We start from the raw sequence: 55,583 nt of genomic DNA, 5'->3' as shown, positions 1-55,583 counted from the left end.
GTTTTCCTCCTGTTGTCCGGATGACCGTCCCGGCCACTGATCCGGCGTCAAAAGGTCCGGAAATGCGGGCGCGGGCGGTCCGCAGGAGGAACTAGGGCACGTTCGCGCCTTGTCATGGGGACAGCTGCGTGAGCCTTGGAATGCCTGATCGCCGAAGAGCAAAACCCGCGCAGCGCGCGGGTTTTCCATGTCAGTGTCCGGGCTTGCCGGTCTTGCTCGAGCGCCGCGCCTTGGCGCGCTCGTCGGCCGGGTCCTCGTAGGAGCCGGCGCCGATCTTGGCCCGCTTGATCGGCTTGACGCTTTCGACCGGCTTTTCCGTGCGGCGCACGGTCATTTCGTCGAGGCTGTTCTTGCGGAACAGTGACTTCTGGTCAGCGCCGTGGTCGTCGGGCAGGCCGTAGTCGGCGCCGTGCGCCTCCTCGGCCGTCTGCTTTTTGAACAGCGAGCGCGAGACGGCGCCGGCGGGCTTTGCCATGTCGGTGCCGGGGCCCATGTCGTCGATATGCGGCTTCTGGAATAGCGACTTGCCAGCCGGCTTTGCGCCGTCGGCGCCCATTTCGTCCAGATGCGGCTTGCGGAACAGGGACGAGTCACCCTTGTCGTCGACGGTGCGGTGCTTGGCGATGCCCTTGTTGTGCTTGCCCTTCTCGCGACCGGAAGCCGGGCTTTCCATGTCGGCATATTTCGCCAGGGGGTCGTCGGAAATTGAGAGCTCCAGCTCGCGCAGGCGCTTGATCTCGTCGCGGATGCGGGCAGCCTTCTCGAAGTCGAGATCGGCGGCAGCGTCGCGCATCTGTTTGTCCAGTGCTTCCAGATGCGCCTTGAGATTGTTGCCGACCATGTTGCCGTCAGCGGCGAAGTCGGAAATGTCGGCGCGGACGTGGTCCTTCTCGTAGACGGACTCGAGGATGTCCGAGATGCGCGACTTGACGCTTTCGGGCGTGATGCCGTTGGCCTCGTTCCACGCCACCTGCTTCTCGCGACGGCGCGTCGTCTCGGCCATGGCGCGTTCCATCGAGCCAGTGATGTTGTCGGCGTAGAGGATGACCTTGCCGTCGACGTTTCGTGCAGCGCGGCCGATGGTCTGGATGAGCGACGTCTCGGAACGCAGGAACCCTTCCTTGTCGGCGTCGAGGATGGCAACGAAGCCGCATTCGGGAATGTCGAGGCCTTCGCGCAGCAGGTTGATGCCGACCAGCACGTCGAAGGCGCCGAGCCGAAGATCGCGCAGGATTTCGATGCGCTCCAGCGTGTCGATGTCCGAGTGCATGTAGCGCACCCGAATGCCGTTCTCGTGCAGATATTCGGTCAGGTCCTCGGCCATGCGCTTGGTGAGCACGGTGACCAGCGTGCGATAGCCGGCTCGCGTGGTTTCGCGGATTTCGCCCAAAACATCGTCGACCTGGCTCTTGGCCGGTCGCACTTCGACCGGCGGATCGATCAGGCCGGTGGGGCGGATGACCTGTTCGGCGAAGACGCCGCCGGCCTCTTCCATTTCCCAGCCGCCGGGCGTGGCCGACACGGCGACGGTGAGCGGGCGCATTGCGTCCCATTCCTCGAAGCGCAGCGGCCGGTTGTCCATGCAGGAGGGGAGACGAAAACCGTATTCAGCCAGCGTCGCCTTGCGGCGGAAGTCGCCGCGATACATGCCGCCGATCTGCGGCACGGTGACATGGCTTTCGTCGATGAAGACCAGTGCGTTGTCGGGAATATATTCGAACAGCGTCGGCGGCGGATCGCCGGGGCGGCGGCCGGTCAGGTAGCGCGAATAGTTCTCGATGCCCGAGCAGGAGCCGGTCGCTTCCAGCATTTCGAGGTCGAAGCGGGTGCGCTGTTCCAGTCGCTGCGCTTCCAGCAGGCGTCCGGCCTTTTCCAGTTCGACAAGGCGATGCTGCAGCTCCTCCTTGATCGACTTGATGGCCTGATTCAGCGTCGGGCGCGGCGTCACATAGTGCGAGTTCGCGTAGATCTTCACGCTTTTAAGGTCGCCGGTCTTCTGGCCGGTCAGCGGGTCGAATTCGGTGATGGTCTCGATCTCGTCGCCGAACATGGAAATGCGCCAGGCCGAATCCTCAAGGTGGGCCGGGAAGATCTCGATCGTGTCACCGCGCACACGGAACGAGCCGCGCACGAAGTTGATGTCCTGTCGCTTGTACTGCTGCGCGACGAGGTCGGCGAGCAGCTGGCGCTGGTCGAGCCGGTCGCCGACCTGCATCTGGAAGGTCATCGCCGTATAGGTCTCGACCGAGCCGATACCGTAGATGCAGGAAACCGAAGCTACGATGATGACGTCGTCGCGCTCCAGCAGCGAGCGCGTGGCCGAGTGGCGCATGCGGTCGATCTGCTCGTTGATCGTCGATTCCTTCTCGATGAAGGTATCGGTGCGCGGCACATAGGCTTCCGGCTGATAGTAGTCGTAGTAGGAGACGAAATATTCCACCGCGTTGTCGGGGAAGAATTTCTTGAACTCGGCATAGAGCTGGGCGGCCAGCGTCTTGTTGGGCGCCAGGATCAGGGCAGGGCGCTGCGTCTCCTCGATCACCTTGGCCATGGTGAAGGTCTTGCCCGAGCCGGTGACGCCGAGCAGCACTTGCGTGCGCTCATGTTCGGACACGCCTGACACGAGATCCTTGATGGCGGTCGGCTGGTCGCCTGCCGGCTCGAAATCCGAAACCATCTTGATGGTGACGCCGCCTTCGGATTTTTCCGGGCGCTCGGGACGGTGAGGAACCCACAACTCGCCGTTCTTGTGCAGCGGGTTGCCGCTTTCGATCAGCGCGGAAAGTGCCGCGACGGTTGCGGTGACTCCGGACGGCACGAGCGTCTCGGCCTCTTCGAGACTGATGTCCAGGCCCGCAACCGGATTGAGACCGGCCGCGGCGCGTTCCTTGGCCGTGGCTGCGCCGCCCATCGAGGTGCCGCGCGCGGTGCGGGTGGGCGCGGCAGAACGCTCGGCGATCTTCTTGGCTGGCTTGGGCTTTGCCTTCTCCGCCTCCCGCGTAATCTCTTCTGCCCAGTCCGAGATGGAGCCGCCAAGCGGCGTGCCCGACAATTCGGCCTGCGGAGCCTCGGAAAAACCTTTGCGCTCGAGCGGTTCGGCCGCGTCGAGGAAGTCGGTCAACGCGCTGCGCCGCACGCCCTTTGCCGGTCGTTCATCGCGAGCCGCGGTTTGGCGCGGCGTTTTCTTTTCGGGGGATTTGGCCATGCGCTGGAATATGGTAGGAGTCCGGAAAAATGAAAAGGGCAGGTTGGGCAAAAGACGTTCTGCCACCTCGGCTCCTGACATGGCGGTGTCAGTGGCGCCAGATGGCTTCGAAGCCGCATCTTGCGCTTGTCATCCGGTCTACCGAAAGAAGCTCGCCGTCTCCTTCCATGTAACGCCTGGCCGCTGGCCTTTTTGTATTGGTGCGCAAGCCGATGAAGATCGCTCATCTCATAAGCCATACCGGCCTGAACGGCGTGGCGACCAGCACCAAGACCCTGATCGACCAGCAGATCCTGGCCGGTCACGAAGTGATGCTGGTCTACCCGCGCAAGTCCTGGATCGGCAAGCAGAGCTTCGCCGGGCCGATCAAGATGCTGGAAAGCAGTTTCAAGACACTGCCTGCCGACTTGAAGGAAACCGGCTACCCGATCCTCCACTGGCGGCGCACGCTCGTGCACACGCATGGCAGCCGGGCCAACAAGTTCGGAATGATCTATGCCATCGTCGATGGCGTTCCGACCGTCATGACCGCGCATGCCCGCCAGTTCCAGATACCGTGGCGGTTCGCCCATGCCGTGGTCGGGCTTTCGCAGCAGACAGCCGATTACTACACGAGGCGGCTGCTGGTATCGCCCCGCCGCATGCATATCGTGCCGAACATGTTCGATGCCGGCGCCCTGTCGCCCGTGTCCGACCAGGCACGCGGCAATGCCCGCCGGGAGCTGGGCATACGCGACGAGGCATTCCTGCTCGGCAGCGTAGGCGTGATCGGCAAGCGCAAGCGCCAGATCGACATGGTCCGCATCCTCGCCAAGCTCGTCGCGGCGGGGATCGACGCGGAACTTCTCCTTATCGGCGGGCTGGAGGATGAGCAGATGCCGGGCTGGGAGGAGGCGATTGCAGATCCGGCCCTGCGCGGAAGAATACACCTGCCCGGGCAAAGATCGGACGCTGTCGCCCTGGTTCCGGCCATGGACGTGTTTCTATGCACCTCCGTGCGCGAGGAGGCGCCGATTGCGCCCCTGGAGGCGATGGCGCAGGCCATCCCAGTGATTTCGGTCGACGTCGGCAACATGGTCGATCTCCTGCCGAAGGACCGCGTCTTTGCGATCGGCGATGTCGATGGCATGGCCCGCGCGGCCGAGCTGCTGGCCCGAAATCCGGAATTGCGGGCACGTGACGGATCGATCGACCGTAGCACTGTGACCGACAAGCTGGCTCCCGGGGTCATCCTGCCGCAGATCGAGGACATTTATCGCGCCGCCATCGAGCGAGCCGGACCGCGCGGCCAGAAGAGCCTCAAGCAATTGGCCGCCAAGTCCTGACCCGGTGCCCGGCAAGGCTCCGAATGCCTCGGGTGTGACCGCTCAGCCGTAGCGCAGCTTCAGCCCGAGGATCGTCGCGATGAACAGGAAGGTCACCACATTGGCCATGATGATCGGCAAGGAGCCCAGGAACAGGCCGTAGATCGCCCACATCAGCACTCCGGCGGCCAGGGTGCCGGTCGTGCCCCATGAAATGTCGCTGGTCTGCTTGTCGCCCAGGATTTTCACGATCTGCGGTAGCCAGGCAAACGTGGTGATCACGGCCGCGATCGTGCCGATCAGTTCTATGAAGGGATGCACAAAAGCGACTTTCAACGCTGGTGGGGAGCTGGGCAATGGATGACAGAAAGCTCGATTCGTGTGAAGTCGTGATGTCGCGAGGGAAGCTTGCGGAGGTTTTCGTCCATGAGAGGCGAAAGCTGAATGGGGAAACGCATTTCGCGCTTTTCTGCGTGATCGGTGCTCGCGGAGATTGCGGCGCCTGGGTGGCTGTAACACGGCAGGGTGCCTTTCCGCCCAAACCGGTGGTTTTTCAGGAAAGCGCTTGAAACATTTCCGCGGTGGCTGTGGCGCGAAGCAGCTGCACGCGCTTGCAGGCTGCCAAATGTGGCGCAAATAAGCCTATGTTTTCGTTGAGAAAATTCATTCTTTGTGATTTGCCGGAGGCGACCTCCTGACCCTATCTCCAGGACGTCCGGCGGGCTTGTTGTCTTCCCCGCGGCGAGCAAATGCCGGGCGCTGAACATAACGGAGTACTTGTCATGAAGAAGATTCTCGTTGTCGCCGCTGCTTCGCTGGCTTTCATGGGCGCCGCCTATGCCGGAACCCTGGAAGGCGTGGTCAAGTCGGTAGACCCCGCGACGAAGACGATCACCCTCGAAGACGGTACCGCTGTTGTCGCAGATGATGCCGTGACGCCCGAGGCACTCGGCACGCTTACTGCGGGCGCCAAGGTGAAGGTGACCGTCGACGACAGCACCACCAAGGCCACTGCCGTGGAAGTTGCGAAGTAAGGGCAGCAATCTCCACTAGCGCCTCCAGTATCAGGCCGGCCCGCTCGCGGGTCGGCCTTTTCGTTTGCGAGCCTGAAGGCAGAACTTTGTGCTCGAATTTACCTCGATGACGGCAACTGTTTTGCGGGTCACGCGTTAGCCTGCCACTTGCTCAGCGCCTGCGCGCCGCCCAACGGCGCATCTTGCGGCGCATCAAGATCAGGAGAAGCATCATGAAAACCGTCCTTGGAACTGCTCTCATGTCGATGTTGCTCATTTCGCCGCTGATCGCAGGCGAAATGGAGGGCAAGATCAAGTCGATCGACATGAAGAAGCACATGATCATGATGGAAGACGGCATGTCCGTCATGACCCGGCCTGAAGTTAAGCTCGATCACTTCAAGCCCGGCGAGCACGTCAAGATGACGATCGACAAAGACAAGATGGCGACAGCGGTCGAAAGCATGAAGTAGCTTTTCGAGCCTGCTTTCCAAGGCCGGTCCGGCGTGGCCGGCCTTTCGCCTAAAGCGCCGGTTGCTTCGCGACCGGCAAGCGCGCGGCGGTCCCATGTTGTCGAGCAGGGTGTCAATTCACTTTTGCGGCCGCAAAGCTGGCGGCGCCATGGCTCGGATGGTAAAATACCCGTTGAGCTGAACCGACTTGCCTAGAAACGCCGACCATGGCGGTTCAATGCAGTCCATGAACGCCAAGGTCAGTCGCTCTCCTGCACGTGGAGGATGAATATGACCACGAATCTCATCTCGCATATTATGCAATCCCTGACGCCGGACATGATGAGCCGCATCGGGACACTTGTCGGCCTCGACCAGAACGTGACTGAGCAAGCCGCTTCGGCTATCGTTCCAGCGCTTCTTGGCGGCTTCGGCAAGATCGCCACGACGCCTGACGGCGCGCGCAAGCTCTACGATACGGTCGCAAGACAACCCACGGGAACGTTCGACAATCTGACCCAGATGCTTGCCGGCTCGGACCGCAAGTCGCTGGTGGAGAACGGGCTCAACACGGTTTCGTCGCTGCTTGGCGGCTCGGCTACGCAGACGCTGGCCGGCGCCGTCTCAAAATTTGCCGGCACGAACCAGGGCGCGGCATCGTCCTTGATGGGCGTTCTGGCGCCTGTTGTGACCGGCGCACTGGCAAAGGAAACGGTGGCACGGGGACTTGATGTTGCCGGGCTCGCGCAACTGCTCAAGTCGCAGTCGAGCCACATTCAGGCCGCGCTTCCTCCTGCCTTCTCCGACATCCTGAAAGGCGCGGGCCTGCTTGGCGACATAGCGACTCCGCCGCCACCGCGTGCTGCTGCAACAACGGCAGCAAGCCCGACGGTGGACATCCAGGCCCAGCGGGCGGCAGCACAACGAGCTTCCGCGACGCCGTCGACGGCCAACTGGCTCTATTGGGCCATCCCCGCAATCCTGATTGCGGGCGGCGCATGGTGGTGGCTGGGCGAGAGGACAAATCAGGCAGGACCCCAGGTCGCCCAGCAGCAGACAGGAACCGAGCCACAACAAGGCATTGACCCTGGAATGACCGCAGGGATTCCCGGAGGCGACCTGAAGACGCGCGCCACGCAAGCCCTGGCCGCTCTCAACGCCGTGCCCGGCGGCGCCGACGTCGCCAAACAGACGGCTTCGGCGCTCGACGAGGTGAAGACCTCGCTGAGTCAGGTGTCGGATGCGGCGACTGCCCAGACCGCGGTGCCCAAGCTGCAGGAGGCCGATGCCGAGCTTGGCAAGGTTAACGGTCTTGCCGCGCAGTTGCCCGCCACGGGCCGCACCGCTCTTGCCACGCTGATCTCGGCCAACATGCCGACGATCAATGCCCAGCTCGACAAGGTGCTGGCGCTCCCCGGCGTCGGGCCCATCCTCAAGCAGCCTGTCGACACGCTGCGGAGCAACCTGGATAGTCTATCCAAGGCTCCGGCCTGAGGTTCATATCGGTTTGCTCGGCATGGTTGCCGGGCAAACCGACGCCCATAGCTTCGCTGTCGCAAGGACCGTTGCGTAGCCGCATCACCCGAAGAATATGTACGGGCGGCCATGTCGTGGGACCGCACCGTTGGGTTGCATCTTTCTTTTCGCGTAGATACGAATTTGCCGATCAATTCGATCGAGAAAGGAGGGCTGCGCGTGAATATGTTTTTCCGGCACAATCGCCAGTGCGGCCCCGTTCATGCCCTGCGGATGCGTCTGCAGGGCTGATCAGAGACGGTCTTCTTAGACAAATCTTCCTGGTCTGCCCTGAGTGGTATTGCAGCGCCGAGCCTATCGGCTTGTGCGGTTGCAACTTATCAGAAAAATCACCGAGCCAAAACGGCCAGCATCGCCCTTGTAATGGCGTGGCCCACAAGCGGATTGACCGCTGGCGCTCGGCAAGACCAGAGAACGATTATGGCTTTGATCAATGCCCGCAATCTCGGCGTCACCCTCGGCACGCCGCTTTTTTCGAATTTGAGCTTTTCCCTTGAGGCGGGCGACCGCCTTGGCCTCATCGCGGCCAACGGACGCGGAAAATCCACGCTGCTGAAATGCATCGCCGGTGGCCTCGAGCCGACCGCCGGTGAAATTACCCGCTCGCGCGGCCTGCGTGTTGGCCACGTCGAGCAGGACGTCCCAACCGGTCTCTTGAACACGTCATTCTACGACGCGGTTCATCAAGCGCTCCCGGCCGAGCAGGCCGAAACGGAGTCCTGGCGTGTCGATGTCGTATTGGCCTCGCTCGACGTGCCGCAGGAGTTTTATCGGCGCCCGCTTGGTAAGCTGAGCGGCGGCTGGCAACGGCTGGCACTGCTCTCGCGCGTCTGGGTGACCGAGCCGGATGTGCTGCTGCTCGACGAGCCGACCAACCATCTCGACCTTGCCCGCATCGGTCAGCTGGAGGAATGGCTGAACGCGCTGCCGCGCGATGTGCCGGTGGTGATGTCCAGCCACGACCGCGCCTTCCTCGACGCCACAACCAACCGCACGCTGTTCCTGCGGCCGGAGCAGTCGCAGGCGTTTTCGCTGCCCTATAGCCGGGCGCGGGCGGCCTTGGACGAGGTGGATGCCTCGGAGGAGCGCAGGTTCCAGCGTGACATGAAGACCGCGCAGCAACTGCGCCGGCAGGCGGCGAAGCTCAACAACATCGGCATCAACTCCGGCAGCGACCTGCTCGTGGTGAAAACCAAGCAGTTGAAGGAACGGGCGGAGCGGCTGGAGGATGCTGCGCGGCCGGCGCATCAGGAGCGTTCGGCGGGTGCGATAAGACTCGCCAATCGCGGCACGCATGCCAAGGTGTTGATCACGCTGGAAGATGCACCGGTCGAAACGCCGGACGGGACGCTGCTGTTCAATACCGGCAAGCGTTGGATCTGCCAGGGTGATCGCATCGTCCTGCTGGGCCGCAACGGAGCGGGTAAGTCGCGCCTCGTTAAGCTGATCCGCAAGGCCATAGCGGAGGCCGCGACGGCTCAGGGCACTGTCAGGGCGACGCCTTCGGTGGTGCTGGGCTATGCGGACCAGGCGCTGGCTGATCTTCGCGACGACGACACGCCGCTGGCAATGGTCAACCGGCGCTTCGATGTCGGCGACCAGCGGGCACGTTCGTTGCTGGCCGGGGCAGGGGTGAGTATCGACATGCAGGACCGGCCGATCGGCAAGCTCTCGGGCGGACAGCGGGCACGGCTCGGCATGCTCGCGCTTCGGCTTGCCAACCCAAATTTCTATCTCCTCGACGAGCCCACGAACCATCTCGACATCGACGGCCAGGAGGCGTTGGAAGCGGAGCTTTTGGAACGCGAGGCGAGTTGCCTGCTCGTGTCGCACGACCGCAGTTTCGTCCGTGCGGTTGGCAATCGTTTCTGGCTGATCGACAAGCGACGGCTGGTCGAGGTGGACGGGCCGGAAGAGTTCTTCGCGTCGGTTGCGGGGCAGGGATAGGGACGCTCATATCTTGATTCAATCGCATGCCGGATCGATTCAATCCGGCATGCCAAGCTGCTGTTTCGAAAACGTTTTTTCAGGCAGTCAGCTTCGCCGGAAAGCCGGGAGCGCGCAGGTCGGCTCCAGTCGCGTCTTCCAGAAGCTTGACGATCATCGTCGACCAGGCCTCGCCGCCATAGGCTGTCTTGCCTTGTTCGAAGATGGCGCCGACGCGTGAGGCGAGATCGAGCGGCACGCCGAAATCACGGCCCATGCCGAGTGCAAAGCCAAGGTCTTTCAGTGCAAGATCCATGGTGAAGCCGATGTCATAAGAGCCGTTCAGCACCAGTTGGCTCTCGGTTTCGTGGACAAAACTGTTGCCCGACGAGGCGACGATGGCGTGGTATGACTGGGCGAGATCGAGCCCACCCTTCTTTGCCAGCATCAGCGCTTCGCCCGCAGCGACGAGATGAATGAAGGCCAGCATGTTGGTGATGACCTTGATCACCGCCGCCGAGCCGATCGGACCCATCAGGAAGGAGCGTGCGCACATGGCCTCGATGGCCGGGCGATGGCGCTCGTAGAGTTGTGCATCGCCGCCGACCAGCGCGGTTATGCCGCCGGTTGCCGCGAGATGCACGCCACCGGTGACCGGGCATTCAAGCGTCTCGATCCGGTTCGCTGCAGCCAGACCGGCAAGGCGAAGAATGTCTTCGCGGCCGTTGGTGGACATTTCGATCCAGGTCGCGCCTTCGCGAAGGCCGACAAGAAGGCCATCGGGACCGCAAAGCACGGCCTCGCTGACCTTCGGCGACGGCAGGCAGGTGATGGCGTTGCCGGCGCGGGAGGCGGCTTCGGCCGGGCTCGAAGCGGCCTGTGCGCCGAGGGCGACAAGCCGACTGACGGCGGCCGGGTCGCGGTCGAACACCGTCACCGCAGAGCCATGGCGCAGCAGGCTAGCGGCCAGATGGCCGCCAAGGTGGCCGAGACCGACGAATGCGTAGGTCTCGGTCATGGAAACAGCGGGTCCTGCGTCATCTGCAGGTGCAATTCCGTGCCCGTCCAGGGATGTGCCTCGCACACCGCCTCGTCCAGCTCGACGCCGAGGCCGGGTTCCTTCGAGGGGATGACGTTGCCGTCCTGCCACTCGATCTTCTTCTTGAGCAGCTTCTCGTGGAAGCCGTCCCACTGCTTCAAAGACTCGAGGATGAGGAAGTTGGGTAGCGTCGCTGCGAGCTGGATGTTGGCCGCGCCGACGATCGGGCCGCAATAGCAATGCGGCGCGATCTGGATGTGGTAGGCCTCGGCCATCGCCGCGATTTTCTTGGTTTCGAGAATGCCGCCGGAGCGGCCGAGATCCGGTTGCAGGATGGTGGCGGCGCGGTTTTCGATGACGCGGGCGAACTCGAATTTCGTCGTCAGGCGTTCGCCCGTGGCGATGGGAATGGAGGTGCCGCGTGCAACCTGCGCCATCACTTCCGGCATGTCCGGCGGCACCGGCTCCTCGAACCACAGCGGGTCGTAGGGCTCGATGGCCTTGGCCATGCGCAGCGCGCCGGAGGCGGTGAACTGGCCATGCGTGCCGAACAGGATGTCGGCGCGGTCGCCGACCGCCTCGCGGATTGCCTTCAGCATACGCGCCGACAGGTCGATGTCGTAAAGGCGCGGCTGATGGCCGTCGAAGGCAGTGTAGGGGCCTGCGGGGTCGAGCTTTACCGCATTGAAGCCCTGACTGACGTAGAGCGCCGCGCATTCGGCCGCCAGATCGGGGTCGTTGTAAACGTTCCTGCCGTGCGCGTCCTCGCTGTGGACGCTACCGGTGTGCGGATAGAGGTAGGTGTAGGAGCGCAGCTTCTCGTGAACCTGGCCACCGAGCAGCTTGTAGACCGGTTTGCCCGCCTCCTTGCCGATGATATCCCAGCAGGCGATTTCCAGCGCCGAGAAGCAACCCATGCCGGAGACGTCCGGCCTCTGAGTGAAGCCGGATGAATAGCAGCGGCGAAAGAAGCTCTCGATGTCGTGCGGGTCGCGGCCGATGAGATAGCGCTCGGCCATGTCCTCGATCATGCGGGCGGTGACGTGGGCGGAGAAGGTGGCGTTATAGGCCTCGCCATAGCCGACCACGCCGCCGTCGGTGGTGAGCTTGACGAAGATGAAGTACTTGCCGCCGATGCCCGGCGGCGGATTGCCGACGACGAAGGTTTTTACGTCGGTGATCTTCATGGGTGGTCCTCCAAAATCATCTCCGCGCCCTTCCAGCCGGTCATAATGGAAGCTGCATTGGTGTTGCCGGTGATGTTGTCAGGGAAGATCGAGGCGTCGACGATGCGCAGGCCCGCAAGGCCGTGCACACGCAGGCGCGGGTCGACCACGGACTGCGAGGCGTCCGGTCCCATCCGGCAGGTCGAGACGGGGTGATAGACCGTGCCGCTGCGCTTGCGGAAATCGGCGATCAACTCGTCGTCGCTGACGCATTTCGGACCGGGCAGCACCTCTTCGGTAATGACCTCGGTCATGGCCGGCATCGACGCGATCTTGCGCACGAACTTCACCGCAGCGAGCATCTCGGCGACGTCGGTCTCGGTCGAATAGGCGTTGGGCACGATCTTCGGATAGTCGAGCGGGTTTTTTGTGCGGATCATGATCGAGCCGCGGCTCGAGGGCCGGCAGTTCGACAGGCCGATGGAAAAGCCGGGCCACGGATCGGGTGTCAGGATGGGCCGCTCGCCGGGCTTGGGCAGCACGGTTGAAAAGGCCTGGAAATAGAGCTGCATGTTGGCGCGGCGCTGGCCGTCATCCGTGCGGAAGAAGGCACCGCCCTGGTTCATGCTCATCGACAGCGGGCCGGTGCGCATCAGGAGGTATTGCATGCCGACGAGCATCTTGCCCCACCAGGGGCGCAGCGTCTGGTTCAGCGTCGGCAGCCGGCCCTTATAGGTGTAGTTGATCCCGAGATGGTCCTGCAGATTGGCGCCGACATGGGCGTTGACGTGCACAACCGGGATGCCGAGGTTTTTCAAGAGATCGGCGGGGCCGACGCCGGAAAGTTGCAACAGTTGCGGCGTGTTGACCGAGCCGCCGCAAAGCACCACCTCGCGCCCAGCGCGCGCGGTAACCGTGCGACCGTTCTTCAGATATTCGATGCCGACGGCGCGGGTGCCCTCGAACAGGATCTTCGTCGCCAGCGCGTTGGTGACGACGCGGACGTTGGCGCGCTTCATCGCCGGGCGCAGGAAGGCGCGGGCGGACGACCAACGGCGGCCGCTCTTGGTATTGATCTGATAGACGCCGACGCCTTCCTGCGCCGCGCCGTTGAAATCCTGATTGAGGGCGAGCCCAGCCTGCTGGCCAGCCTTCAGGAAGCGGTGGGTGAGGGGATGCACGCGGCTGCGATTGTCGGTCACGTGGATCGGGCCGCCGCGCCCGCGCCATGCGTCGGCGCCGGCTTCGTTGTCCTCGATAGCCTTGAAGATCGGCAGGAGATCGTTGAAGCCCCAGCCGGAATTGCCGGCAGCTGCCCAGTCGTCGAAATCCTCGCGCTGGCCACGGATCCAGACCATGGCGTTGATGGAGCTGGAGCCGCCGAGCAATTTTCCGCGCGGCCAGTGGTCGGCATTGCCGGCAAGGCCCGGGTCGGGCTCGGTCTTGTAGTTCCAGTTCACCGCCGGGTCGAAGAAGGTCTTGCCATAGCCCAGCGGCATCTGCACGAAAAAGCGGCGGTCGGTGCCGCCGGCCTCCAGCACCAGCACTGAGAAGCGCCCGCTGGCCGACAGTTTTTCGGCCACTACGCTGCCCGCGGAGCCGGAGCCGACGACAATGAAATCATAGTCTTGCATGGGAAACGAAAGACCGTTTGCGAACTGGCTGAAGTATCGATTCAAGCCTAGACCCCGTTTCACTGCCTCGGCCTATGGGCGACCGGCATGGCCTGTGAAAAAAGCGACGGGAGGCCGAGACCGCAACAACTCAATCTTGTTCTATTTGCCGCGATATGCCCGGCTAGAGATGGAGATGGAGTTGCCGTTCGGGTCACGCGCGTTGGCGAAGACATAGCCGTCCGCCTGGTGGAGTGGCCCGAAGTTTAGCCCATTCTTTGCACATGCTTCGCGAAATGCCTCGACGTCTTCGACGTCGAGCACCAGCTTCACTGCAGATTGACCGACCTTTTGCGCTTTGCCGGCCTGATGGATCAGGAGGTTCGCGCCTCCGTTGGGGCAAATGAGCTCAACGATTCTGTCACCTTCCTGGCGGTGCGCTTCGAAACCAAAATGTCTTTCATAAAAATCGACAATGCCGGCTACATTTCGTGCGTAGAGCACAATCCGATTCAATCGCAGTGCCAATTGTTTGCTCCGCGGCCTTCGAGAAATGCGGCATAGGCTACGATCTAATGCCATGATTGTCAGTATCGTCAGCTCTGGAGTGGGAGGGGTGCTCCGGCCGGTGCGTTGACGCATTCTGGCCGGGACGATACTGGTGCGGCCCGCACTCAGTGGTGAGAGGGAACAGTATGCCCCATTTCGCAGACGGCAAGCCAACGGGCGAGCTTACCTTGCGCACGCTGGCGATGCCGGCTGACGCCAATGCCGCCGGCGACATCTTCGGCGGCTGGGTGATGGCGCAGATGGACCTTGCCTGCGGCATCCGCGCCGCCGAGCGCGCCAAGGGCCGCGTGGTGACGGCGGCGGTGAAGGAAATGTCATTCGCCAAGCCGATGAAGATCGGCGACACGCTGTGCATCTACACCCATGTCACGCGCGTTGGCCGCACCTCGATGACGCTGAAGGTCGAGGCCTGGGCGCAGCGCTATCTCACCGACCTGATGGAACGGGTGACCGACGCCGATTTCGTCATGGTGGCGCTGGACGGTGAGGGCAAGCCGAAGCCGGTGCCGGTGGAATAACTAGGACCGACTAAGCCTTCGAATTCGCCAGGTCGAATTTAATCCGCGCCTCGGTCACGCGTGCGGTGTTCACGCGCGCCCATTCACCCAGAGCGGTGACCGGTACCAGTAGCTCGTGACCAAGTTCGGTGAGTTCGTAATCCACGCGTGGCGGGATGGTGGGAAAGACGGTGCGCGTGACGAAGCCGTCGCGCTCCAGCCCGCGAAGAGTTGAGGTCAGCATCTTCTGCGAGATGCCGCCGATGATGTGGCGCAACTCGTTGAAGCGCATGGGACCGTCGCCCAGCCGACTGACGACAAGCACGGTCCATTTGTCGCCCACGCGCTGCAGGATATCGCTGACGGCCCGGCAGTCCTCGGTGCGGTGCAGGTGCCTCGGTTTCAAAAAAGTGCCTCCTTGTGCGCTGTTTTTCAGGTCACTTATATAGTCTCGGTATCTATCGGTTACCAGATTTCGAAAGGAGACAAACACAATGTCCAAGCCCAAGATCGGCGTAGTCGTCGGCTCCACGCGACCGACGCGTTTCGCCGACAAGCCCGTCGAATGGTTCGTCAGTCTGGCCAAGGCGCGCGGAGATGTCGAGGTCGAAGTTATCGACCTGCGCGACTATCCGCTGCCCTTCTTCGATGAGGCCGTCTCTCCGGCATGGGGCCCCTCGCAGAGCGAGGTCGCGCGCAAGTTCCAGGAGAAGGTCGCGTCGCTCGACGGCTTCGTCTTCACCGCCGCCGAATACAATCACGGCCCGACCGCCGTTCTGAAGAACGCGCTCGACTACGCCTACAATGAATGGAACAGGAAGCCGGCCGGCTTCATCGGCTATGGCGGTGTCGGCGGCGCGCGCGCCGTGGAGCAGCTGCGCATGCATGCTGTCGAGTTGCAGATGGCGCCGACCAAGACCGCGGTTCACATCGTGTGGGGCGATTTCCTTGCCATCAGGGAAGGCAAGAAGATCGAGGAATTCGAACATATCAACCAGGCCGGCAGGGCACTGCTGGACGAGACGGTCTGGTGGGCCAAGGCGCTCAAGGCCGCGCGCGATGCCGATGCCGCCGCAGCCGCCACCAAGGCCGCCTGAGCGGCAAGCACATTTCCTCCCAGGGACGGGCAGGGCGGCAGCGATGCCGCCCTTTGCTTTATCTACGGCAGATCAGATCTTGATTCATATCGTGGCGGCAAGCCTTTGAAGAGGCTTGCGTTACCGCGTCATGCGCCCGACAGCTTTGCGGTCAAAACCTTATCGATGCGGCGGCCGTCGAGATCGACCACTTCGAAGCGCCAGCCCTGCGCGTTGACGCTTTCGCCGGTCGCGGGCAGGTGGTGCATGTGCGCGAGTACATAGCCGGCGACGGTCTCGTAGTCGCGGTTTTCGGGCAGGTCGATGTCGAGCAGGTCGGCCATTTCGTCGGCCGGCATGTAGCCCGCCAAAAGCCACGACCCATCCTCGCGCTGCACGGGCGCAAAATCGCTCTCGTCGATGTCGGCGCGGAACACGCCGGTAATCGCTTCTAGGATGTCGGCCGGCGTGACGATGCCTTCGAAATGGCCGTATTCGTCATGCACCAGCGCCATCGGTACGTCGGATTCCTTCAGCGTCGCCAGCACGTCGAGCGCGTCGGCCTGGTCGTGAACGATCGGGGCGGGACGCACATGGTTGGCCGGATCGAAGCCACGCCCCGACAAAATGTTGGCGAGGATTTCGCGCGTCTGCACCACGCCCACCATCGCGTCGATGCTGCCTTCGCCGGCCGGCAGGCGGGAATGAAGCGTCTCGATCAGAAGCTTGCGGATCGACGCTTCGTCGGCGTGCAGGTTGAGCCAGTCCACTTCGGGACGCGGGGTCATCACCGCGCGCACGGCGCGGTCGCCCAGGCGCATGACGCCGGCGATCATGCGGCGCTCGTCGGATTCGATGGTGCCGTGATGCTCGGCCTCGGCGACCAGCATCTTGATCTCCTCGTCGGTGACCTTTTCCTCGCTCTCGCCACGTTGGCCGAGCAGCCACAACACGCTGCGGCCGGAGATGTCGAGCAGCCACACCAGCGGTGCGCCGGCCTTGGCGAGCACGTCCATCATCGGCGCCACGCGCGCCGCGATCTTCTCCGGGTTACGCAGGGCGAGCTGCTTGGGCACCAGCTCACCGACGATGAGTGAGGCATAGGTGATGACGGCCACGACCAGGCCCACGCCGAGCGCGTTGGCGGCACCGCTCGACATGCCATTGTCCATGAGGATCTGGCTCAGACGGTGGCCGAGCGTGGCACCCGAAAACGCACCCGACAGGACGCCCACCAGCGTGATGCCGAACTGCACGGTCGAGAGGAAGCGGCCGGGATTGGAACCGAGTTCCAGGGCGCGGCCAGCACCTCTGACGTCGCGGTCGATCATCGCCTTGAGCCGGGCTGGCCGGGCCGAGACGATTGCGAGTTCAGACATGGCCAAAAGGCCGTTCACGCAGATGAGGACGACGACGATAGCAAGTTCGACGTATAACATCGCCGCTCAATAGCATTGCGGCAGGGCCATCGAAAATAGGGCGCCGCCGATTTTTATAGCGTAGGAGCGGGATGGCGCGCTCGTTTGCACACTGCGCCAGTATGAAGAATGACTGACAGTCGAACGGGGCATGAAGTTACTCGGTTGCGTCCGCCGTGTTTTTCACGTTATGAGTGCGGCCGATTTTCATCAGCTCCGGTTTTTGACTTTGCCCACATAACCGCCGGTCTCCGCAGTTCTACCCGATAGACGCAGCAATGCAGTCGCGTTGCTGATCATTTCGTTCTGCGTTCTTCGAGGTGGCGGTTGAGACCGGTATGGCAGGCTGGACTGCTGCCGGGCATTGCTCGCTCCGGCGTTCGCTCCTCAATCGCCTTCGAATTTCCTGTCACATCGCGCCTCCTCGCGAGGCTTCTCAGCGCCGTCTTGACGAACTTCCCAGCGAGGAAGGCAAGCCGGCATGTCCAGCACTCTCCATGTCCAATGGACCGTTACTTCACTCATCGCGCCGCGCCCGTGGCTCACTTGTGGCCGATGCGGCGGCATCAAACCCTTTCAGAGCAGCGGCAAGGCCAGGCTGAATGCCAATGGCAAGCGCCTCGACGCGTGGCTCATCTACAAATGCAGCGATTGCGAAAACACCTGGAACCGGCCGCTGTTCGAGCGACGGAATGTCCGGGACATCGATCCTCTGCTGCTCGAGGCGCTCCAGGCCAATGATCATCGCCGGATCGAGGCATTAGCCTTCGATCTCGACGGTCTCAGGCGCAGCGCCGGACGCATAGAGGAATTCGCCGAGGCAAAAGTGGCCAGGCAAGTGCTGATCGGAGACCCGGCGGCGTTCCATGGCATTCGGATCGACTTGCGCGTTCCATTGCCATGCTGCCTGCGACTGGACCGGCTGCTGGCTGCCGAACTTGGCGTGTCGCGCACGAAGATCCATGCCCTTCAGGTTGCTGGCAGGCTGAAGCTGCCGCCGAATGGCGACCGCATGCTCCGCCGTCCTGTCCGTGAAGGCATGGTGGTCGAACTGGATGCCGCCTCGGTTAGTGAACGGATGCTCGTTGAGGCCGCCATGAGCTTGGCGGTCGGCTGACGACGACGTCGCCTGTCGGATCGATCACCGGCAGGCGACATAGCCGTTCTTGCGCGGCTTGATGTCGAAGTGGAAATGATTGCGGTGGTCGTAGTTGTAGCCGGGGCCGAGCACGGTGGTGAAGTAGTCGCAGCCGTCGGCCCGCACCGTGTTGAGAAAACCCTTTTCGCGGAAGGCAAACCAGCCTGGCTTGCGCACGTCGATGTCCTTGCCGCTGGTCAGCTCGATGCGCATGACGTCGAGCGCGTTGCCTCTCGAGTGCTCGGACGGGACGGTCGTGCGCGCAATGCGCCGGCACGAATAGCTCGAACCCTGGTGGATGGTCCTGACGCCGGACCAGTAGCGCCAGCGCGCGGCCGGCACCAGCTCGTTGCGGGTCCAACGCGAGAAGGTCGCGGCCATGCGGCAGCTGAGCGTCGCGGCCGGCTTCATCTGCACGCTGCCTATCGCCGAGACGAGAACCGGATAGTCGATGCGGCAGGCGCCGCCGTCGTTGATCGGCGCCAGATTGCGGAAAGTCACGCCCAGACGCTTGAGATCGTTGCGGCAGGCAATTTCGTCGGCCGTCATTGCCGCGCCGGGCGCCATCGGCGTGTTCATGCGCGGATAGCCGACCATCATCGGGTTGGAGGGAACGAGCGTCTGCATGCCTGTCGGCCTCACGGCAGCCGGCGGAATGATCGCGGCGACTTGCGTCTGCGGCTCGGCCGGCTCCAGCGAAGGCTGGCTGGCTTGGGCGGGCCCCTCGGTCTCGTAATCCTCGAACGAGCCGCCGATCGATGCCGGTGGCTCCATCGGAGCGAGCGCTGTTCCCATCGATTCCGGGGCAGCTTCGGTAGCTATGTATGCCGGTACCGGCTGCATGACCCTTGGCGCAAGGGCCGATGTCTGCATGCCGACGTCAACCTCAGGACGCAACACGCCCTCGGTGCTGCACGAGGTGACGATCGCCGCAATCAGCGCCGCACCACCGATGGCGGATGCGCGTGCGATGCCAAATCGCCGTGTCATCGCTCGCGCGGCATGAGGTTTCTGGGCCATTCGCGGCTTCCTATCCTGAAGTCGGCAGGATAGGCGGCGAGGGTAAATGAAAGGTCAGCGCCGCGGTTTACGCCTGTGGCGCGAATGCGGCTTTCCGTTGGAAGTTTACTCGCAGTACGTGCCGCCATGCTTGCGCGGGGCGAGGTCGAAATGCAGGTGCCGGGCATGGTCGGCGTCACTGCCCGGCCCCAGAACCGTCTTGAACGGACCGCAAGCGCCTTTGCGAATATCGGCGAGGAATTTTGCGGCCTTCTCGTCCGGAGCGGGCGCGACATCGATTTCGGTGCCTTTCGAAAGGCTGAAATGACCGATGTCGATCGCATTGCCGAAGGCATGTTCGGATAGCTTGTCAGTGCCGTGGCGCGGGCGGCAGACATAGGCGGAGACCTGCGACACCGATTTCAGCTCTTCGCCATAGGTGCGCCTTGCGGCCGGTGCGATGACATCTGCCGCAAAGCGCGCCGCAGCCTCGGCCAAATTGCAATTCATCAGCGCGTCGGGTGTGAGGTCGACGCTTTTGCCGAGCGTCTTCACGTCGATCGGATAAGGCAGGGCGCAGCCGGACGCACTGCTTTCAGGCGGGCGTTCCTCGAATCGGACGCCAAGTGCATTCAGCCTTGCCCGGCACGCCGCTTCGTCTGCCGGCATGGTGGCTGAGCGTGGTGCGTTTGAACGCGGGTCCGGCAACTCGGCCTTGCCAGGCTCTCGGGGTTTGCCCTCCGTGCCGGACCTTGACGGATTTTTCTCGGGCAAGGGTGCCTTGTCGGGAGTGACCGGCTCTCCGCTATTATGCGGTGCGGTTGTCTTGCCTGCCTTGCCTTTGTCGGCGTCCGGGCGCGGTTCGGGAACTGGCGTGCCGCCAAGTTTTTCGGGCGGAATATTGCCTGCGGGCGGCGAGAATACTCTTGGCACAGGAATTTTTGGCGGCAGTATCGGCGGCTGAGCTTTCGCTGCGTTGGCGCAAAGAAAGGTCGCCGCGATCAACGCGGGCAGTAATGTCGTAAGAATACCTTGCGATAAACTCGTCATCGGCACAACAACGGTGAAGTCGCCGTGCCGGTTGCCGCATGTAGATCACGAAGGGTGACGTGCTGTCATGCGCCGATAGCTTCGAGGCCTTCTTCGAGCCAGTCGCCCAGCATGGGCATGCCGAGCAGATATTTGGCGGTGCGCTTGTTGCCGCGCTGGCGCGCTTCGGTCACCGCCTCTTGCCATTCCGAGGCGTCGTAATCGCCACGGCCGACCCAGACCAACGCGACGAGTTCGGCAGCCTCGTCGACGTTCAGGTCGTCGATGAGCTCGCAGAGTTCCTCTTCGGTGAGGTTTTCGGCTTCTTCCTCGGCAAGTCCGTCATGGGCGTGGCTTTCATGCGCTTCGCCGTCGATCTCAACTTCATGCTCGCCGCCGTCGAAATAGTCGTCATTGACGGCCGCGCTGATCGCCTTCGCCTTTTCGATGAAGAGGCGAACGGTGTCGGGACCGATGGTTAGATCCCATTCCCTATCGGACTTTGGCTCCACCGGCTTTGTCCTTGCCCCGCTCTGGGGATGATAGCGGATTTGCAGACAACGTCACGCACGATGTTGGACAAGGCAGGCAAATGGCGAATTGAGGTCGGTTGACAGCAGGGGAGGATTTCCTGAAATGGCGCGTCTCCCCCAAAAAGGCTTGCTCCATGTCCTTCCTGCTGTCGCCCAAGATTGCGCCGGTCCTGATGCTGATCGCCTCGAACGTCTTCATGACGTTCGCCTGGTATGGGCATCTCAAATTCAAGAGCGCGCCGCTTTACATGGCCGTGATCGTGAGCTGGATGATTGCCTTCCTGGAATATTGGCTTGCGGTGCCAGCCAATCGGATCGGCAGCCAGACCTATTCGGCGGCCGAGCTGAAGACCATTCAGGAGGTCGTCACGCTGACGGTCTTTGCAGTGTTTTCCGTGTTCTATCTGAAGGAAGCGCTGACCTGGAACCATGCGCTCGGCTTTGCGCTGATCGCAGGCGGTGCGGCCCTGATCTTCAGGGCCTGACACTTTCCTTGCGACGGGTCAGGCCGTTTCCGAGGCGCGGTCCCTGAGCAGCAACGCCGGCAGCACTTCGACGCCAAGGATCGCGGCGAAGATCAGGCTGCAGCCGAGGAAGCCGCTGGCGGGCAGCCGCTCACCCAGGATCAGCGCCCCGAACAGGGCGGCAAACAGCGCTTCCGACGACAGGAAGATCGCCGCTTGCGGCGCGGTGGTGTAGCGCTGGCCGATCACCTGCAGGGTGAAGGCGATGCCGCCGGAGAAGATGCCGGCATAGACGATTTCGGGCGCAGCGATGCGGATCGCGGCCAAGTCGATCGGCTCGTGGATCAAGGCGATGGTCAGTCCGGTGACGGCAGAGATTGCAAACTGTGTCACCGCCAGCGTGATCGGCCGGCCGGTGCTGGACGCAGCACGCGCGATGAAGATGACCTGCATGGCGCAGAAAGCGGCGGCCAGAACGGTCAGCCAGTCGCCCACGGTCAGCCGCTCGATCGCACCGCCCGAAAGGAACCAGATGCCTGCAAAGGCAGTCAGGGCCGCGGGCCAGACGATCGGGTGCGGCCAGTTGCGGAAGAGGATGACCGCGAACAGCGGCGTCATCACCACATAGAGGCCTGTGAGGAAGCCCGAATTGGTGACGGTGGTGGAAAGCAGGCCGATCTGCTGGAAGACGATGGCACCCAACATCATCAGCCCGACCCAGACAAAGGCGAGCCGGTTGCGCATGCTCAGCTTCTGCTTGGCGCGGCGCCCCTCCCATATCGCAAAAGGCAGCACCACCAACGTCGCCAGCGCGAAACGCAGACCGATGAACAGGAAAGGCCCGACCGAGCCCATGGCGGAGGACTGGGCGACGAAGCCCATGCCCCACATGGCACCGGCAAGCAACAGAAGTAGATTGGCCTGAATACGGGTCATTTATGATGGTCGGCTGTCTGGAGAAGATTGGGCGCTTGTCATAGCATCGCGGCGCGTGGCGACAAGGGCCACGGGTGGCAACAGCAGGGCCACACGGCATTGAGGGGAAATTTCGCATGCGTTTGCTTCTGGTCACAGCACTGCTTTGCTTTTGCGGGCTGTCGGCCGCATCGGCCGGCTCCTACAAGCAGATCAAGGATTTCGACGTTTCCTGCTCGGTGGCCCTGACCTGCCGGATCCAGACGTCGGCGAAGTCGCCCGCGCAGCCGGCGGCCAACGCCTTCACGCTTTCGCGCAAGGCCGGGCCAGAAACGCCGCTGGATGTACTGGTGGCCGCGCCCGAACCCCTGGCAGCCGGCAGCGACATTGGATTCGTCGCCGATGGCAAGGAGGTGCTTGTGCTTCCGCTTGCCAAGGCCAGCCGCAACGATGAAACCGGCGAATACGGCTTTGCCGGCGGCGCAGAGACGATGAAGCTGCTCGATGCACTGCGCAATGCAAGCAAGCTGGAGATCACCTACAAATCGGGCGCCGGCGAAGGGCGCTCCACTTTCTCGCTTTCGGGGCTGGTTGGCGCGCTCATGTTCACCGACGAGGCGCAGGGGCGGCTGAAGGCCAAGGATGCGCTGCAGGTGACGGGCGAGGGCACCAGCCCGACAATCGACGTACGTGAGATCTCGTCGATGGCTGACGTTCCCGAAGCGATCCGTGGCCGGTTCAAGGATAGTGGCAGCTGCAGCTTCTATGACGAAAGCCAATTCGGCGATGGCGGGTTTGACGCTGCCGTGGGAGAAGATTTGCGCCTGCTGGCGCTGCCTTGCGGTGATCCGGGTGCCTACAATCAGCCCTTCGCGGTCTTCATCGACCGGGGCGGCGAGATCGATCGACTGGCGCTGCCCGACATGTCTGACGAGGGGCCGACGACTGTCTGGCAGGCCTGGAACATCGACTGGGACCAGTCCGCGAAGGTGATGACGGCCTTCTTCAAGGGGCGCGGCCTTGGCGATTGCGGCAGCTGGAACAAGTGGAAGCTGCGCACCGAGGGCGACGGCCCGGCCTTCGTGCTTCTGGAAGCGCGTAGCAAGGGTGAGTGCGACGGCGAATATGGCGGCGGGCCGGAAAAATGGCCGGCGCTCTGGCCGCTGCACGCCAAATAGGCACGCTGTTGGCTATTGCGCGCGCGACAGGCGGATGATCTGGCCGTTCTCTTCGTCGGTCAGTAGCCAGATCGAGCCGTCAGGCGCCTCCCGCACGTCGCGGATACGGCCGAAGGCGCCCTTGAACATGCGCTCCTCGCCGGTGATCTTGCCTTGTTCGTCGCGGGTCAGGCGGGCGATCAGCTCGAATTTCAGCGCACCCACCAAAAGATCGTTCTTCCATTCGGGGAACATGGCGCCCTCGTAGATGGCTAGGCCGGATGCGCGATGGAGGGGTCCCAATAGTATAGCGGCTGCTCGTAGCCTGGGGCGGCCGTGCCGATGCCGATCTTGGTGCCGTCATAGTTGAGGCCGTAGGAGATAATCGGCCAGCCATAGTTCTTGCCGGCTTCGGGGCGGTTGACCTCGTCGCCACCCATCGGGCCATGCTCCGTCGTGATCAGCCCCTTGGTGTGCGGGTCGTAGGCCGCGCCCTGTATATTGCGGTGCCCCTTGGACCACAGCGCCGGCAGGCCGTTCTTGCCGTCGGCATAGGGATTGTCCGGCGGGATCGATCCGTCGGGTTCGACGCGCAGCACTGCACCGGCGCTGTCATGCTTGTCCTGCGCCCGCATGCCCTCGCCACGATCGCCGATTGTGATGAACAATGTACCGTCCGGCGCGAACACCAGCCGCGAGCCGAACTGGAGCGGTGAAGAGGTCTTTTTCTTCATCGAATAGATGATCTTCACGTCCTCAAGCCGCGCATTGTCGCCGTCGCGCGCAAGTTTCGCCCGAGCAGCGGCGGTGCCGGAACTGCTGCCCTTCCCAGGCTCGGCGAAGGTGAAGAAGATCAGATTGTCGGTTGAAAAGTTCGGCGACACGGCGACATCGAGCAGGCCGCCGTGGCCGTGCACGGCGATTTTCGGCAGCCCTGCGATCGGCTTGGACAGCTTGCCGTCCGAAAAGATGCGCATGCGTCCGGGACGTTCGGTGACGATGACGTCGCCGCCGGGCAGGAAGGCGAGCCCCCATGGGTGTTCGAGTCCGCTGGCCAGGACGTCGGCCCGGACCTTGACCTTTTTCGTGTTGAAGAATCGCGGCGCTGCGGCCGCAGCGATCAGGCCGCCGCAGAGGAGCAGAACCGCAAAAACCCAGGCAAACGACTTTGTCGGGCGCATGCAATCGGACATAAGCGAGGTGCGGCGAGAGGCAAGGCTTCTTCCCAATGCTGCGAACCCCGCCGTTGCGCGGTTTTTTCGCCGCATTCTTTTTTGACGTGAAAAATCCGGGAAGATTGCTATATTGGGTGAGAGTTAAATCTGACGGTTCCCGCAGCCGAGGCTGCTGGACCGTTTTCTTTTTGTGCCTGCCCGGGTCTTTTCAGAAGGAATTTGGACAGGGGGGCGTTTTGAGGAAAGGCAGACTATCATGAACAAGGTCCCCATGACCGCCGCCGGATTCGAAACGCTTAAGGAAGAACTGCGGTGGCGCCAGCAGGATGAGCGCCCGCGCATCATCGAGGCGATTTCCGAGGCGCGCGCCCATGGCGACCTTTCCGAAAATGCCGAGTACCATGCCGCCAAGGAGGCGCAGAGCCTGAATGAAGGCCGCGTCCATGAGCTCGAGGACCTGGTCGCGCGCGCCGAGGTGATCGACATCTCCAAGCTCTCGGGCGACAAGATCAAGTTCGGCGCCACCGTCAAGCTCGTCGACGAGGAGACGGAAGAAGAGAAGATCTACCAGATCGTCGGCGACCAGGAAGCGGACGTGAAGTCCGGCCGCATCTCGATCTCCTCGCCCATTGCGCGCGCCCTGATCGGCAAGGAAGTCGGCGAGACGATTGAAGTCAACGCGCCCGGTGGTCCGCGCGGCTATGAAGTGGTCGAGGTCCAGTTCATTTGAGACAGCAGGCAATGGCAGACCGCGACGGGATCGCGACGCACCGCGCCGCGGCCACGCGTTCGGCCGCGCCCGACATGGCGCAGGTCGAGGTGATTGCGCCGCACATCAAGCGGCGCCTTTCGGGTGTTACCAGCACAGTCATCCAACTCGTGCCCATCCAGGCGCGAAGCCTTGGCATAACGACGATCGGCCCGGGCCTGCCCGACCATCTGCCCAAGATGCGTTGGTGGCAGGTGTTTTCCCTGCTTAAGCGTCCGCGTTCCGGCCGCAAGCGCATCTGGCATGCCAGGCGCAATATCGAGATGCTGGCCGGCCTGGTACTCAAATCGATCTTCCGGGCGCCGCTCTCGCTGGTCTTCACCTCGGCGGGGCAGCGCGACCATACGCGCTGGACTAAGTTCCTGATCCGCCAGATGGATGCGGTGATTGCCACCAGCAGCAAGGCAGCCGCCTATCTCAAGGTGCCCAGCACGGTGGTGATGCATGGCGTCGACACCGACAGGTTCACGCCGCCCAAGGACAAGGCCGCGGCGCTGAAGGCGCTCGGCCTCGATCCGGCGCAAAACTATGTCGGCTGCTTTGGCCGCGTCCGTCACCAGAAGGGGGTCGACCTTTTCGTCGATGCCATGATCGAACTTCTGCCGAGCCGGCCAGGCTGGTCGGCGGTGATTTCCGGGCGCACGACCGTTCAGCATGCCGAGTTCGAGCAGAAGCTGAAGGATCAGGCAGCGGCAGTGGGCCTTGCCGATCGCATTCTGTTCGTCGGCGAGGTTCCGGACATCACGCCCTGGTTCGGGGCGATGTCGCTCTACATCGCGCCGCAGCGCTGGGAGGGTTTTGGCCTGACCCCGCTCGAGGCCATGTCGAGCGGCGTGCCGGTCGTGGCGACCGATGTCGGCGCCTTTTCCGAACTGATCGTGGAAGGGGTGACAGGTAATGTCGTTGCCCGCGAAGACCTTCCGGCAATTATCGCGGCCGCCGGCCGCCTGATGGACGACGATGCCGCCCGCAAGGCTGCCGCCGATGCTGCTCTTCACCACGCGCGCACGGCGTTTCCGCTGCGGCGCGAGGCCGACGGCATTCGCCAGGTCTATGACAAGGTTTGGGCCGGGCAGGGCTGATCGAAGATGGCCAAGCCGAAGCTGCCGGACTGGTTGGTCGTTGCCCGAGCCAACAACTACGGGCTGACCAAGGATGCCCAGATCCTGATCGCCGCCATGCGTGAGGCCGGCCTGGGCGCGGAGTTCTCGCCCAGGAAGCGCTGGCGTCTCCTCGACCTTGTGCTGGGACGAAAGGCGGCGCGGCGGGTGCTGCAGCTGGAGCGTGCGTCTAGGCGCTGGCTGTCGGCGGGAACCGAAAGCTGGGTGATGCCCAATCAGGAGCGCTATCCGCTTCGCCACGTCGCCCGCCTCAGGCGGATGACCGGCGTTTTTGCGAAAACGCGGCATGCCGAGCGCATTTTCTCCGACCTCGGCGTGCGAACTGTCCATGTCGGCTTCACCTCGGAGGACCGGCTTGACCCGGCGGTGGACAAGAACTGGAACAAATACCTCCATCTCGCCGGTGGCAGCACGCTGAAGGGCACCGAGGATGTGCTTGCGCTCTGGGCCAAGCATCCCGAATGGCCGGAACTGGTCCTTGTCCAGAAGGCCGATAACGCGCCGAAACAGGTGCCAGCCAATGTGCGCCTGCTGTCGGGTTACATCGACGACGCCGAATTGAAACGGCTGCAGAACGAATGCGGCATCCATCTCTGTCCCTCCCGGGCGGAGGGGTGGGGCCATCATATCGTGGAGGCGCTTTCGACCGGTGCCTGTGTCGTGGCCACCGATGCCCCGCCGATGAACGAGTTCGTGACCGCCGCAAATGGATTTCCGGTGCGCTACGCGCGACAGCAAGCGCGGCATCTGGGGCAATGTTACTTCGTCGACAGGGATGCGCTGGAGGCCGCTATTGCGTCGATCCTCGTAATGCCGGATAAAGACAAGCGCAGTGTCGGGCGCGCGGCACGTGCCTCCTTCGAGACAATAGACAGGAATTTCAGGGATCGGGCCCGGGAGGTTTTTCCCGTGCCGACCGGTAGGGGATAGGGCGTGGCCGAGGAAGTCTTCGTCGGCAACGGTCCTCGCGCGTGAGGTCAAGCGCGCATTCTACCAGATTTCGGTGCGCGTTCTGTCGATGGCGGTGGCATAGCCCCGGCTTTCCGAGCTTATTCCGCCGGCACGTTGTCGAGGCCGAGGCGCCAGAGTTTGGCTTCAGTCATGAACACATAGCCGGCAAACGATACCGCAAACACGAAGCCTGGCGTCCGGCACAGGAAATAGCGCTGCATGAAATAGAACTTGAAAAACTGAGCCAGCGGCTTGAACGCGATCTTGAACACGTTGGAGGTCTTGCCCCGCTGGTGGCTTTGGATGGCCTTCAGCCGCGAATAGCTGTTCAGCTTGCTGAAATCCTCCTGCAGGGACAGGTTGCGATAATGCAGTAGCCGGCCGCGCTTGAGCTGGCGAACTTCGCCCTCGACGATCAGCGATTCATGAACCAGCAGGGTGAGGTCGAAGCGTGCCCCCTTGCGAACCAGGCGGCAGTGGTACTTTGCATGCACGCTGTCCGGTGGGTAGCCGTAGCCGGGAAGATAGTCCGGCCGCCGCATCGAATAGGCGGCCACCTCGGACCTTTCTAGGTCGAGCGCCAGAAGTTCCGTGCGCAGGTCGTCATCCAGTCGTTCGTCGCTGTCGATGTTGAGGCACCAGGTCGAGGTGCACTGATCGAGCGCGAATTGCTTCTGTCGCGGAAAGCCTGGCCAGTCATTATGGATCAGCCGGATCGGCAGGCCCCGTTCGCGATACCCCTCAATCAATTCCAGGGTGCCGTCCGTGGACCCGGAATCGACGATCACGATCTCTTCGCAGATGTCCAGACTTTCAAGACAGGGACCAAGGGTCGACGCCTCATTCTTGCAGATGATGAAGGCAGAGATCGGCACGGTTTTGCGCATCATGCTTTCGTCCAATGGTCGCGGTGAACTGGATCTTCGAGAAACGACTTTATGCGGCTTTACAGAAGGCGGCGAGGATGGTCCAGGTCGCACAAGAAGGGATGACCTGGGCACCTTCTGATGGCGATCTATCGAGTTCGCCCTGAGGAATGGGTGATGGCAAGATCCAACTCAAAATTCCGGTAGAAAAAATGGCGGCATGAAATTATTGGTTGTAGAGCAGGGTTTACGGTGAAGCGAATCTGGTATGTCGAAAAACAATCTTATGGGCCGTGAATACTGGCTTGATATCAGTAATTATCATCATGCGTGGGCAAACAGAGCGCGCTTTGCCGCGCGCAAGATTCCACACCTGTGGGTGTGTGATATTGGGTGTGGGCGCCAAGATTTATCACAGTATCTTTCACCTAGTGCCGTCTATCTTCCATCTGATATTAAGGCATGGGACGATGGGGTGGAACTTTGCGATTTAAATGAGAAAATATTGCCTAAGCGGTATCTTGCGATTGCTGACGTGGCGGTACTATTGGGTGTTGTGGAGAGAATATACGATCTACCAAGTTTGTTCTGCGAACTTTCACGGTCTGTTGAATATCTTGTAGTTTCCTATCACCCCATCGAGAGGCGGCCAGATAATCCCTGCTTAACCGTTTGGCATCACCAATACTCAACGCTCGAGTTCACAAGCGTTTTGGCGGACGCCGGATTTGGCGATATTAAGACGCGGCTATTTCAAGAGCAGACAATCTGGTATGCGCGCAGCAACCTTTTCTCGGACGAACAGCGCTCTGTGCGGGCCGCTAGCCGTCTCACCTATGCCGGCGCCCGCCCCAACTGGCGCCTGCGTTTGAAGCGAGCATTTGGCCTGTAATGGTTGATTGCATTGACAGGAAGGCATTAATGCCAACACTAATGGTGGATTACGGTGGTGCTAAGAGCTTATGTCCTTACGGTCGATTCGGTGGACGGGGCTCGCCGCAGCAGTATAGCTCGCGAACTTTCAAGCGCCGCCTTACCGTGGCAGTTCGTTGAAGGATACGCGAGAGGTGAGCCGGCCATCCGCGAACTCTATTCGCCGATGAAAAATCTACTCCTCAGCAAGCGCCCGCTTGCTGATGTTGAGGTGGCTGTCTATGCCGGCCACCGTAAGATCTGGCAGAAAATTGCTGAAGGCGATTGCGAACTGGGCCTCGTGATCGAAGATGACGCCCGGATTGTTGATATTCAGGCTTTCGTTCGCGCCCTCGCTGATCTGCAGGGTGCGAATGAGAAATGGGATGTCGTGAAATTCTTTGACTTCAAGCCAAAGCGTGTTGTTAGCCGGCTGCGTATCGGAGCGACCCAGCTTGTCGGTCACAAATTTATTGCCTCGGGAGCGGTGGCCTATTTGCTGTCACGCGATGCAGCCCGAAAGCTCTTGTCACGCAAAAGAGTTTATCGGGCAGTCGACGAGGATTTCTCCCATCCATGGGAGTTCGGCTTACGCATCTGGTCAGCGTCACCGAACCCAATCGATGAGGCCAGCAATCTACTCGGCGGCTCCCTTCTCGCCGAAGATCGCGACACCCTGTTTCGCAAGAAAAACCTGTTGAGGTCTCTGTACGGCGAGTTGCTGCAGGCGCGTAAGCAGCTATATGCCGCTGCGTATCACCGTTCACTGGCAGAGTAATGACCGCGATTAAGCTATATTGGTGGCGCGAGGCGTCTGGGGAGCGCAATTTTGGTGATGATCTCTCCCCGATCCTTGTCGAGCGACTATCGGGACGTGGGGTTGAGTTCGCTGCGCCTGATGGCTGTGACCTCGTAGCGATCGGGAGCCTCCTGGGATCGGTTACCAAGATGACCCGGGAACGAATTAAACGCCGGCCATTTTACCGCGCACGCGTTTGGGGCACGGGCTCCTTTGGCGATATAGCCCGCGGTTATCACCATCTAAAATATCTATCCGTGCGGGGGCCTCGGACGCGAGACGCATTGCAGCTTTCAAAACAGATTCCCCTCGGTGACCCTGCATTACTGCTTGCAGAGCTCGTCGATCGGCCGGCGAAGGCTCACCGGTGGGGCATCATCCCTCATGTCGCTCATCGACAAGATCCTGCAATTCTCGAGCTTGGAAAACAGCCCGGAACTCACATCATCGATCTTGGAATGGCTGACCCACTCCAGGCGGCCCGAGAGATAGCGGCGTGCGATTTCGTGATCTCATCCAGCCTGCACGGCCTAATTACGGCGGACGCATTCGGCGTACCAAGCGTCTGGACCAGTCCAGGAAATTCTCTTTATGGTGGTGTTTGGAAGTTCTACGACTATTTTGAAAGCGTTGGCCGTCTAGAAACGCCCGTCAGCCCTACTGTCTGCCTTCAATCACTCGAAACCAATGCATCTGCCGCATCAGCCCAAATAGTGGCCTCGCTCTGTAAAGGCTTAAGGCGCAGCTTCCCCTATAAGTGAGAGCCAACGGATGAAGTGTTATCTCATCAATCTGGATCGCTCGCCACAACGGCTCGAGCACATGACCACCGCTTTCGGCGCGATCGGCATTGATTTTGTGCGGGTACCTGCAACAGATGGGAGCCTATTGTCCGCCAGAGAAGTAAAGGAGATAACTGGTCCGAAATCCGATGAGATGCCTTGGACGCATCAGGAGGTTGGCGTCGCGATCAGCCAACGCAGGTGCTGGCAGATGATCGCCGAAGGCGATGATGAATACGGAGCGGTATTCGAAGACGACGTGTTTTTCTCAGATGACGCTGCCAAATATCTGTTCAATTACGATTGGATTCGAGCTGACATCGATGTTCTTAAGCTTGAAACGGTTGGAACCAAAGTTTCCGTCAGCTTTCTGGGAACTGCCGCAGGTTCGAGGCGCGTTCATCGTCTGTATTCTAATCACTGGGGCGCCGGTGCATATGTTCTCTCAAGGCGCCTTGCGAGGAAGTTAGTCTCTCGATCCGAGATATTTACCGACCAACCGGACGTTGTACTCTTTCGCCAGCCTGGCGACATATCAGCTTTTCAGTTGATCCCTGCAATTTGTATACAGGACCTGGTTCTCAATGGCCATCTGCCCGATACCAAATTGAGCAGCACTTTGGAGGATGAAAGGGTACCGTTGCGCAAGAAGAATCCGCGCAAGCCGCGTGGATGGAAGAAGCTACGTCGAGAATTGACCCGCCCCTTTGAGCAACTAACTTCATTTGCAACTGATGCTGCACAACCTCTCTTTGGAAAGAGAACGCTCAGGGTCCCCTACAGATAGGGTACGATCCTCTTGCCGAATAGTCATAGTGGCGTCGGACTCGAGATGCCAAACCCCACTTAGATTGGACCTATCCTATCGCCACCAATCCCTCGTCCTTCACCTGCCGAATGGTCAGCGCGGTGCGCACCGTGTCCACATTCGGTGCAGAGGCGAGGTCCTCGATCACAAAGTTCTGGAAGCTGGTCAGGTCGCTCGCCACGCAATGCAGCATGAAGTCGGAATCGCCCGACACCATCCAGGCCTGCCGCACGATCGGCCACAGCCGCGTGCGGTCGGCGAAGGCTTTCAGTTCCGCTTCGGCATGGTGGTGCAGCCCCACTAGGCAGAAGGCCACCACGTCCATGCCCAGCGCGGGCGCATTGAGCAGTGCCCGGTAGCCGCGGATGATGCCGGTGTCTTCCAGCCGCTTCACCCGCCGCAGGCAGGGGGGCGCGGAGATGCCGACGCGCCGTGACAATTCGACATTGGTCATGCGCCCTTCGTTCTGCAACTCGTGCAGAATCTTCCAGTCAATCGCATCGAGGTCGGCCTTGAGCGGCATGATTGTCTTTCTGGTTCGGGTGGCGCAAGAATCTGTCGCGATGGCGTAATTAAACTATAGACCCGTCTCCGTCAGGCCGGTTGGACTATTTTTTTCGAGGTGTGGCATTCGCTCCACGCGCTGCGGCATATATCCACAACCTAAAGCTTTCCGGGGACTGCTGTTTTCGGTGCCTTGCTGGTGCCGCACGCAGCACCTAGATTAGCGCGACATATCGATTTCGCATCGCATGCGCCGTCCCAAGCTCACGAAGGCTCTTTCATGACGACCAAACACGCGCCTGTTCTCATCATCGGTTCCGGTCCGGCCGGCTACACCGCAGCCATCTATGCTGCGCGCGCCATGCTGAAACCGGTGCTCGTCGCCGGGCTGGAGCAGGGTGGCCAGCTGATGATCACCACCGATGTCGAGAACTATCCCGGCTTCGCCGACCCGATCCAGGGGCCGTGGCTGATGGGCGAGATGCTCAAGCAGGCCGAGCATGTCGGCACCGAGATCATCAACGACGTCATCACCGAGGTCGATCTCGACGTGCGGCCGTTCCGGGCCAAGGGCGATTCAGGCACGGAATACACCGCCGACGCACTGATCATTGCCACCGGCGCCAAGGCCAAGTGGCTCGGCATCCCGAGCGAGCAGACCTATATGGGCTTCGGCGTCTCGGCCTGCGCTACCTGCGACGGTTTCTTCTATCGCGGCAAGGATGTCGCGGTGGTCGGCGGGGGCAATTCGGCTGTGGAAGAGGCGCTCTACCTCTCCAATCTCGCGCGCAGCGTCACCGTCATTCATCGTCGCAGCGAGTTCCGCGCCGAGCGCATTCTGCGCGAACGGCTGGCGCAGAAGGAAAATATCAAGGTCATCTGGAACACGGTGGTGGACGAGATCTGCGGCCAGCCCGGTAAGGTACCGCTGCCGCCGTCGGTCAACGGCCTCAAGTTGCGCAACGTCGTCACTGGTGCGGAGTCGCAGCTGCCGATCGACGGTGTGTTCGTGGCGATCGGTCATGCACCGGCGGTGGAACTGTTCGTCGGCAAGCTGAAGCAGAAGCCGAATGGCTATCTCTGGACCGCGCCCGACTCGACCCGTACCGACGTGCCCGGCGTATTTGCCGCCGGCGACGTCACCGACGACATCTATCGTCAGGCTGTGACGGCGGCCGGTCTCGGCTGCATGGCCGCGCTGGAGGCCGAAAAGTATCTGGCCGGCGTCGAAGTGCACCGCGAAGCGGCAGAATAATCAACAACAAGCTGGCGCGGCGGCCGGTGTAACGAGGGGAACATGGCACTCGACTGGGACAAGCTACGCGTGTTTCACGCCGCGGCGGAAGCGGGATCGTTTACGCATGCGGCCGAGACTTTGCGCCTGTCGCAATCGGCTATCTCGCGCCAGGTGAGCGCGCTGGAGCACGATGTCGGGGTGCCGCTGTTCCATCGCCATGCGCGCGGGCTGGTGCTGACCGAGCAGGGCGAGATGCTGTTCCGCACGGCGCACGACGTGCTGATGAAGCTCGAGTCGATCAAGACGCGGCTGAGCGAAACCAAGGACCGGCCGTCCGGCGTCTTGCGTGTCACCACCACCGTCGGCCTCGGCGCCGGCTGGCTGACCGAGCGGGTGCAGGAGTTCCTAGAGCTCTATCCGGAAATCAATCTCCAGCTCATTCTCGCCAACGAAGAGCTGGACCTCACGATGCGCCAGGCCGACTGCGCATTGCGGCTGCGCCAGCCGCAGCAGCCGGACCTGATCCAGCGCCGGCTGTTCACCGTGCATTTCCATCTCTACGCCTCGCCGTCCTACATCAACAGGCACGGCAAGCCGTCGACCATGGCCGATCTCAAGAACCATCGCATCGTCACCTTCGGCGTGCCGGTGCCGGCGCATCTCAGCGAGCTGAACTGGCTTGAGACGGTGGGCGATTTCGAGAACGGCCAGCGCATTGCCAATCTCCAGATCAACGACATCCTGTCGATCAAACGCGCGGTTCAGACCGGCGCGGGTATCGCCATGCTGCCCGACTATGTGGTGAGCAAGGATTCCGGGCTCGTGCAGATTCTGGACGAAACCGAGGTGCCGTCCTTCGACACCTATTTCTGCTATCCCGATGCGATGAAGAACCAGGCGAAGCTGCAGGTGTTCCGCGACTTCGTCATCGCCAAGGCGCGCAACTGGTCCTACTGAGCGCCGCCGCCTGAGGCGTCAGTGTTCATCGCTGAGCGCGTCTGCGCTGCTCGCAGTCGGCCAGCCAGCGCTTGTTCTTTTCTTAAGCTAAGTTCGATATCTCGGCCTCGTGCCCGTTTTCGCGTCAATGCAAAGAGCGGCCGCGATTGCGAATCCGCAAAGAGGGGTCGCGTGCCTGGGCCCTGTGTGGCATTTTTTTGAAAGGCCCGGTGAATCCTGGTTGGAAACGCCCTCTGGACCTAATTGATGGGCCAGAATTTGGACCACAGCCTGCGTCATTTTGCATGGGAGCCTTGCAAGGAATTTGCTTGTTTCTTGGGCAGGGCTAGCCCATATAACAGCCATCTCCTGGGCGCGTTCCTCCTCCCATTAGCGCCCTAGAGTGTTCCCCTCTGGAGGTTTAGCCTTAATCGGCACTTCCAATCAAACTCAGCCGGGTCATTTTGATCCGGCTTTTTTTGTGCCTGAATGGCGCTGCTGCGGCGTGCCTTCCAGCAATTCGTTTCCGCGAGCAGGGCATGTCGATGGCGTCTCTGAGGGGCCCAATCGAGAGAGGTGGGAGTTGCCCATCGGCTCGTCTTTCGGATGCGATATTCGCAGCGATGAGCCGACGTAACGGTGACATGTAACCTTTTGTAACGTGCGCGGCAGGGCGGTGCTTTGATACGCAAAGCAAGGACGCGGCGTTGAATCGCTGGAAGATGGGGGCATCGACCAGCGGTTCGGGCTCAGGCAAGTCGCCGCGTCCGACCGAAATTGCGGTTGGCACGGCAATGCTCGGTACAGCGATATGCGGCGGACCTGACGTGCTTTTCCTCCCCCCATCCAGGGTAAGCACGGTCCGCAAAAGGACGGTGTCCGGTCCCTGCCGGACACCGTCTTTTTGTTTGAGACCTTTCTAGGCTCGCGGGAGGCGCGACCTCCTCATGCTGCCTTGCCGTTGGCATTCATCGCGTCGTCGGCGAGGCGTCCGGTCAGTTCGGCCATGTGATCGAAGGTGGCGCGGTAGTTGGCGACACCCGCCGTTGCCGAGCGCAACTCGATGATAAGATTGCCGATCTCGGCCTGCGGCATGGTCGCCTCGACCACATCCCAGCCTGGCCAGCCAGGCCGTGGGTTGTAGCCCAAAATCTGGCCGCGGCGCTGCGGCACGATGCCGGTGATGCGCGCGGTGGCATCCGACGGGGTGAAGATCTCGACCTTCATGATCGGCTCGAGAAGCACCGGCGAGCATGCGCTCATGCCCTCCTTCATCGCGAGCTTCGCCGCCATCTGGAAGGCCATGTCGGAGGAGTCGACCGAATGATACGAGCCGTCCGACAGGTTCACCGCAATGTCGACGACCGGGAAGCCGAGCGGGCCCGATTTCAGAAAGTCGCGTACGCCGGTCTCTACGGACTGGATATAGGTCTTCGGCACCACGCCGCCGGTGATCGTGTCGCTGAACTCGAAGCCGGCCCCGCGGGGCAGGGGCTTTATGTCGAGCACCACGTCGCCGAACTGGCCATGCCCGCCCGACTGCTTCTTGTGCCGGCCGCGCTGCTGGACGCTCTTGCGAATGGTCTCGCGGTAGGGAACCGCCGGCGGGCGGGACTCGACCGGGATCTGGTTCTTGCCTTCGAGCCGTTCGACCGTCACGCGCAGATGCATCTCGCCATGGCCCGAAACAACCGTTTCGCTCGAATCCTGCTGGTGGCGAACTGAGAGCGACGGATCTTCCTCGGACAGCCGCTGGACGGCGGCCGACATCCGCACATCGTCCTTGCGTTCCTTCGGCCGCACCGAGAAGGCAAAGACCGGCTGCAACGGCTCAAACGCGACGAGCGGCGCCAGGCCCGCCTTGGCGGAGGTCAGCGTCTGGCCGGTGCGCACATCGTCCAGCTTGCCGAGTGCCACGGTGTCGCCGGCTGCGGCCGATGCCAGCTTGGTCTGGTCCCTGCCGAACAGACGGTAGAGGCCGGATACCTTGGCGGTGGCGCCGCCGGGGAGGAACAGTTCGGCGCCATCGGCGACCGTGCCGGAAAGGATGCGGCCCACCGACAGCTTGCCGCCATGGGCGGTGTGGATCGTCTTCATCACCTGTACGACCGTCTGGCCGTTGCTCGGCACACCGAGCCGCGTCCTGGTCGCCTCGACATCGGGCGCGTCGTGGCGGATCGTCTTCAGGAGCCGCAGCACGCCATTGCTCTTCTCGGCGGAGCCGATCAGCACAGGCGTGATCGCGCCTTGGCGCAGATCGGCGGAGAGGTCGTCGAAGACGGCGTCGCGCGGCGGTTCGATTTCTTCGAGCAGCTGCTCCATCAGCTGGTCGTCATGGTCGGCGAGCGTTTCCAGCATGGAAAAGCGCGCCTCGATCTCGCGCGCCTTCTCGTCGCCTGGGATTTCGGCGATCTCGCTTTCGGCGTGCTCGCGGTAGATGTAGGCGCGCTCCAGTGCCAGGTCGATCGACCCGACGATGACGTCGCCCTTGCGCATCGGTATCTGGCGCAGCAGAAGCGGCGTGCTGCTCGTCGGCTGCAGCAGCTTCAGCGTGTCGCGCACGCCCGCCTCGGTCTTTTCGATCTTGTTGAGGAACAGCACGCGCGGGACGCCGAAATCGTCCAGCTTGCGCATGATGAGCTGCAGGGCAGGGATCTTCTTCTCGTCGGCCTCGGCCACGACGACCGCAAGATCGCAGGCCGCCAGCACAGGCTCGGTCTCGAAGGCGAACTCGATCGAGCCGGGGCAATCGACGAAGGTGATGCTTTCGCCCATGAATTCGGTGGTGGCGAAGGTGGCTTCCACGCTCATGGCGTGTGCCCGTGCCTCGGACGAGTAGTCGGAAACGGTGTTTCCGGATTCTATCGGGTTCTGGCGTGGTATGGCGCCCGTGCGGGCGAGAATGGCTTCAAGAAGGGTACTCTTGCCGCTTGCAAAGGGACCGACGATGGCTATGCATTTCGGTCCCGTGCGTCTTCCTCCTGCGCGATTTCCCATTGAGACGACCTCCTCCTGATGTGTGAACACCGAGGCGGCGGCCGGCCTCCTCCGGCCGTCGCACGACAGGGCCGGTTCGCCCTGCCGTAACGTCATCGTCACACGGGTGGAAGCGCAGGGCAAGTGGAATGCGACTACGGGCTGTAACAATGGCTCGGGGCGGCGCGAGCGGGCGTTCCGGAGCTTTGCAACAGCCCTGCGAAGATCGCGTCATTTGCGGCATCCGATGTCGCATGCGGCTCCGTGAGGCTGCCGTTGCGGCAGCCAATATCCGCTGCGACGGGAACAACGACGACAACAGTCGACCCATCAAGGAGGAGAAACCTAGCATGTCCAATGAACTCGAATTTTTGAGCCATGAGGTCGCGCGCGGGCGCCTGTCGCGCCGCGACTTTCTCGGCCGCGCCGCAGCCCTTGGCGTGACCGCGGCGTTTGCCAACACGCTGATCGGCAGCGCTGCCCGCGCCGCCGGACCGGTGAAGGGCGGTATCCTGAAGGCCGGCATGGTGGGCGGCGAGTCCACCAACAGCCTCGATCCCGGCAGCTGGGCGAGCCAGGTGCCTTACACGCTCGGCCGCTGCTGGGGCGAACAGCTTCTGGAAGTCTCGCCGACCGGCCAGATCGAGCCGCGCATCGCCGAGGAATATGACGCTTCGGCCGACGCCAAGACCTGGACCTTCAAGATCCGCAAGGGCGTGACCTTCCACAACGGCAAGGAACTGACTCCCGCCGACGTGGTGGCGACGTTGGAGCGCCATGCGGACGAGAATTCCAAATCCGCCGCGCTGCCCTTCGTCAGCGGCTTCGAGAGCGTGAAGGTCGATGGCGGAAATGTCGTTATCGTGCTGAAGGAGCCGAATGCCGACTTGCCTTACGTCGTCGGCGACTATCACCTGATGATCCAGCCCAACGGCGGCAAGGACGATCCGACCGCCGGCATCGGTACCGGGCCCTACAAGGTCGTCTCCAACGAGCCGGGCGTGCGCCATGTCGGCGAGCGCTTCAAGGATTATTGGGCGCCGGAAGCTCGCGGCCATGCCGACCAGATCGAGATCGTGGTGATCAACGATTCCACCGCGCGCATGTCGGCCCTGCAGGGCGGGCAGGTGCACATGATCAACCGCATCGAGCCCAAGATCATCGAGATGCTGAAGCGCGTGCCGGGTGTCACCATCCGCAACGTGCCGGGCAAGGGGCACTATGTCTTCATCGCCCACTGCAACACCGCGCCCTTCGACAACAACGATCTCAGGCTGGCGCTGAAATATGCGGTGGACCGCGAGGAGATGGTGCAGAAGATCCTTGGCGGCTACGGCTCGGTCGGCAACGACATGCCGGTGACGGCGGCCTATGCGCTGTTCTCGGACGATATCGAGCAGCGCAAATACGATCCCGACAAGGCAAAGTTCCACTTCAAGAAGTCGGGGCATGACGGCTCGGTCCTGCTGCGCACTTCGGACGTGGCGTTCCCCGGTGCGGTCGATGCCGCCCAGCTCTATCAGCAGCAGGCGGCCAAGGCCGGCATCAACATCGAGGTGAAGCGCGAGCCCGGCGACGGCTATTGGTCGGAAGTGTGGAACAAGCAGCCCTTCTCCATGTCCTACTGGACGGGGCGGCCGACGCAGGACCAGGTCTACTCGATCGCCTATCTGTCGAATGCCGAGTGGAACGACACCCGCTTCCTCCGTCCGGATTTCGACAAGCTGATCTTCGCCGCCCGCGCCGAACTCGACCAGGCCAAGCGAAAGGAGATCTATCGCCAGGCTGGCGTGATGCTGCGCGACGAGGGTGGCGTGATCATCCCGATGTTCAACAACTATGTCGACGCCACCAGCGCCAAGGTCGGCGGCTGGATCGACGATCCGAACGGCGAGCTGATGGGCAGTCACGCGCTGACCAAGTGCTGGCTCGAGGCCTGATCATCCGGGGCCGGCGGCATCGGTCGCCGGCCACCTTTTGGGGCACACAAAAAACCCGGCGTTTCCGCCGGGTTTTTTTTTGTTTCAGCGCAAAAGCTGTCGGATCAGGCCAGGGAAGCCGTGAAGCGCTGGATGCGCGTGCAGGCCTCCTCAAGCAGGGTTTCCGACGTCGCGTAGGAAATGCGGAAGTTCGGTCCAAGGCCGAAGGCCGAACCGAACACCACGGCCACGCCCTCGGCTTCCAGCAGCTCCGAGCAGAAGGTCTCGTCGCCGTCGATCACCTTGCCGGATGGCGCCTTCTTGCCGACCAGATCGGCGCAGGACGGGTAGACGTAGAACGCGCCTTCCGGCGAGGGGCAGGAGATGCCGCGCGCCTGGTTGAGCATCGACACCACGAGGTCGCGGCGCGCCTGGAAGATCGCCTTGTTCTTGGCAATGAAGTCTTGCGGGCCGTTCAGCGCTTCGACCGAGGCCCACTGCGCGATGGTGCAGGCGCCCGAGGTCTGCTGACCCTGGATCATGTCCATGGCCTTGATCAGCTCGATGGGGCCTGCCGCATAGCCGATGCGCCAGCCGGTCATGGCATAGGCTTTCGACACGCCGTTCATGGTGAGCGTGCGGCTATAGAGCTGCGGCTCGACCTCGGCGATGGTCTTGAAGACGAAATCGCCATAGGTCAGGTGCTCATACATGTCGTCGGTCAGCACCCAGACCTGCGGATGCTTGAGCAGCACGTCCGCGATCTCGCGAAGCTCGGCCTCGGTATAGGCCGCGCCCGAGGGGTTGGACGGCGAGTTCAGCACCAGCCACTTGGTGCGCGGGGTGATCGCCTTCTCGAGTGCTGCACCAGTCACCTTGAAGCCGTTGGCGGCGGTGGTCGCGGCGAAGGTCGGGGTGCCGCCGCACAGCAGCACCATCTCCGGATAGCTCACCCAGTAGGGGGTCGGGATGACGACTTCGTCGCCGGGGTTCAGCGTTGCCATGAAGGCGTTGAACAGGATCTGCTTGCCGCCGGTTCCGACGATGGTCTGCTCGGGCTTGTAGTCGAGATTGTTCTCGCGCTTGAACTTCTTGGCGATCGCTTCACGCAGTGGGGCAATGCCCGAAACCGGCGGATACTTGGTCTCGCCGCGGTGGATCGCTTCGATCGCCGCATTCTTGATATTATCCGGCGTATCGAAATCCGGCTCGCCTGCGCCCAGGCCGATCACGTCGCGGCCTTTCGCTTTCAGCTCGCGGGCTTTCTGAGTGACAGCGATCGTTGCAGAAGGCTTCACACGGGAAAGGGCGTCGGCAAGAAAGGCCATGACTTTTCATCTCCATCTCATGGGCGGCCTGGAATTTGGCCGCGCATGTCATGTCGGATTGCGGGCCAATTCGCAAGGGTTGCGTGGGCAACGGTCCGGATATTTCGCGCAAGCCTACGCCTCATCAACGCCCGCGCAAGCCACGCATGCGTTAACGTGCAATAAAACCTTCCCATGCCATTCTTCTTTGTCAATCCGGAGCAAACAGTATCGTGTCGCGCAATGTCGGACCCGGCCACATCATCAGACGGGACGACGGAACCTCGACGGCCAGTTGGGGTGCGTTCTTGCTGGAGACGGCGTTTCAGCCGATTTTTGCCTTCCAGCCGGATGGCAAGCCCCGGATCGTTGCCTATGAGGGATTGATCCGCCCGTCCCTGGGCGGCGAACGGATCTCGCCGGGCATTTTCTTCAGCGCGATTGCTGCGGCCGAGCGGCTGGCAGTCGAGACGCTGACGCGCACGCTGCACCTGTTCAACGCAGCCGCATGCCTCTCCCAGGAAACGACGATCTTCGTCAATTTCGACCCCTCGCTCTTCACCGAGCGGTCGGTTTCCGACTGTGCGCTGCAGGACATGCGCGAGGTCATGCACGAGGCCGGGATCGATCCGCGACGCGTCGTCTGCGAGGTGACCGAGCAGAAGGCAGCCTCGCTGGCGACGCTGCGCGGTTTCGTCGACGCGCTGCGGGCCAATGGGCTCAGGATCGCCATCGACGACTACGGAACGGAAGACTCCGACATCAAGCGGGTCAAGGCGCTGCGCCCGGACATCGTCAAGTTCGACGCGCAGTGGATCGGGCGGATGATGGCGAGCGGCGCCGGCTTTGCCATGCTGACCGCCATGGTCGAGAAGTTCGCCGAGCAGGGCATCATGACCGTGTTCGAAGGCATCGAGGAAGGCTGGCAACTCGAGCTCGCCGAAAAGTCAGGTGCCGCCATGGTGCAGGGCTTTGTCCTGGCGCGGCCCGAGATCGTCTCTCCGGGCTTCGGCAGCGGCGTTTCGCAGGTCGGCCATGCTTCATTGCCGGTGCAACAGGCAGCGCCGGGCTTGCGCCGCCAATCCGGGCGAAAGAGCTCATCGTGATGTCGATCGGGGCGCTCAGCGAATCGCTTGTCGTCGACGAGTTCGACATAGCTTCCGGCGTCTTCGGCTCCTTTCGGCTCAAGAGTTTCTACCAGCCGATCTTTTCACGAGCTGGTGGCGCGCTTCACCTGACCGGCCTGCAGGGCATGTCTATGCCGAGCTTGCTTGGACAGCCGGTTGCAGTAGACGCATTCAGGTCGGAGTGCTCGTCTGAGGTCCAGGGGCGCGTCTCGGCACTGGGTCTTGCGGTGCAGCTTCACAATTATGGACATGTCGGCATCGCCGGGCTCGACCTGCATGTCGACTGCGATCCCTGCGGCGGGGCATCGGTGCTGTCGCTGCTTTCCGAGCGTTATGCGCCAGGTTGTGAAGACGTCGTACTCGGCCCCGAAAAACTGGTTTGCGAGGTTTCTTCCTCTACCCAGGCGGATCAGGATTTCTGGGACGGCCTCGAGGAACTGCGCTGGAAGGGCGTGCGGCTTGCCGGCTCGTTCGGTGCCGATCGCACGCTTCCGGCCGGGGCCAAGGCCGATTTGGTGCGGATCGAAAGCGCCTGGTTTCGCAAGATCTGCAACGAGCCGACCGCACGGCTCTTGGGGCCGATGATTTCGGTGATGCGCAGCCACGGCGCAAAAGTCCTGATCGGCGGCATCGATACGGCGCATCAGCTGCGCATTGCGCTCGAGGCTGGAGCCGACCAATTCCAGGGCGATTTTCTTGCCCGGCCGGTCTCGGCGGGCTGCGCTTTCGACGAGACGCAGCTGTCGATAGCCGTCTTGCTGGGCGGCGGACAGAACGTGGTCTCGTTTCGGCGTTGAACCATCACTTGCAGTGAAGGATCGGCCAAAACAAATCGTTGGATCGCGTTGGTTGCGGGCGTTATGCCGCTTTAGCTTCATCTGAAGGAGGGCTGCATGATCAAGATCTATGGCATGACCGGTAGCGGCAATTGCTACAAGCCGCGACTTCTCCTCGCAAAACTCGGAAAACCATTCGAGCATATCGAAGTGAGTTCCCAGAACGGCGGCACCCGATCGCCCGAATATCTGGCCAAGAACCCGAATGGCATGGTGCCTCTGCTGGAACTGCCGGACGGGCGGCTGCTCGCCGAGTCCAATGCCATGCTGCTCCATCTGGCCGAAGGAACGCGCCTGCTGTCGGCGGACAGCTATGAGCGCGCGCTTGCCTATCAGTGGTTGTTCTTCGAGCAATACAGCCACGAGCCCTATATCGCCGTGCGCCGCGCGCTGATGGTCTTTCCGGAGCGCGCAAAGGATGCGACGCCGGAAAGGCTGGCCTCGACGCTGGAGCGGGGCAACAAGGCGCTTGGCGTCATGGACAAGCACCTTGCCGCAAACGCCTTCTTTGCGGGCAATGCGATGAGCGTGGCGGATATTGCGCTTTATGCCTACACCCATGTGGCGGGCGAGGGAGGCTTCGACGTCACTGCATATCCGGCAGTGTCGGCGTGGCTGGACCGCGTGCGCAACGATCCCGGACACGTGCCGATCGATTGGCTGCCATGAGGCGGGTCACGGCTTGGTCGCCGCGGCGAAGGCCAAATAAAATCCGGACAGCAAAAAGGCGGGGAGTTACCCCGCCTTCCGTGCCCCAAAGGGACTGATCTGGGGTCCGTCAGTCGGGCTCGGCGGCAATCTGCCGCGTCGAACTCCCACCCTGGACCTCCGGCGCGCTTCACGCGCGGCCGCCAGTACATCCGTGACTTGCCGCGCGCTTCGACCCTAGGGCCGGGCGCGCTTTAAAATCAGCCGGCCTTGGAGATGGACCCAGCAGCCGAACGGCCGGTGCGGCGGTCCTGCTCGATCTCGAAATTGACCTTCTGGCCTTCGTTGAGGGTGGACATGCCAGCGCGTTCAACAGCGGAGATGTGGACGAAAACGTCCGCGCCGCCGGCGTCGGGCTGAATGAAGCCGAAGCCCTTGGTTGCGTTGAACCACTTAACGGTGCCGGTTGCCATACTAGTATATTCCTTCGTTCGCTGTGTAGTTTGACTGGATGCCGATGGCCGAAATCCAGTCGTTGGTATCGAGATTTAGGAGACAGACATCAGCAAACGCGAGAAAATCGCGAGAGTACCGAGCAATCGGCCGAAATATCAACGGACCCGATATAGGAGTTCATCCGCCAGAGCACAAGAGGGACGCTAGCGCAACAGTTCGCCGTTTTGTAAGGAGTGACTCGATCTTGCCATTCTTCCGGCCATTTCTCGCCATAGCGCGGGACGGTCGGGTAGGGGTTTGCCCGACTCTTCATGGAGATAGTGGTGAAACGTCTGTTGCTCGCTCTTTGCCTGTCGCTGGTAGCCTATCAAGCGCAGGCGATTTCCCGTTACGATTCAACGAGTATGAGCTGCGGACAGGTGCAGTCGGCCATCGATCGGGAAGGCGCGGTGATCCTGCGCTATCGCTCGCCGCGCGATCCTTCGGTGCAGCGCCACGACCGCTATGTGCGCGACCGGCAATACTGCAAGAGCAATGAACGCGCCGAAACCACCCTTGTGCCGAGCGCCGACCGCAAGGCCTGCCCGGTGCGCGAATGCCGCACGGTCGAGTCCGAACGCCGCCCCAAGCTGCTGCGCAAGCATCCGTAAAAAAACTGATCTAGAATCCGAACGAGCCCTGCGCGGGCGGTGGCGGGCCGACCCGCACGCCCTCGAGCTCGAGCAGCCGCTCCTTGGTGGTCGAGCCTCCGGGCGCCGAAAAGCCGCCGATCTTGCCGCCGGCGGCGACGATGCGATGGCAGGGCACCACGATGGGCACCGGGTTGCGGCCGAGCGCCTGGCCCGTTTCGCGCGCCAGCCCGGTGTGGCCGGCACGGTTCGCCAGTTCGCCATAGGTGGTCGTCTCGCCGAAACCCAAGTTGCGCGCCGCGTCGTAGATCGCCAGCCGAAACTCGTCGGCATTGCCTAGATCGACGGGGACGCCGGAAAAATCGACCGTCTCGCCCGCCGCGTAGCGCCGCACAAGCGCGACCGCCGCGGCAATCTCAGCCGGAAGCTCTTCTTCGCGCCGCTCGACCGGCGTTCCACGCTCAGCGCCCGGCAGCGTCGCCAGCAGCCGCCTTTCGGTGGCAGGGCGGTCACGCTCGGGCAGTTGCAGCCGGGTCAGGCCGCGCTCGCTCCAGGCGAGGCCGATCCAGCCCAGCGCGGTTTCGAAGAGATGATAGGGAAGGGGTGAAGACATCTGTCACTTTCCGATACGCAGCCGTTTATATCACGGTTAATCGACGTGTACAAACGGAGAACAAACGCTTTCCTTACGGTTTGAAACAGGTGTTGATCGGTAGCGTTATTGCAATCTTAACCCGTCGTGTTGCCCAGAGGGGGTGGCTCATGTAATTGATTTGTCAGCGGGGACGGGTATTTTTGACGATTGCAGTGAGAGCGGGCTTGCCCAAATTGCGGATTTTTCTGGCTGTCGGCGTTGCGCTCTCTGCAGCGTGCCTGTCGGCCTGTACCTCCACCGGCAATGGCGCAGCGCCAGACCTTGCGCTGAACACCGCCCCTGTCGACGAACAGAGCGCCGATTTCCCGCTGCCCGAAACGGTTGCCGTGCTGCCGAGCTCCTATGCGCCGGTCGAAGGCGCGCCGGTGCCGCTGATGGCCGATGCGACTGCCGCGCTGCCCGAGGGCCAGCTGCCGCCGCCGACGCGACCGGGCGATCCCATGCTGACGGCGCCGCAGAAGGCCGGCGGCACGCAGGTTGCCTCGCTCGAGCCGATGATGCCGGCCAGCGCCTATGCCACCGCCGATGCCGGCCCGGCAGGTCCCGCCGAGATCGAGCAGCTGATCCAGAAATATGCCGCCATGTACGAAGTGCCGGCGGATCTGGTGCGCCGCGTGGTCAAGCGTGAGAGCACCTTTAACCCCTCGGCCTATAATCGCGGCCATTGGGGCCTGATGCAGATCAAGCACTCCACCGCACGCGGCATGGGCTATGACGGCCCGGCGCGCGGCCTGCTGGATGCCGAGACCAATCTCAAATACTCTGTGAAATATCTGCGCGGCGCCTTTCTGGTGGCCAAGGGCGACCAGGCACGCGCCGACCGACTCTATCAGCGCGGCTATTATTACGACGCCAAGCGCATGGGCCTCCTGGGCGCGGCCGGCATGAGCTCCGATCGCCACCGCATGCGCAGCCCGGGCGAGGAGCAGGAAGCCACGGTTGCGGCGCAGGTCGAATTCCCGCCGACGGCCGAGGTCATCCCGGCCTCGATGAAAGGCCAGTTCCCGCCGGCACCTCCGGCGCCCGGCCCGGACGACATGCCGGTCATCACGCCGGCCACAGCGCCGGTTCCGTCCGCCGCACCCGCCAAGCCTTCCGCCGCAGGTGCCGCCTGATCCGGCTCGTGCCCCTTCCGCCGCATCCGTTTCCGCGAAGGAACGACAATGCTTGAGCCAAGCGCGCAGCCTCATGATGAGGTGATAAGGCTGCGCCGCGACCTCGGCGGCGCATTGCAGGCGCCGGCCTGGCCGGCCGGTTTTGTCCTGCGCACCTTGTCGTCTGCGCCCGATGCGGCCTCTCTGCACGCGCTGCTGACGGAGGTTTTTCCGGAGCGTCGTGACGAGACATTTGACGCCTGGTGGCAAGAACTCTCGACTGACGCGGAGTTCGACCCCGCTCTGTGCTTTCTGGTGTTCGACGCCGAGGGCGGCCTTGCAGCTACCGCGCAATGCTGGACCAGCGCGTACCTCAAGGACCTTGCCGTAAAGCCTGATGCGCGCCGGCTGGGGCTGGGCGAGGCGCTGCTCTGGCAGGTTTTTGCCGCCTTCCATGCGCGGGGTGCTGCCCATGTCGATCTGAAAACCCACACGCTCGAAAACCGCGACGCCGTGCGGCTCTACGAGCGTCTCGGCATGCGCCGCGTGCCGCTGGAGTAGGGGCTGCCCTTCATGCCGCCCTCGTGGTTCGAGGCTCGCTACGCTCGCACCTCACCATGAGGGCTAACGGCGGCACCCACCTCCCAAGGTTGCGATAGCGCCAACCGTCCTCATCCTGAGGTGCTCGCCCGCAGGGCGCGCCTCGAAGGACGCACCTATTCATCGCCACGCCCGGTTTTCACCGTCTGGCTATTTCAAAGAACCTGGGAAGACGGGCGGTCGGGAAACGCGCTCATCTAGTAGTATATCGGCGGTCTCCACGACCGCCCGTTCGATGCTCTTGCCCCGCTCAGTCGCCTCCACATTCGCGTGGCCAGCCGCCGCAAAGGCCCGGACTTGGGGGTTCATCACCCAGCAGCGCCACCGTTAGCGCCACCAGCCCGGACATCGTCGCCCTCCACGCTCATCCGGTTCATGACCCGTGTTCCCGGTGAGGCCGATGCGGGCATTATGTGGGAGGGACGAATGTGGGGGATGAAAAAGCGTCGCCGGCGATGCCGATAGCCGAAAAATCAATGGCTTGCGCGAAAGGCGTGGCGGATTTTGTCCCCGCAGGCACGCGGACTTCAGATGTCGGGCGCGTTGCCGATCACCTTCTTCAGCTCGATTGCCCAGGCGCGGCCCTCGTCGCCGCCCCACAAGAGCCAGGCGACATAGCCGGCCGAGGGGTTTTGTTCATTGCCGAAATTTTTTGCGTGCTTGTCGACATCGTGGCGGGCGAAAAAGCTGACCATGCGCCGGATGGTCGAGGGCTGCAGCGCCCGCCGCGCCACCAGTTCCTGCGCGCGGCCCACGCCGATCTCGGTTCCGCCCCGCCCGAATTTTGCACGCAAGGCAAGCCCCTTGGCCGCGTTGTCGGCGACGACCTGGGGTGGGACGAGGGAGATTTCGTCTGGCTCCATGTGGTGTGCTCCTGTTGCGCGCACACTAGCTGCTTCGCGCTCGGGGCATAAGCCGGCAGCGTCTCGAAGATCTGGCAAATTCTCTCCGTTGGGTGCCGAAGCGTATGCCTCTTTATCCAGCTTGCTATTTCATAAGACTTGATCTCAACCTGTACTTCGATTTCGAGGGGGGGTGAGATTGTCCAGAGTACTCTTGGGTAGAGTCATCGCACGAATTGTTGCGGCTGCGTTCTCAGCATTTCTTCTGGCAGCGTCTTGGTATGCGCCTGCTGCCGCGGAAGAAACAACATCAACGGTTAAGCTTGCTGTCGTGGGCCCTACCGATGGAGATTGGGCTGCCTGGGGTGCTGAAATGCGCAGTGGCGTTCAACTCGCGGTGGACGATATCAATGCGCAGGGCGGCATCAACGGTCAAAAGATCGAATTTCACTTTGTTGGCGACGAGGGAAGTCAGCAGACCGGTAGAGCAATTGCTGCGAAACTCTCGAAGATGGGGGTGAAGTTCGTAGTCGGGCACTATAACTCGACAAGCTCGATCTTCGCGGCCCCCATCTATGCGAAGGCGGGCGTTTTGATGATCAGCCCCTCGACCACTAATCCTCTGTTCACCGACGCAGGGCTCTGGAATACTTTTCGCACGTCGGGACGCGATGACGTGCAGGGTACCTTTGCTGGCGAATACGTGGCGAAGAACTTCCCTGGTCAGAAGATCGCCGTGCTTCACGACGGAACCCCCTACGGCAAAGGACTAGCAGAGAAGACAAAGGCCTCCCTGAACGCTGCAGGCATCAAGGAGACGATATTTTCGACGGTGAGATTCAAGGGCAAAGGTCTTTCGACGCTCGTGGACAAGCTTAAATCTCAGAACATCGAGGTTGTCTATTTCGGGGGCTTGGCGGAAGAGCTGGGGGCGCTCATCCGAAAGTCCAGCGCCGCGGGTCTTGAGATGCAATTCGTTACCGGTGACGGTGCCGCCGTCGGCGGTTTGGCTGTTGCGGCAGGGGGGGGTCTTGAGGGCACGCTCATGACCTTTTCCCTGCAAGATCAGGCGCGCCCGAATGTTCAGGGAATCGTTGAACGCCTTCGTGCCAAAGGAGTTGCCCCCATCGCTTACGCGTTGAAGTCGTACGCGGCTGTCCAGGTAATCGCCAAAGGTGCGGAAATTGCCAAAAGCAATGACCCGCGTGCCATTTCGTCGGCACTACGCTCCGGCAAAGCTGTTCCGACAATACTGGGAGAACTGTCATTCGACGAGAAGGGTGATCGCCGAGAGCCTGACGTTGCCATGTATAAATGGCAACGTCAGCCCGGCGGGAACTGGGGGTTCTACAGCATGGACTGAGAAGGGAGGCTGATAGCCTCCCAAACTCAGGGCCAGTGTATTCTCGCCAGGCGCGGCTGCGCCTTAGACAAAATACTCCTGCAGCGGCCGAACCTCGAGGCTGCCCGCCTTCAGCGCGGCGATGGCTTCGGCCACGGCCTCCATGCCCGACAGCGTGGTGTAATAGGGCACCTTCTGCATCAGGGTCGCGCGGCGCAGGGATTTGGAGTCCGACACGGCCTTCTGGCCGTCTGTCGTATTGAACACGATCTGCACCTGGCGGTTGCGGATGGCGTCCTCGATATGCGGGCGGCCTTCCAGCACCTTGTTGATCTTCTCGGCCTCGATGCCGTTTTCGGCGAGGAAGCGCTGGGTGCCGCCGGTGGCCAGCACCTTGAAGCCCAGGCCGGCCAGGCGCTTGACGGGACCCAGAATGCCCTTCTTGTCGTCATCGCGCACCGAGACGAACAGCGTGCCCGAGCGCGGCAGGTCGACGCCCGCGCCGAGCTGGGCTTTTGCGAAGGCCAGCGCATAGTCGCGGTCGAGGCCCATGACCTCGCCGGTGGAGCGCATCTCGGGTCCGAGCAGGGTGTCGACGCCCGGGAAGCGCGCAAACGGGAACACCGCTTCCTTGACCGCGATGTGGCCGGGCGTGCGCGGGTCGGGCTTTTCGCCGTAATTGGCGAAGGCGCCGTCCAGCGTTTCGCCGGCCATGATGCGGGCCGCGACCTTGGCGATCGGCTTGCCCACGGTCTTGGCGACGAAGGGCACGGTGCGGCTGGCGCGCGGGTTCACCTCCAGCACATAGATCGTGCCGTCCTTGATGGCGTATTGCACGTTCATCAGGCCGCCGACCTTTAGCGCGCGGGCAAGGGCGGCCGTCTGGCGCTCCAGCTCTGCGACGATCTCGTCGGACAGCGTGTGGACGGGCAGCGAGCAGGCGGAGTCGCCCGAATGGATGCCGGCCTCCTCGATGTGCTCCATGATGCCGGAGACGAAGACGTCCGAGCCGTCGCACAGGCAGTCCACGTCCACCTCGATGGCGTCGGTGAGATAGGTGTCGAACAGCAGCGGGTTTTTGCCGAGCAGCGTGTTGATCTGGCCGGTCTTGTCGTTCGGATATTTCTGCTTGATGTCCTCGGGCACCAGGCCCGGCACGATGTCGAGCAGGTAGGTCTGCAGCATGCTCTCGTCGTGAATGATCTGCATGGCGCGGCCGCCCAGCACGTAGGACGGGCGCACCACCAGAGGGAAGCCGAGCTCGCCGGCCACCGTGCGCGCCTGCTCGACCGAGTAGGCGATGCCGTTCTTGGGCTGGGCGAGGTCGAGCTTCTGCAGAAGCTTCTGGAAGCGGTCGCGGTCTTCGGCAAGGTCGATCGCGTCGGGCGAGGTGCCGAGGATCGGGATGCCGTTCTTTTCGAGCGCCTCGGCCAGCTTCAGCGGGGTCTGGCCGCCGAACTGCACGATCACGCCGACGAGCTCGCCGCGGCTCTGCTCCATCTTCAGGATCTCGATCACGTCTTCCGCCGTCAGCGGCTCGAAATAGAGCCGGTCGGAGGTGTCGTAGTCGGTCGAGACCGTCTCCGGGTTGCAGTTGATCATGATGGATTCATAGCCGGCCTCGGCGAGCGCGAAGCAGGCGTGGCAGCAGCAATAGTCGAACTCGATGCCCTGGCCGATACGGTTGGGGCCGCCGCCGAGGATCACCACCTTCTTGCGGTCGGAGACCTCGGCCTCGTTGGCGAGCTGACCGGCAAACGGCACTTCGTAGGTGGAGTACATATAGGCGGTGGGGGAGGCGAATTCGGCAGCGCAGGTGTCGATGCGCTTGTAGACCGGGTGGACGCCGAGCGAATTGCGCAGCAGGGCGACATCCTTGGCCTTCTTGCCGGTCAGCGAGGCAAGCCGGGCGTCCGAAAAACCCATGGCCTTCAGCATGCGCAGATTGGTGGCATCCTGCGGCAGGCTGTGCTCGCGGATGCGCTCTTCCATGGCGATGATGCCGGCGATCTGCTCGAGGAACCACGGGTCGATCTTGCACATGGCGTGCACGTCTTCGAGCGAGGTGCCCATGCGGATGGCCTGGGCGACCATGCGCAGGCGGTCCGGCGTGGGCGTGCCGAGGGCTGCGCGAATGGCGTTCTTGTCGTCGCCATGGCCGATGCCGGGGATCTCGATCTCGTCGAGGCCGGTGAGGCCGGTTTCGAGGCCGCGGAGCGCCTTCTGCAGCGATTCCTGGAAGGTGCGGCCAATGGCCATGACCTCGCCCACCGACTTCATGGCGGTGGTCAGCGTCGGCTCGGCGCCCGGGAACTTTTCGAAGGCAAAGCGCGGGATCTTGGTGACGACGTAATCGATGCTCGGCTCGAAGGAGGCAGGCGTCGCGCCGCCGGTGATGTCGTTTTCCAGCTCGTCCATCGTGTAGCCGACGGCAAGCTTGGCCGCGATCTTGGCGATCGGGAAGCCGGTCGCCTTGGAGGCAAGTGCCGAGGAGCGCGACACGCGCGGGTTCATCTCGATGACGACGAGGCGGCCGTCGTCGGGATTGACGGCGAACTGAACGTTCGAACCGCCGGTCTCGACGCCGATCTCGCGCAGCACCGCGATCGAGGCGTTGCGCATGATCTGGTATTCCTTGTCAGTCAAGGTCAGCGCGGGGGCGACGGTGATGGAATCCCCGGTGTGCACGCCCATCGGGTCGATGTTCTCGATGGAGCAGACGATGATGCAGTTGTCCGCCTTGTCGCGGACGACCTCCATCTCATACTCCTTCCAGCCCAGCACGCTTTCCTCGATGAGGACTTCGGTGGTCGGCGAGGCGTCGAGGCCCGACTGCACGATCTCGAAGAATTCCTGGCGGTTGAAGGCGATGCCGCCGCCGGTGCCGCCGAGCGTGAACGAGGGGCGGATGATGGCCGGCAGGCCGACCACGTCGAGCGCGGTGGCCGCAACGCCCATGGCGTGCGAAACGTAGCGCTGCTTGCGGTCGCCTTCGCCGAGGTTCCAGCTTGTTTCAAGCGCATCGAGCTGGGTGTCGGAGGCGCCCGACGCCTTCAGCGCGGCGCGCTCGGCGTCATGCTTCTTGCGGTCGGCGTCCTTGACGTCGGTGGCGTTGGCGAGCATGGAGCGCGGCGTCTCAAGCCCGATCTTGGCCATGGCCTCGCGGAACAAGGCGCGGTCCTCGGCCTTGTCAATGGCGTGGGCGTCGGCGCCGATCATCTCGACATTGTAGCGCTCCAGCACGCCCATGCGGCGCAGCGACAGGGCGGTGTTGAGCGCGGTCTGGCCGCCCATGGTGGGCAACAGCGCATCCGGGCGCTCCTTGGCGATGATCTTGGCGACAACCTCGGGCGTGATCGGCTCGATATAGGTGGCGTCCGCCAGCTCCGGGTCGGTCATGATCGTGGCCGGGTTGGAGTTGACCAGGATGACGCGGAACCCTTCTTCTCGGAGCGCCTTGCAGGCCTGGGTGCCGGAGTAGTCGAATTCGCAGGCCTGGCCGATAACGATGGGACCGGCGCCGATGATCAGGATGGACTTGATGTCGGTGCGTTTTGGCATGGTCGGGTCCGTTCGTCGTTGGCTCTGCGCAAAAACCCCGGCGCGGGAACGCCGGCCGGTGGGGTGCAGAGTCTGTTGTCAGGCTAAGGGCGCCTTATAGGCAAATGCCGGCACGCTTGTAACCCCAAATATGCGTGAATCTTTGCGACTTTTCGGCATGGCTGCCATGCGGGCGGGGGGAGAGGGGTGAAATCGTGCTTCTATGCGTGCCGGAACTGGCCGTTGCTGGCTCAGGGCATGTCTGGTACAGACTGCTCCGCTCGTTCACCCCCCCCTTCACTCAGGGCCGTATCCATGGAACCTAAAACTTCAGACCGCTAAGCCGCAGCAACGTTCTCTTCGTTGTTGCGGCCGTCTGCCCGGTTCCGATCCTGTTACCTGATAGCGCAGGCCGCCGCCGAACTTCATTTATTCGAGCGGATGCTTTGTCATGTCTGCAAATAATATCCGGCTGTGGACCTACAGCCTGCCGGTAGCAATGATGCTGCTGGCACCCTTCAACATTCTCGCTTCCCTTGGCATGGACATATACCTGCCGGCCGTTCCCGCCATGCCGGGAATCCTCGGCACCACGCCCGAGATGGTGCAACTGACCCTTACCCTCTACATGATCATGCTCGGGGTAGGGCAAATCCTCTTCGGGCCGCTTTCGGACCGTTTCGGTCGCCGGCCGGTCCTCATTGGCGGGACGGTCGTCTTCGCCGCTGCCTCCTTTGCCCTTGCTGCCACATCATCGACCGGGCTGTTTGTGCTGCTTCGGCTGGTGCAGGCAACGGGCGCGGCAGCCGTGCTGGTGGCGCTCTTCGCCACCATTCGCGACGTTTATGCGGAGCGCCCGGAAAGTGCTGTCATCTATAGCCTTATGAACGCGACGTTGGCTTTTGTGCCGGCCCTCGGCCCCATCGCCGGAGCGCTCGTCATGGGCTTTTGGGGATGGCGCGCCATCTTCCTTGCGCTGGGCATCCCGACGCTCATCCTGCTCGTACTCGTGCTACCAACATGGCGCGAAACACGGCTGGAGAAGAGGGGAGCGCGCGGAGCGGGCTTCGGGCTGGTGCTAAAAAGCCCTGCCTTTTGGACCTACACGGTCGGCTTCGGGACCGCGATGGGCACGTTCTTTGTGTTCTTCTCCACGGCTCCGCGCGTGCTGATAGACGGGGCAGGCTTCTCGGAACTCGGCTTCAGCCTCGCGTTTGCGACGGTCGCCTTGGCCATGATCGTCACGACGCGCTTTACCAAGGATTTCGTGGCGCGATGGGGCATTCCGGGCAGCGTGGTGCGCGGCATGGCGATGTTGATCCTGGGCGCGTGCCTGCTCGCGGTCGGGCAGCTTTTCCTGGCGCCGTCCCTCGGGTCCTTTGTCCTGCCGATGTGGCTGATCGCGGTGGGCATCGTCTTCACGACCTCCGTCACGGCCAACGGCGCCTTGCAGGAGTTCGGAGAAGTGGCCGGCACGGCCGTCGCCCTGCACTTCTGCATCCAGAGCCTCATCGTCGGCGTGATCGGCACGGGCTTCGTGATCGTGCTCGACGGTGACACCGCATGGCCTCTCATCACCTATGCGGCCGGCATGTCGACCATCACCCTGGTCGCGTTGTCGTGGCTCCGTAGGCGCGATCTGCATCTGCAGACTGCATGAAGCTGATTGCCTGGGCGGCTCGCGAAATCGGGCCGCTCAGGCAATCCCCCTTCCGCTTTGTGGCTACACTCAGCGAATATCGGCGCCCCTTGTGAGAGTTTCCTACTGATCCCGCCATTCTATACGAATGGAGGGGACGAAATCCGCCCCGTCTTGCCCCGGTCTGTCGAATCTGAGACCGTACTTCGGTCTAAAACAGGTTAGGTTGGTGCGGTTGGCCCAACCCCCGCCGATGCGGGTCCTTCCTCTACTTCGGTAGCGGCCCAAGACCTTCACGCCTCGCAATCCCGCGGGGCGAATGGAAAGGACTTGGCTATGCAGCAGCAGATTTCAGTTATCACACTCGGTGTCCGCGACCTCGAGCGCTCCAGGCGCTTCTATGTCGAGGGTTTCGGATGGATGCCCGTATTCCAGAACGATGAGATCGTTTTCTACCAGATGAACGGGTTTGTTCTTGGCACCTTCAAGCTCGGATCGCTTGAACAGGACATGGGACGATCGGGGCTGAAGTCGCCGGGAGCCTTTTCGCTCGCGCATAACGTTCCCGGGCGTGAGGACGTTGAAACGGTCATGCGTCAGCTGGTGGAGGCTGGAGGAAGCCTGGTCCGGGAGGCGGATGCCCCGCCGCATGGTGGATTCCGTGGGTATGTCGCGGACCCTGACGATCACGCCTGGGAAATCGCCTGGAACCCCGCATGGGCAATCGACGAAAACGGCCTGGTCACTTTTGGGCTTTGACGAGAGAATAGCATCCTGAGGTCGGGGGCTTTGTTGACGCCTGCCTAAAGGGCGATCGCACATAGTATTCGACCCCCACTCCGGTTTGCTTCGCAAACCACCTCTCCCCCGGTCGACGGGGGAGAGGAAGCGCCGTTGGCAAGGCTGGCACCTTTCCTCTCCCCTTTTGAGGGGGAGAGGTGCCAAGCAAAGCGAGGCGGAGTGGGGGTAAGTCGCGCCTTATGCGATTGCTCTGCCCTGAAGGCGGAGAGGGGAATGCGGGGGCTGAGCTTGGCTTACGCCGACTTCAGCTTGCTCTCCATCGCGGCCAATCCCCGCCGCCGCTCCAGTTCTGCCTCGCTGGGGTTATCCAGCCCGAAGTCGCCGGTTTCGACCTCGCCGGCGCGCTCGTAAGCCGCGACGATGACGCCCTTGGGCGTGACCAGGCCGTCGGTCAGCTTGAGGGCCGCTGGTATTGTTCCGGAAAGCCTTGCCGTTGCCTTGGCTCGCGCCTATATCCCGGCATCGATCTTGCTGACGAACGTTGTTTCTGCGCTTTGGTGCCCAGACGATCTTCCTTCTCAATTTCGACAACTCGCCGTTTGGCACTCGGCCAAGCGCGACACTGTACTCCGATTTGAAAGGAAACCTCATGGCCACCGGAACAGTAAAGTTTTTCAACGCCACCAAAGGCTTCGGCTTTATTGAGCAGGGCAACGGACAGCCCGACGTTTTTGTCCACATTTCCGCCGTCGAGCGCGCTGGAATGAGGACCCTCGTGGAAGGTCAAAAGCTGACCTTCGACGTCGTTGCGGATCCGCGCAAGGGCAAGAGCTCGGCCGAGAACCTGCAGGCCGCATGAATGCCGCTTCCGGTCTTTGACCGCGAATTTGCTGGCCGTCGGGCCATCAGCAGAAGGCCGGGAAGTTCCCGGCCTTTTTCGTCTCGAGGATGACCATCATGAACGGAGTCGAGGACAGTTTTAGGTCAAAACGGGCTAAGCTGGACAAGACCGAGACAACGACCAGGATAGCTCGTGAGATAGTCGACGCGGAGGTCGCCAAGCGAGAAGCGAAGACACAACGCCTTCGGCTGGCTCGTTTGGCCAGGGTGGCTGCAGAGCCCGCCAAGGGCTCGGGGAAGAACGAGTACCGCGCCCCGTCAGGGGGAAAGCCCAAGGCCAAATCGCCAGCGTGAAACGCAAAAAAGAAGATCGGATGATTGGGGCTCCCGTGGCGCTCCCGCTGCGGGGGTGACAGGATTTCAATCTGCGGGCAGGCTCCTCAAGCTTAATTGGTCAAGGAGCCCCGCCCATGGATCTATTC

General features: G+C 62.3%; 51 protein-coding genes and 1 pseudogene. 31 read left to right on the top strand and 21 right to left on the bottom strand.

Translation table 11 applies throughout. The features are described from left to right. Positions 1 to 190: 190 nt before the first annotated feature. Positions 191 to 3,205, bottom strand: coding sequence for an excinuclease ABC subunit UvrB (gene uvrB, locus M2281_RS24690; protein ID WP_280823973.1), 3,015 nt, complete (start codon positions 3,203 to 3,205; stop codon positions 191 to 193). Positions 3,206 to 3,417: 212 nt separating this feature from the next. On the opposite strand from uvrB, the gene M2281_RS24685 reads away from it, so the two are divergent. Continuing rightward, positions 3,418 to 4,530, top strand: coding sequence for a glycosyltransferase family 4 protein (locus M2281_RS24685; RefSeq protein WP_280823858.1), 1,113 nt, complete (start codon positions 3,418 to 3,420; stop codon positions 4,528 to 4,530). A gap of 42 nt (positions 4,531 to 4,572) precedes the next feature. On the opposite strand, the gene M2281_RS24680 is transcribed toward M2281_RS24685, so the two are convergent. Further along, a complete protein-coding gene (locus M2281_RS24680) occupies positions 4,573 to 4,830 on the bottom strand; it encodes a SemiSWEET family sugar transporter (protein ID WP_280823857.1) in 258 nt (85 codons plus the stop codon). A 35-nt stretch (positions 4,831 to 4,865) separates the two neighbouring features. Here M2281_RS24680 and M2281_RS24675 point away from each other — a divergent pair, with 35 nt between their 5' ends. The 5 genes from M2281_RS24675 to M2281_RS24655 all read left to right on the top strand — a co-directional run bounded on the left by M2281_RS24675 (position 4,866) and on the right by M2281_RS24655 (position 9,457). Further along, positions 4,866 to 5,078 (top strand): hypothetical protein, encoded by a 213-nt coding sequence (locus M2281_RS24675; protein WP_280823856.1) that lies wholly within the window; start codon positions 4,866 to 4,868, stop codon positions 5,076 to 5,078. A 213-nt stretch (positions 5,079 to 5,291) separates the two neighbouring features. Then, positions 5,292 to 5,543, top strand: coding sequence for a hypothetical protein (locus tag M2281_RS24670; RefSeq protein WP_280823855.1), 252 nt, complete (start codon positions 5,292 to 5,294; stop codon positions 5,541 to 5,543). A 212-nt stretch (positions 5,544 to 5,755) separates the two neighbouring features. Then, positions 5,756 to 5,995, top strand: coding sequence for a DUF1344 domain-containing protein (locus tag M2281_RS24665; RefSeq protein WP_280823854.1), 240 nt, complete (start codon positions 5,756 to 5,758; stop codon positions 5,993 to 5,995). Positions 5,996 to 6,265: 270 nt separating this feature from the next. After that, positions 6,266 to 7,468: a DUF937 domain-containing protein gene (locus M2281_RS24660; protein WP_280823853.1), complete on the top strand. Its 1,203-nt coding sequence runs from the start codon at positions 6,266 to 6,268 to the stop codon at positions 7,466 to 7,468. A gap of 462 nt (positions 7,469 to 7,930) precedes the next feature. Further along, entirely contained in the window at positions 7,931 to 9,457 is a 1,527-nt protein-coding gene (locus tag M2281_RS24655; RefSeq protein ID WP_280823852.1) for an ABC-F family ATP-binding cassette domain-containing protein, read from the top strand. 79 nt (positions 9,458 to 9,536) lie between these two features. Here the strand turns inward: M2281_RS24655 and M2281_RS24650 are convergent, their stop codons facing one another. The 4 genes from M2281_RS24650 to M2281_RS24635 all read right to left on the bottom strand — a co-directional run bounded on the left by M2281_RS24650 (position 9,537) and on the right by M2281_RS24635 (position 13,776). Next, positions 9,537 to 10,454, bottom strand: coding sequence for an NAD(P)-dependent oxidoreductase (locus tag M2281_RS24650; RefSeq protein ID WP_280823851.1), 918 nt, complete (start codon positions 10,452 to 10,454; stop codon positions 9,537 to 9,539). Then, positions 10,451 to 11,662, bottom strand: a complete 1,212-nt coding sequence (locus M2281_RS24645) for a mandelate racemase/muconate lactonizing enzyme family protein (protein WP_280823850.1) — start codon at positions 11,660 to 11,662, stop codon at positions 10,451 to 10,453. Before M2281_RS24645 ends, M2281_RS24650 begins: the two co-directional genes overlap by 4 nt. Further along, positions 11,659 to 13,275: a GMC family oxidoreductase gene (locus M2281_RS24640; protein WP_280823849.1), complete on the bottom strand. Its 1,617-nt coding sequence runs from the start codon at positions 13,273 to 13,275 to the stop codon at positions 11,659 to 11,661. The genes M2281_RS24645 and M2281_RS24640 overlap by 4 nt, the downstream gene beginning before the upstream one ends. Positions 13,276 to 13,416: 141 nt before the next feature. Next, positions 13,417 to 13,776, bottom strand: coding sequence for a VOC family protein (locus M2281_RS24635; protein ID WP_280823972.1), 360 nt, complete (start codon positions 13,774 to 13,776; stop codon positions 13,417 to 13,419). A 173-nt stretch (positions 13,777 to 13,949) separates the two neighbouring features. On the opposite strand from M2281_RS24635, the gene M2281_RS24630 reads away from it, so the two are divergent. Further along, the gene (locus tag M2281_RS24630; protein ID WP_106725866.1) at positions 13,950 to 14,342 is read left to right on the top strand and encodes an acyl-CoA thioesterase; all 393 of its coding nucleotides are present in this window, start codon (positions 13,950 to 13,952) and stop codon (positions 14,340 to 14,342) included. Positions 14,343 to 14,352: 10 nt separating this feature from the next. Here the strand turns inward: M2281_RS24630 and M2281_RS24625 are convergent, their stop codons facing one another. Then, positions 14,353 to 14,727 carry a winged helix-turn-helix transcriptional regulator gene (locus M2281_RS24625; protein WP_280823848.1) on the bottom strand — a complete coding sequence of 125 codons (375 nt, stop codon included), beginning with the start codon at positions 14,725 to 14,727 and terminating at the stop codon, positions 14,353 to 14,355. Positions 14,728 to 14,815: 88 nt separating this feature from the next. Here M2281_RS24625 and M2281_RS24620 point away from each other — a divergent pair, with 88 nt between their 5' ends. Next, the gene (locus M2281_RS24620; RefSeq protein ID WP_280823847.1) at positions 14,816 to 15,418 is read left to right on the top strand and encodes an NADPH-dependent FMN reductase; all 603 of its coding nucleotides are present in this window, start codon (positions 14,816 to 14,818) and stop codon (positions 15,416 to 15,418) included. Positions 15,419 to 15,546: 128 nt separating this feature from the next. Here the strand turns inward: M2281_RS24620 and M2281_RS24615 are convergent, their stop codons facing one another. Continuing rightward, positions 15,547 to 16,836, bottom strand: a complete 1,290-nt coding sequence (locus M2281_RS24615) for a hemolysin family protein (RefSeq protein WP_280823846.1) — start codon at positions 16,834 to 16,836, stop codon at positions 15,547 to 15,549. A 460-nt stretch (positions 16,837 to 17,296) separates the two neighbouring features. Between M2281_RS24615 and M2281_RS24610 the strand changes: the two genes are divergently transcribed. Beyond that, on the top strand, positions 17,297 to 17,932 hold the full coding sequence (locus tag M2281_RS24610) for a DUF1062 domain-containing protein (protein ID WP_280823845.1): 636 nt from the start codon (positions 17,297 to 17,299) through the stop codon (positions 17,930 to 17,932). A gap of 24 nt (positions 17,933 to 17,956) precedes the next feature. Here the strand turns inward: M2281_RS24610 and M2281_RS24605 are convergent, their stop codons facing one another. The 3 genes from M2281_RS24605 to M2281_RS24595 form a co-directional block, all read right to left on the bottom strand. Then, positions 17,957 to 18,973, bottom strand: a complete 1,017-nt coding sequence (locus tag M2281_RS24605; protein ID WP_280823844.1) for an extensin family protein — start codon at positions 18,971 to 18,973, stop codon at positions 17,957 to 17,959. A 105-nt stretch (positions 18,974 to 19,078) separates the two neighbouring features. After that, the gene (locus M2281_RS24600) at positions 19,079 to 19,621 is read right to left on the bottom strand and encodes an extensin family protein (protein WP_280823843.1); all 543 of its coding nucleotides are present in this window, start codon (positions 19,619 to 19,621) and stop codon (positions 19,079 to 19,081) included. A gap of 446 nt (positions 19,622 to 20,067) precedes the next feature. Then, entirely contained in the window at positions 20,068 to 20,493 is a 426-nt protein-coding gene (locus M2281_RS24595) for a DUF3775 domain-containing protein (protein ID WP_280823842.1), read from the bottom strand. Positions 20,494 to 20,648: 155 nt separating this feature from the next. Here M2281_RS24595 and M2281_RS24590 point away from each other — a divergent pair, with 155 nt between their 5' ends. Then, positions 20,649 to 20,999, top strand: a complete 351-nt coding sequence (locus M2281_RS24590) for a DMT family protein (protein WP_280823841.1) — start codon at positions 20,649 to 20,651, stop codon at positions 20,997 to 20,999. 18 nt (positions 21,000 to 21,017) lie between these two features. On the opposite strand, the gene M2281_RS24585 is transcribed toward M2281_RS24590, so the two are convergent. Further along, positions 21,018 to 21,914: a DMT family transporter gene (locus tag M2281_RS24585; protein WP_280823840.1), complete on the bottom strand. Its 897-nt coding sequence runs from the start codon at positions 21,912 to 21,914 to the stop codon at positions 21,018 to 21,020. A gap of 116 nt (positions 21,915 to 22,030) precedes the next feature. On the opposite strand from M2281_RS24585, the gene M2281_RS24580 reads away from it, so the two are divergent. Next, complete coding sequence (locus tag M2281_RS24580; RefSeq protein ID WP_280823839.1) at positions 22,031 to 23,071, top strand: DUF1176 domain-containing protein; 1,041 nt, start codon at positions 22,031 to 22,033, stop codon at positions 23,069 to 23,071. 12 nt (positions 23,072 to 23,083) lie between these two features. Here the strand turns inward: M2281_RS24580 and M2281_RS24575 are convergent. Next, positions 23,084 to 24,231 (bottom strand): annotated as a pseudogene (locus M2281_RS24575) (PQQ-dependent sugar dehydrogenase). A 250-nt stretch (positions 24,232 to 24,481) separates the two neighbouring features. Between M2281_RS24575 and greA the strand changes: the two are divergent. The 3 genes from greA to M2281_RS24560 are packed head-to-tail and all read left to right on the top strand — an operon-like array spanning position 24,482 to position 27,045. After that, positions 24,482 to 24,955: a transcription elongation factor GreA gene (gene greA / locus M2281_RS24570; RefSeq protein ID WP_280823838.1), complete on the top strand. Its 474-nt coding sequence runs from the start codon at positions 24,482 to 24,484 to the stop codon at positions 24,953 to 24,955. Between the two features lie 11 nt (positions 24,956 to 24,966). Continuing rightward, positions 24,967 to 26,076 (top strand): glycosyltransferase family 4 protein, encoded by a 1,110-nt coding sequence (locus M2281_RS24565; protein ID WP_280823837.1) that lies wholly within the window; start codon positions 24,967 to 24,969, stop codon positions 26,074 to 26,076. 6 nt (positions 26,077 to 26,082) lie between these two features. Next, positions 26,083 to 27,045, top strand: a complete 963-nt coding sequence (locus M2281_RS24560; RefSeq protein WP_280823836.1) for a glycosyltransferase — start codon at positions 26,083 to 26,085, stop codon at positions 27,043 to 27,045. Between the two features lie 119 nt (positions 27,046 to 27,164). On the opposite strand, the gene M2281_RS24555 is transcribed toward M2281_RS24560, so the two are convergent. Further along, positions 27,165 to 27,956 carry a glycosyltransferase family 2 protein gene (locus tag M2281_RS24555; protein WP_280823835.1) on the bottom strand — a complete coding sequence of 264 codons (792 nt, stop codon included), beginning with the start codon at positions 27,954 to 27,956 and terminating at the stop codon, positions 27,165 to 27,167. A gap of 244 nt (positions 27,957 to 28,200) precedes the next feature. On the opposite strand from M2281_RS24555, the gene M2281_RS24550 reads away from it, so the two are divergent. The 4 genes from M2281_RS24550 to M2281_RS24535 are packed head-to-tail and all read left to right on the top strand — an operon-like array spanning position 28,201 to position 31,212. Further along, the gene (locus tag M2281_RS24550) at positions 28,201 to 28,824 is read left to right on the top strand and encodes a hypothetical protein (RefSeq protein WP_280823834.1); all 624 of its coding nucleotides are present in this window, start codon (positions 28,201 to 28,203) and stop codon (positions 28,822 to 28,824) included. Between the two features lie 57 nt (positions 28,825 to 28,881). After that, positions 28,882 to 29,622, top strand: a complete 741-nt coding sequence (locus M2281_RS24545) for a glycosyltransferase family 25 protein (protein WP_280823833.1) — start codon at positions 28,882 to 28,884, stop codon at positions 29,620 to 29,622. Next, a complete protein-coding gene (locus tag M2281_RS24540; protein WP_342394299.1) occupies positions 29,622 to 30,404 on the top strand; it encodes a polysaccharide pyruvyl transferase family protein in 783 nt (260 codons plus the stop codon). The genes M2281_RS24545 and M2281_RS24540 overlap by 1 nt, the downstream gene beginning before the upstream one ends. Positions 30,405 to 30,414: 10 nt before the next feature. Then, positions 30,415 to 31,212 carry a glycosyltransferase family 25 protein gene (locus M2281_RS24535; RefSeq protein ID WP_280823831.1) on the top strand — a complete coding sequence of 266 codons (798 nt, stop codon included), beginning with the start codon at positions 30,415 to 30,417 and terminating at the stop codon, positions 31,210 to 31,212. Between the two features lie 70 nt (positions 31,213 to 31,282). Here M2281_RS24535 and M2281_RS24530 read toward each other — a convergent pair whose 3' ends face one another. Continuing rightward, positions 31,283 to 31,756 (bottom strand): Lrp/AsnC family transcriptional regulator, encoded by a 474-nt coding sequence (locus M2281_RS24530; RefSeq protein ID WP_280823830.1) that lies wholly within the window; start codon positions 31,754 to 31,756, stop codon positions 31,283 to 31,285. Positions 31,757 to 32,017: 261 nt separating this feature from the next. On the opposite strand from M2281_RS24530, the gene trxB reads away from it, so the two are divergent. Together trxB and M2281_RS24520 are read left to right on the top strand one after the other, a co-directional pair. Continuing rightward, positions 32,018 to 32,992 (top strand): thioredoxin-disulfide reductase, encoded by a 975-nt coding sequence (gene trxB, locus M2281_RS24525; protein ID WP_280823829.1) that lies wholly within the window; start codon positions 32,018 to 32,020, stop codon positions 32,990 to 32,992. A gap of 42 nt (positions 32,993 to 33,034) precedes the next feature. Next, a complete protein-coding gene (locus tag M2281_RS24520; RefSeq protein WP_280823828.1) occupies positions 33,035 to 33,931 on the top strand; it encodes a LysR family transcriptional regulator in 897 nt (298 codons plus the stop codon). Positions 33,932 to 34,855: 924 nt separating this feature from the next. On the opposite strand, the gene M2281_RS24515 is transcribed toward M2281_RS24520, so the two are convergent. Continuing rightward, positions 34,856 to 36,907, bottom strand: coding sequence for an elongation factor G (locus M2281_RS24515; RefSeq protein WP_280823827.1), 2,052 nt, complete (start codon positions 36,905 to 36,907; stop codon positions 34,856 to 34,858). 329 nt (positions 36,908 to 37,236) lie between these two features. On the opposite strand from M2281_RS24515, the gene M2281_RS24510 reads away from it, so the two are divergent. Then, positions 37,237 to 38,826, top strand: a complete 1,590-nt coding sequence (locus tag M2281_RS24510) for an ABC transporter substrate-binding protein (RefSeq protein WP_280823826.1) — start codon at positions 37,237 to 37,239, stop codon at positions 38,824 to 38,826. Positions 38,827 to 38,930: 104 nt separating this feature from the next. Here M2281_RS24510 and M2281_RS24505 read toward each other — a convergent pair whose 3' ends face one another. Beyond that, complete coding sequence (locus tag M2281_RS24505; protein ID WP_280823825.1) at positions 38,931 to 40,133, bottom strand: pyridoxal phosphate-dependent aminotransferase; 1,203 nt, start codon at positions 40,131 to 40,133, stop codon at positions 38,931 to 38,933. Between the two features lie 212 nt (positions 40,134 to 40,345). Between M2281_RS24505 and M2281_RS24500 the strand changes: the two genes are divergently transcribed. From M2281_RS24500 to M2281_RS24490, 3 genes are all read left to right on the top strand, one after another. Beyond that, positions 40,346 to 41,218, top strand: a complete 873-nt coding sequence (locus M2281_RS24500; protein ID WP_280823824.1) for an EAL domain-containing protein — start codon at positions 40,346 to 40,348, stop codon at positions 41,216 to 41,218. Next, entirely contained in the window at positions 41,218 to 42,036 is an 819-nt protein-coding gene (locus tag M2281_RS24495; RefSeq protein ID WP_280823971.1) for an EAL domain-containing protein, read from the top strand. Before M2281_RS24500 ends, M2281_RS24495 begins: the two co-directional genes overlap by 1 nt. Before the next feature lie 96 nt (positions 42,037 to 42,132). Next, positions 42,133 to 42,744 carry a glutathione S-transferase family protein gene (locus M2281_RS24490; RefSeq protein WP_280823823.1) on the top strand — a complete coding sequence of 204 codons (612 nt, stop codon included), beginning with the start codon at positions 42,133 to 42,135 and terminating at the stop codon, positions 42,742 to 42,744. A 239-nt stretch (positions 42,745 to 42,983) separates the two neighbouring features. On the opposite strand, the gene M2281_RS24485 is transcribed toward M2281_RS24490, so the two are convergent. Continuing rightward, the gene (locus tag M2281_RS24485; protein WP_280823822.1) at positions 42,984 to 43,196 is read right to left on the bottom strand and encodes a cold-shock protein; all 213 of its coding nucleotides are present in this window, start codon (positions 43,194 to 43,196) and stop codon (positions 42,984 to 42,986) included. Between the two features lie 306 nt (positions 43,197 to 43,502). Between M2281_RS24485 and M2281_RS24480 the strand changes: the two genes are divergently transcribed. Next, complete coding sequence (locus tag M2281_RS24480; RefSeq protein WP_280823821.1) at positions 43,503 to 43,829, top strand: hypothetical protein; 327 nt, start codon at positions 43,503 to 43,505, stop codon at positions 43,827 to 43,829. A gap of 10 nt (positions 43,830 to 43,839) precedes the next feature. Here M2281_RS24480 and M2281_RS24475 read toward each other — a convergent pair whose 3' ends face one another. Then, entirely contained in the window at positions 43,840 to 44,421 is a 582-nt protein-coding gene (locus tag M2281_RS24475) for a methylated-DNA--[protein]-cysteine S-methyltransferase (protein WP_280823820.1), read from the bottom strand. Between the two features lie 206 nt (positions 44,422 to 44,627). Here M2281_RS24475 and M2281_RS24470 point away from each other — a divergent pair, with 206 nt between their 5' ends. After that, positions 44,628 to 45,578: a lytic transglycosylase domain-containing protein gene (locus M2281_RS24470; protein WP_280823819.1), complete on the top strand. Its 951-nt coding sequence runs from the start codon at positions 44,628 to 44,630 to the stop codon at positions 45,576 to 45,578. 48 nt (positions 45,579 to 45,626) lie between these two features. After that, entirely contained in the window at positions 45,627 to 46,118 is a 492-nt protein-coding gene (locus tag M2281_RS24465; RefSeq protein ID WP_280823818.1) for a GNAT family N-acetyltransferase, read from the top strand. A gap of 566 nt (positions 46,119 to 46,684) precedes the next feature. Here the strand turns inward: M2281_RS24465 and M2281_RS24460 are convergent. Beyond that, positions 46,685 to 47,020, bottom strand: coding sequence for a hypothetical protein (locus M2281_RS24460; protein WP_280823817.1), 336 nt, complete (start codon positions 47,018 to 47,020; stop codon positions 46,685 to 46,687). Positions 47,021 to 47,198: 178 nt separating this feature from the next. On the opposite strand from M2281_RS24460, the gene M2281_RS24455 reads away from it, so the two are divergent. After that, positions 47,199 to 48,362 (top strand): branched-chain amino acid ABC transporter substrate-binding protein, encoded by a 1,164-nt coding sequence (locus M2281_RS24455; protein WP_280823816.1) that lies wholly within the window; start codon positions 47,199 to 47,201, stop codon positions 48,360 to 48,362. Positions 48,363 to 48,425: 63 nt separating this feature from the next. Here M2281_RS24455 and carB read toward each other — a convergent pair whose 3' ends face one another. Further along, positions 48,426 to 51,902: a carbamoyl-phosphate synthase large subunit gene (carB, locus tag M2281_RS24450; RefSeq protein WP_280823815.1), complete on the bottom strand. Its 3,477-nt coding sequence runs from the start codon at positions 51,900 to 51,902 to the stop codon at positions 48,426 to 48,428. Positions 51,903 to 52,332: 430 nt separating this feature from the next. Between carB and cml the strand changes: the two genes are divergently transcribed. The 3 genes from cml to M2281_RS24435 all read left to right on the top strand — a co-directional run bounded on the left by cml (position 52,333) and on the right by M2281_RS24435 (position 55,120). Beyond that, positions 52,333 to 53,541, top strand: a complete 1,209-nt coding sequence (cml, locus tag M2281_RS24445; protein ID WP_280823814.1) for a CmlA/FloR family chloramphenicol efflux MFS transporter — start codon at positions 52,333 to 52,335, stop codon at positions 53,539 to 53,541. Between the two features lie 315 nt (positions 53,542 to 53,856). Next, on the top strand, positions 53,857 to 54,279 hold the full coding sequence (locus M2281_RS24440) for a VOC family protein (RefSeq protein WP_280823813.1): 423 nt from the start codon (positions 53,857 to 53,859) through the stop codon (positions 54,277 to 54,279). Positions 54,280 to 54,910: 631 nt separating this feature from the next. Next, positions 54,911 to 55,120 (top strand): cold-shock protein, encoded by a 210-nt coding sequence (locus M2281_RS24435; RefSeq protein WP_280823970.1) that lies wholly within the window; start codon positions 54,911 to 54,913, stop codon positions 55,118 to 55,120. Positions 55,121 to 55,583: the final 463 nt, after the last annotated feature.

This window comes from Pseudaminobacter soli (ex Li et al. 2025) (assembly GCF_029892515.1).
GTDB lineage: Bacteria > Pseudomonadota > Alphaproteobacteria > Rhizobiales > Rhizobiaceae > Pseudaminobacter > Pseudaminobacter soli_A.
Note: the sequence above shows the minus strand (reverse complement) of the source record. Positions and strands in the feature narration are given on the sequence as shown.

Excerpts from the sequence above, each read along its gene's own strand:
- uvrB (WP_280823973.1), bottom strand. The coding sequence starts at position 3,205 with ATGGCCAAATCCCCCGAAAAGAAAACGCCGCGCCAAACCGCGGCTCGC.
- M2281_RS24685 (WP_280823858.1), top strand. The coding sequence starts at position 3,418 with ATGAAGATCGCTCATCTCATAAGCCATACCGGCCTGAACGGCGTGGCG.
- M2281_RS24675 (WP_280823856.1), top strand. The coding sequence starts at position 4,866 with ATGGATGACAGAAAGCTCGATTCGTGTGAAGTCGTGATGTCGCGAGGG.
- M2281_RS24670 (WP_280823855.1), top strand. The coding sequence starts at position 5,292 with ATGAAGAAGATTCTCGTTGTCGCCGCTGCTTCGCTGGCTTTCATGGGC.
- M2281_RS24665 (WP_280823854.1), top strand. The coding sequence starts at position 5,756 with ATGAAAACCGTCCTTGGAACTGCTCTCATGTCGATGTTGCTCATTTCG.
- M2281_RS24660 (WP_280823853.1), top strand. The coding sequence starts at position 6,266 with ATGACCACGAATCTCATCTCGCATATTATGCAATCCCTGACGCCGGAC.
- M2281_RS24655 (WP_280823852.1), top strand. The coding sequence starts at position 7,931 with ATGGCTTTGATCAATGCCCGCAATCTCGGCGTCACCCTCGGCACGCCG.
- M2281_RS24650 (WP_280823851.1), bottom strand. The coding sequence starts at position 10,454 with ATGACCGAGACCTACGCATTCGTCGGTCTCGGCCACCTTGGCGGCCAT.
- M2281_RS24645 (WP_280823850.1), bottom strand. The coding sequence starts at position 11,662 with ATGAAGATCACCGACGTAAAAACCTTCGTCGTCGGCAATCCGCCGCCG.
- M2281_RS24640 (WP_280823849.1), bottom strand. The coding sequence starts at position 13,275 with ATGCAAGACTATGATTTCATTGTCGTCGGCTCCGGCTCCGCGGGCAGC.
- M2281_RS24630 (WP_106725866.1), top strand. The coding sequence starts at position 13,950 with ATGCCCCATTTCGCAGACGGCAAGCCAACGGGCGAGCTTACCTTGCGC.
- M2281_RS24620 (WP_280823847.1), top strand. The coding sequence starts at position 14,816 with ATGTCCAAGCCCAAGATCGGCGTAGTCGTCGGCTCCACGCGACCGACG.
- M2281_RS24615 (WP_280823846.1), bottom strand. The coding sequence starts at position 16,836 with ATGTTATACGTCGAACTTGCTATCGTCGTCGTCCTCATCTGCGTGAAC.
- M2281_RS24610 (WP_280823845.1), top strand. The coding sequence starts at position 17,297 with ATGTCCAGCACTCTCCATGTCCAATGGACCGTTACTTCACTCATCGCG.
- M2281_RS24605 (WP_280823844.1), bottom strand. The coding sequence starts at position 18,973 with ATGGCCCAGAAACCTCATGCCGCGCGAGCGATGACACGGCGATTTGGC.
- M2281_RS24600 (WP_280823843.1), bottom strand. The coding sequence starts at position 19,621 with ATGCCGGCAGACGAAGCGGCGTGCCGGGCAAGGCTGAATGCACTTGGC.
- M2281_RS24590 (WP_280823841.1), top strand. The coding sequence starts at position 20,649 with ATGTCCTTCCTGCTGTCGCCCAAGATTGCGCCGGTCCTGATGCTGATC.
- M2281_RS24585 (WP_280823840.1), bottom strand. The coding sequence starts at position 21,914 with ATGACCCGTATTCAGGCCAATCTACTTCTGTTGCTTGCCGGTGCCATG.
- M2281_RS24580 (WP_280823839.1), top strand. The coding sequence starts at position 22,031 with ATGCGTTTGCTTCTGGTCACAGCACTGCTTTGCTTTTGCGGGCTGTCG.
- greA (WP_280823838.1), top strand. The coding sequence starts at position 24,482 with ATGAACAAGGTCCCCATGACCGCCGCCGGATTCGAAACGCTTAAGGAA.
- M2281_RS24565 (WP_280823837.1), top strand. The coding sequence starts at position 24,967 with ATGGCAGACCGCGACGGGATCGCGACGCACCGCGCCGCGGCCACGCGT.
- M2281_RS24560 (WP_280823836.1), top strand. The coding sequence starts at position 26,083 with ATGGCCAAGCCGAAGCTGCCGGACTGGTTGGTCGTTGCCCGAGCCAAC.
- M2281_RS24555 (WP_280823835.1), bottom strand. The coding sequence starts at position 27,956 with ATGATGCGCAAAACCGTGCCGATCTCTGCCTTCATCATCTGCAAGAAT.
- M2281_RS24550 (WP_280823834.1), top strand. The coding sequence starts at position 28,201 with ATGTCGAAAAACAATCTTATGGGCCGTGAATACTGGCTTGATATCAGT.
- M2281_RS24540 (WP_342394299.1), top strand. The coding sequence starts at position 29,622 with ATGACCGCGATTAAGCTATATTGGTGGCGCGAGGCGTCTGGGGAGCGC.
- M2281_RS24535 (WP_280823831.1), top strand. The coding sequence starts at position 30,415 with ATGAAGTGTTATCTCATCAATCTGGATCGCTCGCCACAACGGCTCGAG.
- M2281_RS24530 (WP_280823830.1), bottom strand. The coding sequence starts at position 31,756 with ATGCCGCTCAAGGCCGACCTCGATGCGATTGACTGGAAGATTCTGCAC.
- trxB (WP_280823829.1), top strand. The coding sequence starts at position 32,018 with ATGACGACCAAACACGCGCCTGTTCTCATCATCGGTTCCGGTCCGGCC.
- M2281_RS24520 (WP_280823828.1), top strand. The coding sequence starts at position 33,035 with ATGGCACTCGACTGGGACAAGCTACGCGTGTTTCACGCCGCGGCGGAA.
- M2281_RS24515 (WP_280823827.1), bottom strand. The coding sequence starts at position 36,907 with ATGGGAAATCGCGCAGGAGGAAGACGCACGGGACCGAAATGCATAGCC.
- M2281_RS24510 (WP_280823826.1), top strand. The coding sequence starts at position 37,237 with ATGTCCAATGAACTCGAATTTTTGAGCCATGAGGTCGCGCGCGGGCGC.
- M2281_RS24505 (WP_280823825.1), bottom strand. The coding sequence starts at position 40,133 with ATGGCCTTTCTTGCCGACGCCCTTTCCCGTGTGAAGCCTTCTGCAACG.
- M2281_RS24495 (WP_280823971.1), top strand. The coding sequence starts at position 41,218 with ATGTCGATCGGGGCGCTCAGCGAATCGCTTGTCGTCGACGAGTTCGAC.
- M2281_RS24490 (WP_280823823.1), top strand. The coding sequence starts at position 42,133 with ATGATCAAGATCTATGGCATGACCGGTAGCGGCAATTGCTACAAGCCG.
- M2281_RS24485 (WP_280823822.1), bottom strand. The coding sequence starts at position 43,196 with ATGGCAACCGGCACCGTTAAGTGGTTCAACGCAACCAAGGGCTTCGGC.
- M2281_RS24475 (WP_280823820.1), bottom strand. The coding sequence starts at position 44,421 with ATGTCTTCACCCCTTCCCTATCATCTCTTCGAAACCGCGCTGGGCTGG.
- M2281_RS24465 (WP_280823818.1), top strand. The coding sequence starts at position 45,627 with ATGCTTGAGCCAAGCGCGCAGCCTCATGATGAGGTGATAAGGCTGCGC.
- M2281_RS24460 (WP_280823817.1), bottom strand. The coding sequence starts at position 47,020 with ATGGAGCCAGACGAAATCTCCCTCGTCCCACCCCAGGTCGTCGCCGAC.
- carB (WP_280823815.1), bottom strand. The coding sequence starts at position 51,902 with ATGCCAAAACGCACCGACATCAAGTCCATCCTGATCATCGGCGCCGGT.
- cml (WP_280823814.1), top strand. The coding sequence starts at position 52,333 with ATGTCTGCAAATAATATCCGGCTGTGGACCTACAGCCTGCCGGTAGCA.
- M2281_RS24440 (WP_280823813.1), top strand. The coding sequence starts at position 53,857 with ATGCAGCAGCAGATTTCAGTTATCACACTCGGTGTCCGCGACCTCGAG.
- M2281_RS24435 (WP_280823970.1), top strand. The coding sequence starts at position 54,911 with ATGGCCACCGGAACAGTAAAGTTTTTCAACGCCACCAAAGGCTTCGGC.